Source organism: Sphingobacteriales bacterium (genome assembly GCA_016700115.1).
Taxonomy (GTDB): domain Bacteria; phylum Bacteroidota; class Bacteroidia; order Chitinophagales; family UBA2359; genus UBA2359.
This window is the reverse complement of record CP064999.1, coordinates 922,742-980,412: the sequence shown is the minus strand read 5'-3', so window position 1 is coordinate 980,412 and position 57,671 is coordinate 922,742. Positions and strand designations below refer to the sequence as shown.

The window sequence follows — 57,671 nt, the reverse complement described above, 5'->3', positions numbered from 1 at the left end:
AGTTCCAATGTTCCCAGTCTCGAAAGTTGTTCTGTTCCTCCTGCAACATTTTCTGAAAGCGCAAAATCAACAATAATTCCATCCGGATCGGCAGGTTGTGAACTCATAACTGCTAAATGGTTTCGATGCCGGATAACAATATTAAATGTTCCGGTTTGAGTAAATGTCAGTCCGAGATTAAGGTTGGTGTCAAAAACGTAACCAAACCTCGATAACAAACCTGCCTGACTGGCAACAAGAGCATTGGTAACAGGGTCGCGCAATTCAACCAAAACCCAATCTACAACTGCTGTAGGCATAGCTGTTACAGAAGCAGCAGGAGCATTCCAGGGGGCTACTGAGTAAGGAGAGTTTAAAGGCAGAATAGCATTGAGGGTGGTATTCATGGTTGTATCGGTAGAAGCAGTATTATAGGCAGCTTCTAAGAACATTCCGACAATTAGCGGTGAACGGCAGGTGGTGGCAACATTTCCGGTATAATTAACTACGTTTGCCCAAACGATGGGCAATGTTGTATTACAAGCGCCACTTGCACCGGTAAAAGTTACGGTAGTGGTGCCTCCGGAAGCGTTGATTTGGGTTTGGGTGACTTCCAGCCACAAAACAGTCAGGTTGGGAATAGTAGTAGTTGGTACTAAATCTTCTCCGACAAACTGATACAAAGTTCCCTGAGTTGTAGAAACATTATAGGTAACACAATCAACTCCGATTACTGCTACCGGAACAAACATGGTATGTTCGGGAACTGCCGGATTGGGAAAACCGGTTACGAAGTTTTCACAAAAAGCAGCAGGGGTAACACTTGTTACAGGATTTCCGGTTGTTGGGCTAAAGTCCACATACGTTCCGCTGATGGTACAGGGGCAATCTCCCGGGCAGTTGCAATAAGATTCTCCGGAAGCGGTATCACAAACAGTGTTTCCACATGTGCTGGGAGTACAGTTTGTTGCATTTGTGAGGGTAATCACTAAATGTCCGTTGTCCTGTTGTACTAAAGTTCCACAGGCACCTACAGGAGTAATGAAGACATTATGAACTCCGCTTTGCGAAGCAGTGAATGTAATGGTACAATTGGTGGCTGTAGATATAGTAATATTTCCCGGACCTACAACGGTAAATTCAGGAGTCCATCCACCGGCACCTCCACAAATAGACATGGTATAAGTATTTCCGCCAATTAGGTTGAACTGATAAACCTCTCCGCCCCAAACCTGCCAGTCAAAAGTTCCGCCATTAGCCTGAAAAAAAGTAGAACTATATGTAGTACCTAATGGCCCGCAAAGCGGATTAGGAGCACCGGTAATTGAAGTCAAGTTTGCAGGACTATATACAAAATCAGGATCTGCAATAGTCGTACAACCACCACCTGCACCTTTAAATGCCTGTTCCACCTCTGTTGTGCCAATACTTTGGCTGCTGAATTTTGCCTTTGCAGAGGTTTTGAAATCTTTAATTGTCAACTGCTCCATTTCCGGAAATCTGCCGGAATCATTCAACCGGATTAAACTGCCTGTTTGAGCGTGGCAATAAACAAAGGCATATATTGCAAACATACTAAATACTGCCAATTTAGACAGGATAGCTGCATTGATGTATTTCATTGCTGATCAAATTTGGGATTAGGGAAAAAGTGTTTTAATTAAATCTTATGTCAGTCGGATTATTATTTTGATTGAAAGACTATGCCGGAAAATAGGACAAGATTATTGTGCTGATTATCCGACATAGTCTGTTATATTAAATCTAAAGCAAGCGGTAAACCGTAACTTTACTCTACCACTAATTTGGCAGTAACAATACCCGAAGCGCTTTGCAGCGAAATCAGGTACATGCCATCCGGATAGGCATTGACATCAAGCTGAAGTTGGTTTAACCCGTTGGTAGTTTCAATTTCCTGATTGTGAACCAATTGTCCGGCAACATTAAAGAGTTGCAGGGTCATTGATTCGTTACCTGATGCGCTAAAAGTGACATTCACTCTATCCTGAGCAGGAACGGGGTTAATTTGAACAATTGACAAACCTGTTGCATTGCGGTTAAGCGAAACAATATTGCCTGCATAAGTGCGAACTCCGTTAAAATCTGTATCGCTCAAACGATAATAACTAATTCCTGCAGGGGCGGTTTTGTCTAAAAATTCGTAAGACTGAACCATAATGCTGTTGCCCTGACTTTGAACTGTGCCTATAACTTCAAAAGTTATTCCGTCTTTTGAGCGTTCGAGCGTAAAGTAATCGTTGTTAATTTCGGTTGCTGTATTCCAAAGCAATTGATTACCTTCGGGTAGTACACGTCCTGTAAAACTCAGCAGTTCGATAGGCGTTTTGTAGCAAATAAAGGGTTCATCGGCACTGCTGCCGGAACAACCAAAACCGTCAGAGGTTACCTCAAAACTGTAAGCCGTGGTTGAGCCTTCAATAAAAATGATTTCCACACTTTGTCCAACAGGTAACTGCGGGTCGTTGTAATCCCCTACAATAGTATATGTTGCGGTATTGTCGTAAGAAGGATATCCTCCGGTAACATAAAGTGTAACATGATAATCGCCGGTTAGCCAATCACAAAATTCATTGATCAGGATATTTACCGGGGTGAGGAAAACAACGGGCATTGCAGATGAAATATCGGTACAAGCGCTTGATAAATCGGGTAATCCGGCGGTAGTGCCTTCGGGTCCGGCAATTGCCGAAACATAATAAGGAATATTGGGGGTTAATCCGTCTCCTGAGAATACACCGGCAGGGTTATGAGCCAGGATTGATCCGGCAACATTTGCAGGATTGCTGTATAAGGCATAGGTTAAGATAGCACCGTTGTCAAGAATTTCATCACCGTTATTGCTGATAACTGCATTCAAACCATTACAGACGATTTGGGTATCTGAATTCATAGTTCCTGCAAAAGAAGGTGAGCCGGTGTTAAATACAAATAACGGAGCGGTAAGCGCACCTTCAACGACTGCATTTTCAATGGTTTGACTGTTGTAAGTTAAACCAAAAGCACCGGTTTCCGGCAAACAAATGTTGATAATGCCCGGGCAGGAGTTGATGCTAACCGTTGCAAAAACGGTTCCATCTGCCATATTGACGATATTGATAGCTCCGGGACTGTCCGGACTAACTTCACAACCTCCGCAACCTTCTACACTAACAGGGATTTGCAAACTGAAACCAACACTTTGTTCAATCAAAGTAAAAGATGCGGCTACAGAACAACCCGTGTCGTCAGTTACTGTTACTGAATAGAACCCTTCGGGCAAATTGCTGATGGTTGAAGCACCGCTGTTTTCTTCTACAAATCCGTTACTCCATTCCCAAACATAGGGAGGAGTTCCTGCAGTTGGGGTTGCGGTAACAGAGCCTCCGTTGGGGTTGGCGCATGTGGGATTAACGCCTGTCATTTCGGGAGCAGCGCAACAAGCCAACAAAGCCTTAAAGGTATATTCGGGGTCTTCGGGACAAATACTGAATGCACCCCAACTTCCGGTTTCAGAATCTGAAAAATTGAGGAAGGTAATGCTCAGGTCGTTGCCGTTTTCGCCGGGAGGGCAATCCATCGTAGAAATACTGAAGCAAAATGTCCAGGGACATCCGGGTTCTCCTACGTCGCCATAATTGTTTCCGGGGTTAGTGTCTAAGCCGGGACCTCCCGAAGCTGTTTCGTAGAAAAAACCGGGGCCTTGCGGGCCAATTGTTGCTGCATAGGGGCTTGTGCCTTGTACCAGTTCATACCACGACCATGTTCCGCTGCCGCTACAACTTGCAGGGGAAGAAAGTCCCAAAGTGCTGACATCCCAACCGTTTCCAAAAACAGGAACTAACCCATGAAACCAGTCGGCAGCATTTTGATTATAACCGGCAACGGTAAAACAAAAGTTGATGTTTTCGCCCGGAGGATAAGTTCCCAATAACGGTGGAGGAGAGATATTCAGAGTTTGGCCTAAAATACAGATATCGTCAATATTGTCTGCATAATTTTCAATACAAATACCAAATTCACCCTGATCGGTCAGGTCTGCTCCGCTGATTTGTAAAAAGTAAACTACCCCGGGGGCAACAGGGGCAAAAGTAGTATTTAGTGCGCCGCCAACCCCAACTTCACATTCCCGTCCGATGAGTGATCCGCAGGTTCCTTCATACAAAGCAACCGAAATGGTTCCGGTGTCAAAAGAAATATCAATATCAAGAATGTTGCTGACAGCGGTAAAGGTGTACCAAATATCGGCTGCGGGAGCAGGCATATCTACTCCTCCTAAACAATAACCCTGATTGATATAGGGCAATTCACCGTTTGCACCAATATTGGTACCGTTCAAACAAGTGGTTACATTGGAGACCAAAGGAGGAAATGGCAACGCATCAGAACAGACATCGTTAGGGACTATCTGAGCAGCTATTTGCCAGCTTATACCGGTTAAAAGTATAAAGGCAAACACAATTCGAATGAGTGTATTTCTCATTATCATAAACGGGTAGTTTAATGCTTAAAAATATTTTGCGCTAAAATAGGGATAAAGGCCGTTTTGTGCTAAGTTTTACTGCAATAAATAAGCTAAAACATAGAATTATGCAGTTTAGTCGGCTTATTATTAAAAAACCATGCGGGAATGTGGAAAAGGAAGAAGTTTTTTTTGAAAAGACATCAAGTCTCAACTCCATTAACTTTTTTATGGGTATAAATATTTATCGCTATGCTATCAAAAAGGAGATGGGTGGTTGTTTGAAAAAATTCAAAACAAAGATTCCATAACCTTCTTCTTGAACCCAAAAAAAAAGAAAAAACCAGCAAAGGGTCAGGCTATGCCGGGTGAGTATAGAAATGTTAAGAACTTAGTCTGGAACTTAGTATTGTTCCGGCAAATAGGGATATCGAACCAGATATTGTTCTCTTACCGTTTCCAATAGTTGTTGTCTGAAAAGGTCAATATTTAGTTTTTCGGTAGCAGAAATAAACACGACCGGACTTTGAGTTTGATTTCGCAAGTTTTCCTGCAATTCTTCCATCAGTTGTTCTTTTACCTCATTTGGAAGGTAGGCATCAAAATATTTTTGCCGGTACAGGTCTAATTTGTTATAAACGGTGATCACCGGTTTCTCTTCAACCCCGATTTCTTTTAATGTATTGTTGACAACGGCTATCTGATCTTCGTATTGTGGATGGGAAATATCTACAATGTGCAACAAAATATCGGACTCGCGCACTTCGTCCAAAGTGGATTTAAAACTTTCAATTAACCCGTGTGGAAGTTTTCGGATAAACCCTACAGTGTCGGATAGCAGGAATGCGGTGTTTTCAAACACCACTTTTCTTACGGTAGTGTCTAAGGTGGCAAACAACTTGTTTTCGGCAAACACTTCCGATTTGCTCAACACAGTCATAATGGTTGACTTTCCGACATTGGTATATCCAATCAGCGCTACACGGATTAATTCCCCGCGTCTTTTGCGCATGATTGTGTTTTGGGTGTCTATTTTTTCCAACTGTTTTTTTAGTGTTGCGATTTTTTCTTTCACAATCCGCCGGTCAGTTTCTACTTCCTGTTCACCGGGTCCTCTCATGCCAATTCCTCCTCTTTGCCTTTCAAGGTGGGTCCACAAACCTTTCAAACGAGGCAGCAGATATTGCATTTGTGCGAGTTCTACCTGTGCTTTGGCTTGGGCAGTTCTTGCTCTCGAAGCAAAAATATCCAAAATCAGATAGCTGCGGTCAATGACCTTGCATTTTAGTTCTTTTTCTAAAATGCTTTGTTGTCGGGGACTAAGGTCATCATCAAAAATGACCAACTCTACATTTTTAGTGGTAATGTATTGTCTGATTTCTTCCATCTTGCCTTTGCCGACAAAGGTATTTCTGTCGGGGTGGGGCAGTTTTTGTTTAAATTCAGCGATGACCTCTGCGCCGGCAGTTTGTGCAAGAAAGGCGAGTTCGGCCAAATATTCGTTTAACTTTTCTTCGGTTTGTTCTTTATAGATCAGACCGACTAAAACCGCTTTTTCAGGCTCGTTTTGTTGTTTGTTGCCCAAATTCAGATTTACAAATCCTTCCAAAATATGTTTTTTTTTCTTGTACTAACAATGTTTTGTTCTGATAAGTTTCCTGAAAATCAGACAACAGTATATCAGGTATCAGAAGTTTTTTTTAAACCGTTTAATCGCAATTTTTACCTGATGCAAAAGGGTGCCTTTTTATTCAGGTTTTTACCTGTAAAAAGTTTAAGATAAAAAGAATTACCCTACGGTGGGGGTTAAACCAAATTTCAGGTATTTAATCGTACTTGCCCCGCTCAGGTTGAGTTTTTCGTAACGGGTGGAAACAGAAAGTAAGGGGTTACTTTGGTGATTGGAACGGTATAAATCGGGATAATTGACCAAAATCGGGAAATTATTTTCTGAAAGCGTTTCGAGGGTGAACTCATACAACAGGTCGCTGTCGGTTTTGAGGTGTACAATGCCTGCAGGGTGAAGAATTTTTTGGTACAATTGTAAATAGGATAATGCAGTCAGCCTTTTGCGCGGTTTACCAATTTGCGGGTCGGGAAAAGTCAACCAGATTTCGCTGATTTCAGATTTTCCGAAAAAATGACCAATCAGTTCGATGGGTGCTCGCACAAAAGCGGCATTTTGAAGTTGATGGTTTTGGACAAAGGTTGCACCGGTCCAGATGCGATTGCCTTTAATATCAATACCGATCACATTGACATCCGGATAGAGCGAAGCCATCGCCATGGTATATTCACCATACCCACAGGCAAGTTCCAATATTATTGGGTTGTTGTTTTTAAAATAGGACGATTGCCATTGCCCTTTGTAGTCTATCACCCTGCCTTCATGATTGTACAGAACCGGCTCTTTCCAAATTCTGTTTTCAAAAACATGGGGCATAAGTTTTATTTCGGCAAACTTTACCATTTTACCTTTCGACATATAAAATTGAAGCCGGAAATGTTATTAAACCCTTCCTCCCACAACAAAAGCGTTTAAAATGAAACGGCACTTTTGATAGCTGCAAAAGTGCCGTACTGCATATTAAGTAAAATATAGGGAAGTGAGTTTGGAGTTAATAAAAACAACGAAGTTATTTAGCACCCAAAATATAATTGGCTTCAATCATAATACCACCGGTCAGGTTGGCAGAGGCGGCGCGATCATTGTCCCATACAGGGAATCCTGCGACTACAAAGTCTTTGTCTTCAATATCACCTAATGAATAATCTGCTCTTAAAGAAAGTCCTATGTTAAAACTGTCAGTAACTCTGAATCGGGAACCTAAGCTAAAAGCAGCAGATAAATCGGCTTTATTATAGGCATCTTTAAGTTCTAATCCCAATGCGCCAAAGTCAACCTCTTCATCATCCACGATTTGTTTGGCACCCGTAAGCAGCCCAAACTGAATACCTGCCGTTCCGACAAAACAAGCGCCGGCATCGGGGTTGCTGTTGAATTTGAGCATAACTGGAATTTTGAGGTAATTGAGTTTTGTCTGTGATGTTTCAAAACCCGAAGAACCGTCACCCACATACTTTTGCCCTTGACCCGAAATGAGCAAACCGGTTTGTATGCCTAAAGAGCTTAAAAAGTTATAACCCACATTCAAACCATAAGCCATTCCCCAGGTTCTGGTATAATCCAACCCGTCTCCACGGGCAGCATCGTCATCATTAATTATCCAAACCGATTGTGGAATTACCCTTACCCCTACTTCCAACCCTTTTTGGGCAAATGCTGGAGCACTCAGAATAAAAAATAAAAACACCGACAAAAGGAGTAATTGTGTACCTTGTTTCATAAATTGATTTTAAGGAGTGATATAATGTTTTGGTGAAAATTAAAAATAAATCAACACTGCTTAATTTTTGACCATCGCAAAGATAGAAAAATTCGTTGAGTTGTGTCAGGCAAACAAATTTGGGGTTTGGTGGTTAAAAACATGGATTAAACCGGTTATTCAAAATGAGAAATCTGTTGATTGAAAACATTGAAAAACATATCCGGCTCGAACCATCGGAAGAAGCGTTTATTATGTCGTCTTTTGGTGTTAAAAAACTACGCCGCAGGCAATTTTTTGTTCAGGAAGGAGATGTCAGCAAGTTTTGCGCCTTTGTTTTGTCGGGATGTTTGCGGATCTATTTTGTGGATTCCAATGGTTTTGAGCATATCATACAGTTTGCCATCGAAGATTGGTGGGCAGCCGACATGATGAGTTTTACCACCGGTCAGCCCGGCAGGTTGTATATTGATGCTTTAGAACCAAGCGAACTGCTTGTTATTTCGAGAGAAAAACAATTGGCGCTATTTGATGAGTGCCCCAAGTTTGAGCGTTATTTCAGAATTATTACTGAAAACGGATTTGTCAGCCAGCAATCGAGAATAGTCGAAAACTTAAGCCTTCCTGCCATTGACCGCTACAAAAACTTTCTTTCGCGATATCCTCAACTTGCAATGCGATTACCGCAAACACAAATAGCTTCTTATATCGGCATCACCCCCGAATTTTTAAGCAAACTACGAAAACAACTGAGCGGAAAAACGTCATCTCTGTAAAGGACTGTTTGGTTTTTAAGTTGCCGGACTTAATATAGATTAAGCCTTATTCTTAACCTGCTTCATTGTTTGGAGGCTGCTATCTGCCCTAATTTTGCAGTAAATTATTTAACAAACAAAAACAGATTGAATATGGCAACTTACACGATTGACCCCACACATTCAGAAGTATCTTTTAAAGTAAAACACCTGATGATTAGCACCGTTACCGGTAGCTTTGAGCAGTTTGATGCCAAAATGAGTGCAGAAAAGGAAAACTTCACTGATGCTCAAATTTCATTTGAAGCCGATATTGAAAGCATCAGCACAAACAACACACAACGAGACCAACATCTGAAAAGCCCGGATTTTTTTGATTCTGAAAATCACCCCAAAATGACCTTTGTTTCAACAAGTTTGGTACAAAAATCGGATACAGACTATTTGTTGAACGGAGACCTTACCATCAGGGGCGTAACAAAACCCGTTTCTCTTGCGGTGGAATATGCCGGTAAAATGACCGATTTTTACGGAAACGAGAAACACGGGTTTGAAATTAACGGTAAGCTCAGCCGCAAAGAATTTGGTTTGCAATGGAATGCGGTAACCGAAGCCGGAGGGGTGGTAGTTTCAGATGAGGTAAAACTCAGTGTGAACGTTCAGTTTCAAAAAAACTAAACTTTTTTTATTCGGGAAAACAAGGCTCATAAAGCAAGACAAAAAGCAAGTCATTACGGCTTGCTTTTTTTTATTTTACTTTTGATTCAAAAAGTATTGGTTCTAATCAAAAATTGATTGTTGAACCGCTGTTGTCTTTTTGATGTTTTATTTTGGTTTTAAACGATTTCCAATCAAGGGTGAAAAAATCATCAGAACATGAAAATAGGCATTGTTTGTTATCCCACTTATGGAGGAAGCGGTGTGGTTGCCACAGAATTGGGAAAAGCACTGGCAAAGAAAGGACATGAAGTGCATTTTATCGCGTATAGCCAACCGGCAAGGTTGTACCATTTTTTTGACAATGTTTATTATCACGAGGTCGGAGTTTTTGACTATCCCTTGTTTGAATACCCCCCTTACGAAACAGCACTTGCGAGCAAACTGGTAGATGTTATACAGTTTCACCGGCTGGATATTCTGCATGTTCATTATGCCATTCCTCATGCTTCGGCTGCTTTTTTGGCCCGCACCATTTTGTACGAAAAAGGTATTTATACCCCGATTATTACCACCTTACACGGAACAGACATTACCCTTGTCGGAAAAGACAGCACTTATGCTCCGGTAGTGGCATTTTCTATCAATCAATCGGATGGTGTGACGGCCGTGTCGGATAGTTTGCGCAAACAAACCTATGAATACTTTGACATTCATAACGAAATTGAAGCGATTCCCAATTTTATTGACCTGGACGAGTTTAAAAAATTCAACAAAGACCATTTCAAAAAGGCCATTGCACCGGCTGATGAGCGGGTTTTGATGCATACGTCCAATTTCAGACAGGTGAAACGGATAGAAGATGTAATTCGAATTTTTCATAAGGTACAGCAACATCTGTCTGCCAAACTTCTGTTGGTGGGCGATGGTCCGGAAAGGATGAAAGCCGAACAATTATGCCGGGAACTGGGAATTGCCCACGATGTTCGTTTTTTGGGAAAACAGGATGCAGTCGGAGAATTGCTTGCAGTTACAGATTTGTTTTTACTTCCTTCCGAAAGTGAGAGTTTCGGGCTTGCAGCACTTGAAGCGATGGCTTGCGAAGTGCCAGTCATTTCAACCAATGCCGGAGGAATACCGGAAATCAATATCAACGGTCAAACCGGTTTTATGAGCAATGTAGGAGATGTGGAAGACATGGCAAAAAATGCGCTGTATATTTTAGACAACAAAGAACGGCTGCAACAATTCAGAAACAACGCATTAGAGCAGGCAAAACGGTTTGACATCAGCAAGATTGTTCCGTTATATGAACAGTATTACCAAAAAGTTTTAGACAATTGCCGGCTTTGCAAACAAAATCCGCCTAAAAAATTACAGGATAAGGTCTTTTAGTTTTCCGGCCTGTTTTATTGAAAGGATAAACAACCGGAACAAATCTTGTTAAATTTGCCTTGTCCTACAGATCCTCCAATCCCGGATTTCACCTCAGCGATAAGCAATGATTGTACACCCTCTCCCCTCTTTTCTTTTTGTATGTTATGGAAACACCTGCCGAAGTCCGATGGCGGAGGCTTTTGCAAAACAGTTTTTACGGGTGGGCGAAGCAAATATCATCAGTGCCGGCATAGGCGCACAAAACGGACAAACGGCTACCGGACATGCGGTTAATCTGATGGAAAGCCGGTACAAAATTGATCTGAGTAAACACCGTTCTCAAAATATTGCTCAGTTGCATCTGGACGGGTTTACACAAATCATAGGAATGGACGAACCGGTCGGGTTGTTTTTACAACGCAACTACCCCCACCTCAAGCGCAAAATTCTTGTTTGGAAAATTGACGACCCCTACGGAACAACAGAAGAAAGTTATCAAAACTGCGCTGCAGAAATTTTTGCAGAGGTCAGGGATTGGTCAAAAACAATACGGGGGTTGTAAAACAAGGTTGATCAGTGAATCACCGAAACCTTAATGGTATTGGTATTTCCAAGTTCGTTAAAAGGGGTGCTGCCGGTGTTGATGACAATTTCTCCTTTTTGAATCATACCTTTATCTTTCAGGATGTTCTGAATATGGCGAACGGTATCTTCTGTGGAATTTGAACGATTGTAGAGATAGGCTCTTGTACCCCAGACAAGGCTAACCGCATTGAGCAAATTTGCATTTTCTGTAAATACAAAAATATTGCTGACAGGTCTGAAACTTGCCAGCGAAAAAGCAGTGTATCCCGAACGGGTAAGGGCTATAATACTGGTGGCATTAACGTATTTTGCCATCCGGCAGGCGGTAAAACAAACGGCATCAGACAAAAAAGTATGGGAGTCTTTGTCCGGTTCAATGCCCATATTGTAAATTTTATCTTCTTGTTCTACTTTGTTGATCACCTTTTTCAGCGTTTCAATCACCTTGACCGGATATTTTCCGCTTGCAGTTTCAGCGCTCAACATCAGGGCATCAGCTCCGTCAAACATGGCATTGGTAATATCGGTAATTTCGGCCCGGGTAGGAATCGCATTGGTAACCATGCTTTCCATCATTTGAGTGGCAATAATCACCGGTATATGTGCTTTGATACAACGGGTTACAATATCTTTTTGAACAAAAGGGATATCTTCCAAAGGCAATTCGACCCCTAAATCGCCCCGGGCAACCATAATTCCATCGGAAACCCGGATAATTTCGTCTAAGTTTTTATAAGCATCCGGTTTTTCAATTTTGGCAATCACTTTTGCCGGATGATTCCTGAATTCGAGCACCCCTTTCAGTTTGTTAATTTCCTCGGCTGTGCGGACAAACGACAAGGCAATCCAATTGACCGGCATTGTGAAAATAAACTCCAAATCCCGATGGTCTTTTGGCATCAGAGACGGAGCGGTAACAGTGGTATCGGGCAAGTTTACCCCTTTTCGGGCAGTTAATATGCCTCCGTAAATCACTTCGGCGGTTATTTCGTCGGCTTTATTGGTCGTTTTTACGACCAGTCCAAGCTTACCATCGTCTATTAAAATTCTGTCTCCGGGCTCAACATCTAATGCCAGACTTTCATAAGAAATATAAAGCAGCTCGGGCGTACTGACCTGTTCTTTGGTAGTAATGCGGATTGACTGTCCGTTGACCAATATAATTTCATTGTTTTCTACTTCGCCAATTCGTATCTTAGGACCTTGCAAATCGGCTAATATGCCGATATTGGTGCCTAATTCTTGATTGATCTGAACGATGTTTTCTATAACCGCAGCATGCTTTTCATGGGTGCCATGCGAAAAATTGAGGCGAAATACATTTACCCCCGCATGAACGAGCTGGGTTAGCATTTCTTTGCTTTCTGACCTGGGGCCAACGGTTGCCACAATTTTTGTTTTACTGAAAGGGGTCATATTGTATAAGTTAAAGTAAAAAAGGGAAATCTAAGAATGTTATCACCTACAACATCAACAACATTCGTTTGGTTGTATGGAGATGGCTTTTGAAATCATGGGAGTTTTTTTGTACAAACATTTTCGGACAACCCTTATCAGGCGGCTTGTTTGTGTAAAGGCTATCAGCTTGTGAAGGATATACCCGAACAGGGACAGCCGTGTTTGGAAGAGAAAGAAACGGAGAATATGGCGGCTCAAAGTTACATAAATTATCGGGATACTATGGTTGTTAAAAACTTAATAAATTGTTACCTTTGCGCTCAAATATTTGCAAACACACTTACATTAATTCAAAAAAATTGCTGATTTATGGAAAGTATAGAGAGCCGGGTTATTGCCATTATTGTTGAAAAATTAGGAGTAGATGAGGCAGAAGTAAAACACGAAGCCAATTTCATCAACGATTTAGGAGCAGATTCATTAGACACCGTAGAGTTGATTATGGAATTTGAAAAAGCCTTTAACGTACAAATTCCGGACGAAGATGCCGAAAAAATTACCACCGTTGGCGATGCCATCAACTATTTAGAAGCTAATGCTTCGGCGGCTTAGACAAGTCCCAACTCCTGTCAATACCCTCAAACTCAAAGGTTCATGTCTTTAGCAACCGGACTTTGTTTTATGTGGTAAAAGTTTAAAAATACCTTTTTAACAGAAAAATGTTTTTGAAACTTATTGGCAATATTCAAGCAGTCAATGACCGCTGATTCAACAGGACTACCGGTTTCGCCTCTTTTTTGAAGCGAACTTGGTAGTCTTTCTGTTTTATGCACTCAACACAGAACTTTAACCAATTTTTCGAAAAGTTTAAATTAAACAACCCGAATTAGACATGCAAGTTACCCTGAAAAGAGTTGTTGTAACCGGATTGGGTGCCATTACCCCCTTAGGTAACAACGTCGGTGAATACTGGCAATCTTTAGTCAATGGCGTGAGCGGAGCTGCCCCTATTACCAAATTTGATGCCACGAACTTTAAAACCCGCTTTGCCTGCGAAGTAAAGAACTTTGATGGCGATGCTATTTTTGGACGAAAAGAAGCCCGCAAATTAGACCTTTTTGCCCAATATGCCATCGCTGTTGCCGATGAAGCCATTGCTGATGCCGGATTAGACCATCCGGATATAGACAAAAACAGAGTAGGTGTCATTTTTTCTTCAGGCATTGGCGGCATCAGCACGTTTCAGGAACAATTGTTCGATTTCTGGCAGCAAGTACAAAGCGGAAGCACACAACCAAGATTTAACCCGTTTTTTATCCCCAAAATGATTTTGGACATTGCCGCCGGACATATTTCCATCAAACACGGATTTCGGGGACCCAACTTTGCTGTTGTTTCGGCTTGTGCTTCTTCTACCAATGCACTGATAGATGCGTTTACCTATCTCCGCCTGGGAAGGGCAAATGCCATTGTCGTTGGAGGTGCAGAAGCCTCTGTTACCGAAGCAGGCGTTGGCGGGTTTAGCGTCATGAAAGCCCTTTCTGAAAGAAACGAAAGCCCTGAAACAGCTTCCCGTCCTTTCGACCTCGACCGCGATGGTTTTGTGTTGGGTGAGGGTGCCGGTGCTATTATCCTCGAAGAATACGAACATGCCGTAAAGCGCGGTGCGACCATTTATGCAGAAATGACCGGCGGCGGAATGAGCGCAGATGCCAACCATATTACCGCACCCCATCCCGAAGGATTAGGGGCGGTACTGGTCATGAAAGATGCCCTTGGCGATGCCGGCATTGCTCCCTCCGAAATTGATTATATCAATGTTCACGGAACTTCTACCCCGTTGGGCGATGTGAGCGAATCAAAAGCCATTCTCAATGTGTTTGGCGAACACGCCTACCGGCTCAACATCAGTTCGACAAAATCTATGACCGGACACCTTTTGGGGGCAGCAGGTGCTATTGAAGCCATCGCCAGCATTATGGCCGTCAAACACGATACCGTTCCTCCAACAATCAACCATTTTACGGACGACCCCGAATTTGACCCCAAACTCAATTTTACATTTAACAAAGCTCAAAAACGACCCATCAGGGCTGCCATCAGCAACACTTTTGGATTTGGCGGGCATAATGCTTCCGTCATCTTTAAAAAAGCCTGATTTACCTTTTAACTTCAAGATCCTTTGTTTAAAGTCTTAAAAAAGCTATTTAACCGTTACCTCGCTTCGCAAAGAAGAAAAGTCGCATTCCTTCGCGAGTTGCTGGGATTTACACCCATCAACCTTTCAGTTTATTTAATGGCGTTTAAGCACAGCTCCAAATCAACAGATACCCATACCAGCAACGAAAGGCTTGAATTTTTGGGCGATGCCGTTTTAGATACCGTTATCTCGGAATATTTGTTTATGAAATATCCCCTGCGCGGAGAAGGATTTTTGACCGAAATGCGCTCTAAAATCGTAAACCGAAAACGATTGGGAGAAATCGGGCGCGAACTCAACCTTCAGCAATTGATTGACTATCACCGGGGGTTTGTTACCATCAACAGTACCATCCTGGGCAATGCGCTTGAAGCGCTGATTGGCGCTATTTACCTCGATGCCGGCTTTAAAACCTGTAAAGAGTTTATTCTGAACAGAATCATGGTGCCCTATATCAGTCTCGACGACCTTCAAAACTTAGACATCAACTACAAAAGCCGCTTGTTTGAATGGTCGCAACGCTACGAAAAAGAACTTATTTTTGAGGTATTGGAAGAAAAAAACGTCAACAAAATCAGAATCTTCGTCGTCGGGGCTTTTATAGACGGCGAATTGATGGGAAGCGGGGAAGGGCGCAATAAAAAAGATGCCGAAAAAGAAGCCTCCAAAGTCGTTTACCGAAAACTCAATGTCGAAACGGCAATGGAATGGGAATAACCGCATTTTTTGGGTCTCTATTCTAATTTTCTCCCTCTCATTCCCTACTTTTCAGATTTCAAACCAACCAGACTAACCCGCTGTTTGTAAACAAAACCGTTAGTTATGGTCTGAAAACGCACCGGCTGAAATAGGTTGCCCCCAAGTGCAACATATTTAAAGAATTGCTGAAAAATTGCCGGTTTTTATTGACTTTGAAAGGATTTTTATTGACTTCGAAGCAATTTTTATTATAATCGCAAACACTTTTAAAACAAGAAATGGGTCATTTCTTACTTCATTCAGGAGTTTAATTACCATTTTATTCGCTTTAATTGTTTTTCCCTTCGTAAAAAGAATAATTTTTGCCTTCGAAATTGCAGTTTCCTTGAATTTTAAATCGGTTTTAAGGGTTTTTATTGCTTTTTTACTCCTTAAAATTGCAATTTTTGAGGGTAAAATGTCAATTAAAATTAGAAAAATTGACTTTTTTTTTCGCCTCCTTTTTTCACCATTTCTAATAAAACCCGATAGGGATAGAGTTAAAACAAGACAGGGGTCACCACTTTTTGATGCAAGCCCCCCTTTTTTTATTTACCGGTTGGCAAAATTGACACCATGGTGTTTTGAGCGGGGTGCTTTCAGCATGGGTTTATTGCGGATTACTTGTTTGTATGAGATCATTCTAATCACGCTATTTTGTCAGAATTTTTTGCGATTTAAGATATTCATTGCAGTAAAATAAGTTAGTATCTCGTATTAAATGAGCCTTTAGGTAACTCTGATATAAGTATCGGAACTCACTGACGTTAACTGTCAATAGCTCAACTGCTACCCTGCCACCTTACCGACTTGTAGAAAATAGAAATCCCCTTGTGTACGGCATTACCCATAACACAAGGGGATTTTATGATTTCAGATGGACAGGTTTAGATTAAAGAACGATATCCGTCAAGCAAGAGTCTCCGTTTTCTTACCTCACCACCAACAATTTTAGTTGTTGCGTAGCTCCGTCGGCCCGGCGAAGCATTGCGTAGTAAGTACCTGAAGGCAACTCGTTGGCATCAAACATAAATTCGTAGGGAGTTTCTGCCTCAGTCATTCCGTTGAATAAGACGGCAACTTCCCTTCCGTCAACGGCATATATTGACAAATACATGAGTTCTGCTTTGAGAGCGGTAAAGGTAATTATTGTCAGATTGCCGGTTGGGTTGGGATAAGCAAACAGAGATTCTAAAGCTATCTGTTCTTCACCGTTTTTGCAGGCAGATACTGTAACAACTACGCTTGCGGTGGATTTGCAACCTCCGCTGCCGGTTACAGTTACCGTATAAGTTCCCGACATTGCAAAGGTTGCATTATTTCTCAAAACGTTGCTTCCTGTATGCGTAAATCCACCCGGGCCGCTCCAGTTGTACGAATTCCCACCGGAGGCCATCAGCAATACTTTCCCGCCGGCACATACATTCAGGTTACCGGTAATCGCTGCATTTGGTACAGCAACTATTGTGGCATTACGGGTAGCCGTTGAAATACAACCATCTGCATTGGTAACTGTTACTTTATATGCTCCGGCAACAGGTGGCGCGCTGATTGCAGCAGTATTGGCCGTAAAACCTCCGGGTCCGCTCCATTCATAAGATACACCCGAAGTAGTGGCAGCAAACACCACATCAGTATTGGAGCAGAAACTTGTATTTGTGGCAGTTGGGGTTACGGCGGCATTTGTTACGGCGTTAACAGTAACATTACGACTTGCCGTAGCTGTACAGCCTCCGGAATTGGTAACGGTTACTTTATACTGTCCTGACATGGTGGTGTTGACATCCGTGCGAACCAACGTATTGCTGCTTCCGGTATTGGTGGAAAAACCATTCGGACCGCTCCATTGGTACGAGTCTGACCCGGCAGGTGCGGTGAGTGTTATTGTTCCTCCCGAACAGATGGATGAACTTCCGCTCAAGGTAGCAGATGGAATGGGGTGAACGGTTACGACAATGCTCAATACGTCCACACACGTATTGTTGGTGATGGTTACGGTATAAGTGCCGCTCATGTTCACATTGGCATAGGTTCTGATGATACTGCCTCCGCTTGATGAAGTATAGCCATTTGGTCCGCTCCATTGATACATATTACCTCCGGTGGCAATTAATCCTATTATCCCTCCGGTACATAGGTTTTCTGTTCCATTGAGAGTTGCGCCTAAATTACAAAGTGTGCTTACAGGTGTGCCGGCACAGGTACAATCAGTGCCAAATAGGTCGTTTACGGTTTCAGGGTTGCCATCGTCACAAGGAGTGCCGGGCAGTGCAAGCCCTCCCGGCTCACCAAGACAATCTACACAGGGGCCTGTGATGGTCAGGTTCAGAATTTCGGTATGGCATCCACTAACAGAAGTATAAGTACCCGAGGCGTTGTAGGTAGTTCCGTTTACCGACCATAAATAGCTATCGCAGGTGGTAATGGTAGTCGTGTTAGAGGTACTTGCGGTGATGGTGAGGTTCAATATTTCGGTATGGCATCCGTTAACAGAAGTATAAGTACCCGAAGCGTTGTAGGTAGTACCGTTTACCGCCCACAAGTAGCTGCCGCAAGCATTGATGGTCGTGGTATTTGAGGTATTTGCGGTGATAGTCAGGTTCAGTATTTCGGTATGGCATCCACTAACAGAAGTGTAAGTACCCGAAGTGTTGTAGGTAGTACCGTTTACCGCCCACAAGTAGCTGCCGCAGGTATTGATGGTCGTGGTATTGGAGGTGTTTGCGGTGATGGTGAGGTTCAATATCTCGGTATGGCATCCACTAACAGAAGTGTAAGTACCCGAAGCGTTGTAGGTAGTCCCATTTACCGCCCACAAGTAGTTGCCGCAGGCATTGATGGTCGTGGTATTAGAGGTGTTTTCGGTAATGGTGAGGTTCAATATTTCGGTATGGCATCCGCTAACAGAAGTAAAAGTACCCGAAGCGTTGTAGGTAGTGCCGTTTACCGCCCACAAGTAGCTGCCGCAGGTATTGATGGTCGTGGTATTGGAGGTGTTTGCGGTGATGGTGAGGTTCAATATCTCGGTATGGCATCCGCTAACAGAAGTGTAAGTACCCGAAGCGTTGTAGGTAGTGCCGTTTACCGCCCACAAGTAGTTGCCGCAGGCATTGATGGTCGTGGTATTAGAGGTGTTTTCGGTAATGGTGAGGTTCAATATTTCGGTATGGCATCCGCTAACAGAAGTAAAAGTACCCGAAGCGTTGTAGGTAGTGCCGTTTACTGCCCATAAGTAACTGCCGCAGGCATTGATGATCGTGGTATTAGAGGTGTTTTCGGTGATGGTGAGGTTCAATATTTCGGTATGGCATCCGCTAACAGAAGAATAAGTACCCGAAGCGTTGTAGGTAGTCCCATTTACCGACCACAAATAGCTATCGCAGGTGGTAATGGTAGTCGTGTTAGAGGTACTTGCGGTGATGGTGAGGTTCAGTATTTCAGTATGGCATCCACTAACAGAAGTGTAAGTGCCCGAAGCGTTGTAGGTAGTACCGTTTACCGACCACAAGTAGCTGCCGCAGGCACTTATGGTAGTTGTGTTAGAGGTGTTTTCGGTGATGGTGAGGTTCAATATTTCGGTATGGCATCCACTAACAGAAGTGTAAGTACCCGAAGCGTTGTAGGTAGTCCCATTTACCGCCCACAAGTAATTGCCGCAGGCATTGATGGTCGTGGTATTGGAGGTGTTTTCGGTGATGGCGAGGTTCAGAATTTCGGTATGGCATCCGCTAACAGAAGAATAAGTGCCCGAAGCGTTATAGGTAGTGCCGTTTACCGCCCACAAGTAGCTGCCGCAAGCATTGATGGTCGTGGTATTGGAGGTGTTTGCGGTGATGGCCAGGTTCAGTATTTCGGTATGGCATCCGCTAACAGAAGTGTAAGTACCCGAAGCGTTGTAGGTAGTACCGTTTACCGCCCACAAGTAGCTGCCGCAAGCATTGATGGTCGTGGTATTGGAGGTGTTTGCGGTGATGGTGAGGTTCAATATTTCGGTATGGCATCCGCTAACAGAAGTATAAGTACCCGAGGCGTTGTAGGTAGAACCGTTTACCGACCATAAATAGCTATCGCAGGCATTGATGGTCGTGGTATTAGAGGTGTTTGGGGTGATGGTTACCACAGCACTTGCTGTAGCTGTACACCCCCCCGAACCGGTTACTGTAACCGTATAACTACCCGATGTGGTAAAGGTGTTCGATGCCGATGCTGGGGTAGCGCCCCCGCTCCACACATAACCTGACCCTCCCGAAGCGGTTAAAGTAACGCTGTTGCAGCCGGTTGTTGTGCCGGTAATGCTTGCGGAAGGCGGCGGTGGGCAAGTGCCGGGAGCGGTTATGCCTACTTGTACAGCATTGCTCCTGCAGCCATTGGCTGCCAGCACACTGGCGAGAATGGTTTGTGGCGGACCGGTTTGATTGTACGTGGGTAAACTGCTGCTCCAGTTTGTGCCGTTGTTGGTAGAATATTCAATTGTGCCGCCGGTGCCGCTTACTGAGCCTATGGCAATGCTGCCACCGCTAACAGTGCAGGCAGTACAACTGCTGTTGACTATAGACAATGTTCCAGTCGGGGCATTGAGTTCTGCCACTGTAAAAGTTGCCTGGCAGGTCTTATCGGTTTGGCAGGGAAGGTCTAAGGTAAAAGTAACCATTGCAGAGCCTCCGCAAGCAGATGGAGCACCTGTGTTGTTGTTGCTTAAAACCCCGCCGCAACCGCCTGAATAGCCGGCACTCGCCAACCAATTGTTAAACGCTATATCAATAGCCGTTTGGGTCTGACCGGCAGCAGTGGTGGTATTGTTCGGACAGGTTAATGTAGCAGTCGGGTCCACCGACCAAGTGAAAGTACGAGTGCAAGTGGTGGTGAATCCACAGCCGGTTAATGTGAAGGTAAATGTTTGGCTACGGTTGCAACCGTCGCTCTCAATATTGCCCTGGGAGCAGGTGATACCGGAAACATTGCCGCACTCGTTGGTAGCAGTAATTGCTCCACCGAAGGGCGTTGTCTGAACATTGGCACAAGAGGGCAGGGTTGCCGGATTACAGCCCAGGTCAAAGGTGTTATCACAGTTGGCAAACACAGGTGCCGTTGTTTCCTGCCAATTAAAAATCCTGATGCAAGTGCTGAAAGTGCCGCAGCCCGATGCGTTTGCTATGTAGGTAATTGTTTGACTGCGGTTACAACCATTTACCGTAATTGCACCGATATTACAGGTTACGGGTAGCGCTCCGCATTGGTTGGAGGCTGTAATGTCGGGGTTGCAGCTCGGAAGGGTTAATGGGTTGCAGCCAAGGTTGACAACACCGTTTCCACAGGTGCCGTTGAAAGAGGGCGGCGTTACTACAGTCCAATTGAAAGTTCGGGTGCAGGTAACCGTTTGCCCGCAAGCTGTTGCCTCGAAGGTGAAAACCTGAGTGCGATTACATCCATTAGCAATAATTTCACCTGCCAAGCAGGTAACCGGCACAGAGCCACAGGAGTTAGATGCCGTAACATTGCCACCAAAACTGCCCGAAGTTATGGCAGTACATGAGGGAAGGTTAGCAGGGTTGCAGCCGAGGTTGACGCTGTTGTTGGTGCAGTTGCTAAAAACCGGCGTGGGAGATGTTGTAGCAGCCACCGTAAATGTTGCCTGGCAGGTGGTTGTGAGGGGTCCGCAGGTGCTGGTGTAGGTAAAGGTAACTGTTGTTGAGCCGCCACAGGCTGAGGGCGCGCCTGAACTATTGTTCGTCAATACACCATCGCACCCGCCACCGGCAGATGCTGTTGCCAGCCAATTTGCAAAAGCAGCATCAACCGCTGCTTGAGTTTGGCAAGAGCCGACTGTGTTGTTAATTGGGCAGACGAGGTTGACAGCCGGTGAGTAAGTTATCTCAACATCGTCTGTGCTTGGCGTACATGGTGCATTAAAGATTGTCCATCGGAAAGTATTGGTGCCAACCCCAAGATTGGTGATGGTGGTGGTGGGGCTGCCGGGCGTGGTAATAGTACCGGAGCCGCTTACCAATGACCATTCCGCTGAACCAAAGCTGGGTGTATTGGCTGCCATAGTGGCTGAGCTTATGCTGACAGATTGGTTAGGACCTGCATTGGCAGTGGTTGGGTCGTTGTTAGTAACCACGACACTTGCAGTCGCCGTACAACCGCCCGAATTTGTTACCGTAACGGTATATGTGCCTGATGTGGTGAAAGTGTTGTCGGCAGTGTTGGGGGTTGCTCCGCCACTCCAGGCATAGCTGCTTCCGCCTGTGGCAGTTACACTAATGGATGTGGTAATGCAGGTGAGTACGGTTGTGCCCGTGTTGTTGGTAATTCCTGCCGTGGGAGGGGCACTGTAATTGGTTGTACTTTCATAAGCACCCATATCTATTTCGATAAATTGAGGACGGCTTGTGCCAATAATATCCGTACTTGGGGCACCCGTAGAAGTTCCGGCATTAATAGCCGGCGAACAAGAACTTAGTCGCAAGCCATCATCGGCAGTGCGGTGTATGCCATCTGCGCCGGCGGGGTTGGCAGGGTCTATAAAGAAGGGATTTTGGTTGTTAATGATACCCGTGCCGCTGCTAAAGGTTGAGTTTTGCTGGGTAAGGCAGTGGGTAAAAGTGGTAACTCCCGATTGCACATGAATATCAGCACCGGCAACATTGTTATTCGCTCCTTTTTTGTTTGCCCAAAAAATGTTGTTGTGGCAGTTTTGTGTTCCTGAATTCGAAACATACAGCCCGCCTCCATTACTATTAGCAGTGTTGTTGTAAATGGTATTATTGATAATCGTTTGCAGGGACGATGCGCTACTGCCACCCATATTTATACCGCCGCCTACACCAACAGCTGAATTATTGAAAATGGCATTGTTAGCGATAGTTTGTTGGGGGGTTGTGCCGTAGTTTAAGGTAGTTAATCCCCCGCCGCTGCCAGTGGCCGTGTTGTTAAAAACGGTATTATGTGTAAAAGTTTGTTGAGCATTTGTTCCCGAATTACTCAATGTAACACCGCCGGTATTACTACCGGTATTGTTGTAAATGGTGTTATTAGAAATGTTTTGTGTGCCAAAGTTAGTTGTATATAATCCCCCACTATTACTAGTTGAAGTGTTATTGTATATGGTATTGTTGGTTATCGTTTGCTGGCCGGATGCGTTACTATTGCTAATACTTAGCCCGCCGCCAGTACCGGTAATGGCATTATTGTATATAGCATTGTTAGTAACTGTTTGGGATCCCGAAACATTACCTATTGAAGCCCCGCCTCCAGAGACAGCCCTGTTGTTATAACTGGTGTTGTTGTCAACTATTTGGGTATTGTAATTGGTTAAATCTAACCCGCCGCCCGCATTGTTCACTATGTTGTTGTAAAAAGCGTTGTTAGAGATAGTTTGTGATCCAAAATTTAAAGAATAAAAACCTCCACCATAACCAGCCATATTGTTGTAAAAGCTGTTATTGGTTAGTGTTTGGGTACAACCGGATATGTTCCTTGCATACATACCGCCACCCGAATTTTTTGGAATATTTACAGAGCTAAACGTAATATTTCCGGTACCGTCGGCATTGCCCCCCGTAACTAAAAAACCATCAAACACCGAAGTATGACCGGATGTGGCGGCTCGCATAACGACTACGTGGTGGCAATTATCATCGCCTGTGCCACTTTGATAGCCGCCGTTGTTTATATCAAATACATCATTGCCATTAAGGTCGCCGCTGAGTATGGTGGGGTTGGCGGTAATATTTCTTTCATCTTTTGCGCTTTCTGTACCTGCAAACCCGCCATAGACCGATACGCCGGATTTTATAAGAAACGCATAATCGCGGGTAGTGCTGCAACCGGTACAGCCTGTAGGGTATGCACCGGGTTTGTAAGTGCCTGTGGCTACCCAGACTTCATCGCCTACGGCTGAGGCATCAATCATAGCTTGTAAATCGCCAGAGGCATTTGCCCAGCTATTGCCGGTACCTGTGCCGGTGGCGGTGGGTTTTACATATCGAATTGCGGCGGCGGCATCAACAAAAGTCGTGCACAAAATCACTGCCAAGAATAAGGCGCAAAGGAACAGATTTTTCATAGCTGTATTTTTTAATTGCTCGTGTAAATTTTAGTTTTGGATAGACACAAAAAGCAAGATGGGTAGGCGGGCAGGTTTAGGTTGGAGTTGGTTTTAGTTTACCGATTGAGCGGTTTTGGGGGTTTCGCTATCACAGGTTGCTTTTCTGCCCTCTTTATTCCATCACTACTTTTTGTAATGGCAAAATTGCAGTGGTGAGGTGGTTTTTAGGGTGCACTGATGTTTCTTAATGGTGCACTGAGGTAACGTTTTGAAGTTTTAAGCAGATTTGTCCACTTTTTTAGTGTGGATGGGGACATAAAGGCGGGTAATACAGTGAAATAAATCTGCCCTTACAGACCGTATGAAGCACACTACTTGCATACGGCTTTGTACATTTCACCCCGTTGGGGCTGGGGGATAAGTTACAGCACCTTACCCCAAAGTCAATACTGATTGGGATGACATCGTTATATAAGATAGAGTGACTTTGGATGTGATGACACGACATCGGATGGAATAGCACGACATGGGATGAGGTGGCAAGCCTGAAGGTCCTAAATATAAATAATCACAGGTGAAGTCTGTTGATGACAAGCAACTCAACCAACAATAACTCCGAAGGAGTTGAATAAGCGATGTGGCACTTGTTTACTGCACTTGGCTGGGAGAGATGCCAAATTTTTCTTTGAACGCGCGGGAAAAGTATTTTTCGTTGGCAAAGCCTACGTTGTCTGCAATTTCATAGACTCGGCCTTCTTGGTTTTGGAGCATAACCATGGCACGTTCCAGGCGGTAGTTGCGCACAAAATCGGAGACGTTTTGATCCGTAATGGCTTTCATTTTGCGGTGAAGTTGTACGCGACTAAGATACATTTTTTGTGAAAATTCTTCAACGGTAATGTTTTCATTGTCGAGGTGTTCTTCTACTAAGCAGATAAAGCGGTTTAAAAATTCTTTATCGGGGTTGGAGAGGAGTGGCTCCTGCGGATTGGTAGGAAGCGAATTCTTATCGGGTAAAAGAATGGTTTGTTGAGCAAATTTTTCGCGCAGGCGTTTTCTTTGTTCTATGAGGTTATCCATTCGGGCTATTAACTCATCGGTATTAAAGGGTTTGGTGAGGTAGTCATCGGCACCGGTTTGAAGTCCTTGTATTTTGGATTCGATGGCAGATTTGGCGGTGAGCAGGATAATGGGTATGTGCGAGGTAAGTGGGTTGTTTTTAAGTTCGTGACAAGCGGTATAGCCGTCTTTTACGGGCATCATAACATCTGAGATGATAATGTCCGGCAGGAGTTCTATGGCTAAGTCAATGCCTGTTTGCCCGTTTTCGGCTTCGTGTATCTGCCGGTTTGTGCCTATGGAGTGACGTATAAATGTGCGCAGTTCCGGATTGTCTTCAATAATTAGAACAACAGGGGCTTCTTGAGAGTGTTCGTTGTTTAGGTGTTCGGGCATCAACGAGGGTATGTAAGGGGCAGGTTTGGTGAGGGGCGGTAAAGTTGTGTTTTGTTGTAGGTTGCTTACAGGCGCTTCTGTGATGACGGGCAGGAGGCAAGTAAACGTGGTACCGATGTTTTCATGGCTGTTTACTTGTATGGTCCCACCCATGAGTTCTACGAGTTCTTTGGTAAGGGCAAGTCCTATGCCTGTACCGGTTTGATGTTGGGAGATGTTTACCTGATAAAAACGGTCAAAAACTTTGTTCAGGGCATCAACGGGAATTCCCACACCGGTATCTGTTACACTGACCTGTACAGCAGGTTGGTTATTCTCGGCTGTTTGAGGGGCCATATGGCAGGAAAGGGTTACTTTTCCGCCCGAAGGTGTAAATTTAAGGGCGTTTGATAGCAAATTGTTCACTATTAGTTCCACCTTACCGGTATCATAGTAAAAAGGAGTTATGTTTTGGTCGCTTTCAAAACTCAATGAAATTTGCTGTTTATGGGCAAGGGGTAAAAACTGCTCAAATACCTCGCGCAGGGTTTGGGTAAAATCGGCTTTGCGGTTGTCTAAGGTCATACTGCCGCTTTCTAATTTTGACATATCCAACAGTTGATTAACAAAGGACAACAGTTTGCGACTGTTTTTTTCGGCAAGGCGTAATTTTTCGATTAAGTTGGTGTCATTGGGGTTTTTAATCGCTTGGCGCAGGGGTTCTAACATCAGCGTAAGCGGGGTTCTGAACTCATGTGTTACATTGCTGAAAAAATCGGTTTTCAATTGTTCCAAAGCCTTTATCCTTTCGGTTTCTCGTCGTTCAAAGGCTAATTGTTCGTGCATTTTTACCCTTCTTATCTGAAAACGGTAAGCCTGCCACATTGCGCTCAAAACAAGCAACAGATACACCAAATAGGCTCGTGTAGATTGCCACCATGGGGGATAAATAACAATTTTCACCGGTTGGGCAATATCTTGCCAATCTCCCTCTCCATTATTGCCTTGTGCCAATAAGGTGTAATGTCCGGGTCGAAGATGGGTAAAATAGGCAAATCTATTGTTTCCTGTTTCAACCCATTCCGGGTCTGCACCTACTAAGCGGTAGCGATAGCGGTTTTTACCGGGGGCAGTAAAATCCAAAACAGCAAACTCAAACGTGAGATTGTTTTGATAATATTGGAGTTTAAGTTGATTGGTATAAGTAAGTGGTTGGTCAAGCAAACTTTCAGTTTCGCCAAACAGGGCAGGCTGTTGGTTTATTTTCAGTCCTACCAGATAAACAGAGGATAGCACAGTATCGGGTGTTATATCTTCGGGGAAAAAGCGGTTTAATCCATTCACTCCTCCAAAAAGCAATTCTCCGTTATCGGCACGGAAAAATGCCTGGGTATTAAACTCATTGGATTGCAAGCCATTTGTAGTGGAATAGGATATTATTTTTTCCACTTGAGCAGTTTCGGAAATTGTCAGTTTGGCCAAACCACGATTAGTGCTACACCACAGCTCGTTTTTTTTCCCGGGCAAAATTCCATAAACCACATCATCGGGTAGCCCCTCTTTAGTGGTAATGTACTGAAAATTGCCGTTTTGCAGATTAAGATAATTAATACCCCCTCCTTTAGTGCCAATCCAAAGTCCCTGTTTAGGATTGGCCGGATGTGGAAGCAAACAGGCAATCGCATTATTATTAAGTCCAAGTTGGCTGTTTTTTATCAGTTCAAACTTATAAGAACCCTGATGAGGCGTACATTTTACCAACCCAGATTGGGTGCCGATCCAAACTATCCCGTTACCATCTTCAGTCAGTGCTAAGGGTAGTACTGCGGCCGCATGGTTGCCGAATACCGATGCGTAACTGAACCATTCAAACCGGGTTGTTTCGGGATTAAACCGAATTAAGCGGCAGCCTTCTCCTACCACCAGCAAACTGCCATTGGAAGTTAGTTGTAAACCGGCATTGGCAAACGGCTTAAATATTTGTTCCAGTGTTTCGTCACCCGAAGCCGAAGTAAAGGTGTCAAACGGGAAAGAATATCCAACTGACTCACCGGTGTCGGGGTGGTAATATCTCAATTCGGCAGTGTTTTCAGCCTCACCTCTACCCAGCAGCCAGTAATTTCCAGAAGCGTTGATACACATATCAAGTACTCGCGAGGGCTTGCCACCAAAAGCGCGTTCTTTGGATAATTGGACTGTTTGCGGATTGTATTCAAACACTTTGTTAATCACTTTGCAGTAATACCTGCCCTTCGAATCGCTCCAAACACCCCAAAGGCTGAATCCTTCTGCTCCTTGTTTAAACTGATGGCGCTTGGGGTTAATTTTACGAAGGCCGTGCCCTTGCGTACCAATCCATATATTTCCGTTTTGGTCTTTATATACTGCTGAAATATCGGCATCAACTTCCCAGTCAGGTTTAGTAAAATCGGGAAGCTTTCCGTTTTTTACTAACCAAAGTTTGTTGTTTACAGCTATCCAATAATCCTCATTGCCGGCCGGCCGGCAATAAGTAGTTCTAATATCAGAACCAATAGCCGATATGTTGGAATTATAAGTTTTACCTTCTCTATAATACACAAATCCTTTGGGAATAGCGCACCATATTGAGGTGTTGCCGGTTTTATTTGCTTGCTCAGGTTCGACAACTTGTATATTTTCTGATTGATTATTCAGCAAACGATAAATTTGTTTACTGCTGTATGCCCAGATTTGCCGGTCGGACATAGCAACAACCCGGAAAACATTCACTTGCTTTTTTGACTCGGCTTGCTTGAAATATTCGCTCTTATATATAGTAAGAGATGCGTAAGCAGTTAAATCAGGCTTGTCCGGCAAGTGTTTTAACAGGTTTTCGGGTATAGCAATCTTGACTATAACATTATTTCTGTGTAAAATATACATTGCCCCATCTAACCCTTCTGTAATATTGAACACAGAATTTGCCCCCTCATCTGTTGCCCTGTTAAATGCTAAAGGAAGGTGATAAAATTGTTCGGTTCGGGGGTCGTAAATATCTACCCCCTTACTTTCCGTCCCTACCCAAAGCAGCCCTCTGCTGTCTTCATAGAGAGCGGATACAGTGTTTTCGGCAATAGAAAAGGTGTTGAGATGATTATGAACAAAAATCTTAAAATTATACCCGTCGTATCGGTTAAGTCCATGTTTGGTTGCAATCCATAAAAACCCATCGGAGGTTTGGCAAATATCAAATATCATTCCTTGCGAAAGCCCGGTTTCGGTAGAAAAGGTTTCCATAAACCGGTTTTGGGCCAACAAACAATTTGTAAATATAATCAGACAACAAAATATACGAAAGCAGAACTGCATACCATTCTGTATAAAACATTGCAAATATAAAAAAGTTGTGGTTGTGATTTTGCTATCTATAACTTGAAGATTGAAAATTAATGAAGAGTGAAAAATATGGTGATTCGAGACAAAAAACAACTCTACAGCAAGAAATGAAGTAGTGGTCATTCACCATTAACCGGTATTTGTAGTTCTAATAAAGCTATTACATGTCTTTGCCAAAAAAGACAAAAAATCCGGCTTTGTTGCTACCGTTTTTTCGGATATGTCTGCGTTAACCTCATGAATCACACAAACCCCTGATAAAGGGAAGGCTCATTTATTAATAAGGACAAACATGCCGATTTAATGTGCTTCTAACCAATTGCTTCCTACTCCGCTTTCTACCTCTATCGGCACTAAGAGCGAAGGAATTGCGGTTTGCATTTCGGTTTTTACCAAACCGGTCAGTTTGTCAATTTCGGATTGATGGGCATCGAACACCAATTCGTCGTGAACCTGAAGCACCATTTTTGATTTCATGCCTTCGGCTTTCATTCTGCGCTGAATATTAACCATCGCTACTTTAATCATATCTGCTGCTGTGCCTTGCAGGGGGGTGTTGATGGCGTTGCGCTCGGCAAAAGAACGGACGGTGCGGTTTTGGGAGTTGATGTCTTTCAGAAACCGCCTTCTGCCCAACAGCGTTTCGGCATATCCGAGCGTGCGGGCTTTTTCGACGGTGTCGTCCATATATTGTTTGACACCGGGATATTGTTTGAAGTATTCGTCAATGATGGAGCCTGCTTCGGAACGGCTGATGCCCAAGCGTTGCGACAGACCGAAAGCAGTGATGCCGTAAATGATGCCGAAATTCACCATTTTTGCTTTCCGGCGCATATCGCTGTCCACTTCTGCAAGCGAAACACCGTAAACCCGTGCTGCCGTTGCGCGGTGAATGTCCAATCCGTCTTTAAAGGCCTGAAGCATGTTGGAATCAGCGCTCATGTGTGCCATCAGTCGCAGTTCTATCTGCGAGTAATCGGCCGACATCAGCAAGTAGTCGTTGTTGCGGGGAATAAAAGCTTTGCGGATTTCCTTTCCTCTGTCGGTGCGAATGGGGATGTTTTGCAGATTAGGGGTAGTTGAACTCAATCGTCCGGTGCTGGCAACGGCCTGATTGTAGGTAGTATGTATGCGCCCCGATTTAGGATTGATCATCTGAGGCAAAGCATCAATATAGGTGCTGCGGAGTTTGCTCAGTTCGCGGTAATCGAGCAACAAGTGTGCAAAAGGATATTGCTCGGCTAATGATTGCAACATGTCTTCGTCTGTGCTGTATTGACCGGTGGCAGTTTTTTTTCCAACATAGGGAATTTTCATCCGGTCGAACAAAATGGTTCCCAACTGTTTTGGAGAGTCAAGGTTAAACTCAACGCCTGCTGTTTTAAATACCTCCTGTTTGATTTGGTAAATTTCTTCACCCACTTCTCCGGAATATTTTTTTAAGAACGGCACATCAATTGCCACACCCTCGAATTCCATATCGGCCAAGACTGACACCAAAGGCATTTCAACATCCGAATAAAGAGAACTAAACCCGGATGTGGCGACAACAGGGTTAAATTTATGATGGAGTTGCAGAGTGAGGTCGGCATCTTCGGCGGCATATTCGGTAATTTTTTCCAATTCCACATCGCGCATACTCAGTTGGCTTTTACCCTTTTTGCCGATCAGCTCTTCTATTTCTACCGGACTGTAATGCAGGTAAGTTTCGGACAAAATGGTCAGGTTATGTCGCATGTCGGGTTCAATAAGGTAATGGGCAATCATCGTATCGTGCAAAACTCCTTTTACCTCTACCCCATACCATTTCAGCATCAGGGCATCGTATTTCAGGTTCTGGGCAACCTTGGCAATGTTTTCGTTTTCATAAAATGGTTGAAACCTTTGTACCAACAGTCTGGCTTGTTCCTGATTTTCCGGTACCGGAACATACCATCCCGAATTTGGACTAAAGGAAAAAGAAAGCCCGACCAATTCGCTGTTGTTAGGGTCAATGCCGGTGGTTTCAGTATCAAAGCTGACCAATGTTTGTTGTAATAAAAGCCGAACCAACTGCTCCTGTTTTTCGGTCGTATCAGCCAAATGATATTCGTGGGGAGTATTGTGAATGGTTTTACCTTTTGCAGTGTCGGTATTAAACAACTGCCCCTGAATTTCATTTGACGGAGCTACGGACTGGCTGTTTCCAAACAAATTGAGTTGCTGTTGTTTGTCGGTAGCGGGTTGGTCAGAAGTGTTTTTTTGTTCGGAGGTTGAGCCCGTGCTAGAGTTGACTTCATAACTGTCGCCCAAAATACGTTTGCCCAAGGTTCGGAATTCAAGTTCTGCAAAAACATTGGCCAAAGCCTGACGGTCGGGCTCTTCCATAATATACTTTTCCGGCTCGTAGGGCAAGGGAACGGCGATGTCTATCGTAGCCAACTTTTTGGAGATAACGGCTAACTCTGCTCCTTCTGCTACTTTTTCGGCAATTTTACCTTTTATTTGATGCGCATTTTCCAAAATACTTTCTAAAGTTCCGAATTGTTTGAGCAGGCTAACAGCGGTTTTTTCACCAACACCCTTAATGCCCGGAATATTATCGGCCTGATCGCCCATTAACCCCAAAATATCAATGACCTGATCCACCCTTTCAATATCCCAACGTTCCAGTACTTCGGGAACGCCTAAAATTTCGACCGGTTTTTTGAGATGTGCAGGTTTATAAATAAAGATGTTTTCGCTCACCAACTGCCCGAAATCTTTATCCGGGGTAACCATATAGACAGCATATCCGTCTTGTTCGGCGCGCTTGGCAATAGTACCGATAATGTCGTCCGCTTCATATCCGTCTAATTGCAACATCGGAATATTGAAAGCGGTTATAATTCGCTGAATATAAGGAATAGAAAACACAATATCTTCTGGAACCTCTTCGCGGTGGGCTTTGTAAAACTCAAACTCCTGAGCGCGGAGAGTAGGACCTTTTGAATCGAACACCACTGCTATATGGGTGGGTTTTTCTTTGACTATCAAATCGTAAAGGGTGTTCGTAAATCCCAAAATTGCCGATACGTTCATCCCTTTGGAATTAATGAGCGGCTTTGCACCTCCTAAGGCAAAAAAAGCCCTGTAAATAAGGGCAAAGGCATCGAGCAGATAGAGGGTGTGTTCTGAATCTTTTTTGGCAGTTGGCATGATGAATGGTAATGGTCAATAGATTATGGTTCGTATTTTATAGCAACTTTCCTCGAAGTTGACAATAAGTTTTAAACGGTTGTTAAATAACTATGTACATTCAGGATAAAAAATTTCGTATTTGCTAAGACATAAAAAATCAATAAGCATAGGCGACAAAAAGGGATTATAAATTTCCGATTTCTTCATCTGTTAATCCGGTGATTTTTTTAATTTGCTCGTTAGCAAATCCTTCCTTTTTCATTTGACCTGCAATTTCAAAATTCCTTGCTTCTCTTCCTTTTTCTATCCCTTCTAACCGCCCTTCCTCACGTCCTTCCTCTCGTCCTTCCTCTCGTCCTTCCTCTCGCCCTTCCTCTCGGGAAGTGTCAATCACGTTTTTTAAATCCCGGTAGTACTTCAAACTCTTTTCGTAAGACTCTCTTTCTTTGGGGCTGAATTTAGCAATCTCTGCGGCCTCAAACAGTTTGGCAAATATCCGGTCTTGCAGTTTCCTGGGGCGGTCCTGAAGCTGGGAAAGATGCCGCAACACATACAGCCACTTGTCAAATTGGGTCTCTAATGCTTCCTCCTCCTTATTGAACTTTGGCAACTCAAGGTAAACAAATTTTAACTTCTCGTAAAAAACTTCGCAATTCTGGTTTTTCAACTCAACAACATGCAATAGTTCATCCTCGTATTTGTGGTCGTCAAAAATGAAATCTAAGATGCCAACCGAATAAACAGGGTCTAACTTATAGTCCCAATTATACTTCTTTCCTTGTTCCTGAATGGGAAAGGAGGCGTAAAATACACTCCGGTCTTTAAAAAAATTTTGTTTCGCTTTTTGCATTTCTACGATAAACCTTTCTCCGTTATCGCCGGTGCAGTACAAATCGAAAATAGCTTTCCTGTCCAATTCGGTTGAACCCAAATGTTCGCCCGACGAATAAGTCAGGTCAGCAATCTTTCTGTCGGGAAGAATTTGATTGAGAAAGTCAATCAGCAAACTTTTATTTATCTCCGTTCCAAAAAGTTTCTTGAACCCAAAATCTGTTAGCGGGTTGATATATTTTTCTTTTTGTTCGAACATCACGGAAATTTTGGTTTTGATGACAAAAATAGCTTTTTTTTGAATGGGCATATTCATTTAAAAGCTAAAACTTAGAATACAGGGCGAACAACGTACTACCAATAACTATTAACTGACGTATCTTAGCTTGTTGGCTAACGATTTTATCTTTTTTGCCTACCTTTATGCCCGTTAATATTACAGACCATCACACAAAGCAATCCATATATGTCAGCACTGTTCGATAAACATCACGATGCCCTGCGAAAAGCAATAGATGCCGTTCATCACCGCACATTTTATGCTCATTTTCCCGAACATCCCAAGGCTTATGGCCCTGATGCACCGGCCGAAGGACAACAAGCGTTTGAAAGCCAGCTCAATAAGCCCTTTATCGGATTGTTGCAAACCGGCAGCACCAAACAAACAGGAGAAGAAGAATCGCCTTATTGGGGAACTTCTCTCGGCATCAGCTATCCCACCACAGAGACCGGTGTGTTGATTGGCAATGCCAAAGCAGCACATTCCGTCTGGCGCAAAACTTCGGTTAAAGATCGCACCGGTTTACTCATCGAATCGCTGGAAAGAACCAAAAACCGTTTTTTTGAAATTGCTTACGCCACCCAACATACTACAGGACAATCGTTTATCATGTCGTTTCAGGCCTCAGGTCCTCATGCTGCCGACCGTGCTTTGGAAACTATTGCCATCGGCTATCAGGAATTGTCGAGGTTTCCCAACACCCTTCGATGGGAAAAACCCGCAGGAGGAGGGGCTTTTATTACCTTGGACAAAACCTTTACCCCCGTTCCGAAAGGGGTGGCTTTGGTGATAGGATGTTCCACCTTTCCTACCTGGAACACGGTTCCCGGCCTTTATGCAAGTCTGATTACCGGAAACGCTACTATTGTTAAACCACACCCGAAAGCCATCCTGCCCATCGCCATTTTTATTGCCGAAATTCAGAAGGTGCTGGTCGAAAATGGTTTTGATGCCAATACCGTTCAGTTGGCACCCGACACGAACAGCCATCTGATTACCAAAGAAATTGCAGAGCATCCGGAGGTAAAAATTATAGATTATACCGGCAGCAGTGCTTTTGGCGCTTATCTCGAATCGTTGGAAAGCAAGGGTAAAACTGTCTTTACCGAAAAAGCAGGGGTCAATTCGGTGATTATTGATTCTGTGCTCGACCTTCGGCAGGTGATGCGAAATCTGGCCTTTTCGGTGTCGCTCTATTCAGGACAAATGTGTACAGCTCCGCAAAATATTTTTATTCCCGAAAACGGCATAAAGGAAGCAGACGGACAGGTTGTTCCTTACGAAACAGCCGTTGAACTCCTAAAAAACGAGGTAGCCGCACTTGCTCTCAACCCCAAAATGGGCGCAGGTACTTTGGGAGCTATTCAAAATGCAAACACACTTGCCCGTGCCCGCAGCGTGAAAGAATTGGGAGGGGTAGTGGTTTTAGAAAGCCCCAAAGTGATAAATCCCGATTTTGAGCATGCCCGTATTTGTGCTCCTACTATTTTGGAAGTAGAGGCCAAGGATGCTGAAATTTATGAACAGGAACTGTTTGGACCCATTGTGTTAGTGGTAAAAACCAGCAATACCGACGAATCGCTTCATCTTGCAAAAACGATGGCTCAAAAACACGGCGCTATTACTTGCGGAGCGTATTGCACCGATGATGCACTGACCCAACTTATCACCGATGAAATGAACAGCGTGTTTGTACCCGTTTCGCTCAATTTTACCGGTTTTATCTGGGTTAACCAACATGCGGCATTTTCCGATTTTCACGTTACGGGCGGCAACCCTGCCGGCAACGCTTCATTTACCGATGCCTCGTTCATAAACCGCAGGTTTGTTTGGGTTGGCAACAGAATAAGTATGTAAAGAGGATCTTTGCCGGTTTTTTTCGTTCAAGGAATAAATATATCAACCGATTTTGTAATTTTGTGGACGGAGTAACTACAAAACAACCGTAGTTTGTCTTTATTTAAAACACAGATGAGGGTATTTTTTATATTTGTGCTGCTAAGTTTACAGGTCTGTTCGGGCATTTTTATGCTATCGGGCAAAGAACCCGTTCCCTTTGTAAATAGTGTTGCTGCTGCCAATTTGTTACCCGATGCCGGTTTGTTTGAACACAACCATCTTAGCTTTGAATCGCCGGTTGCCGGTCAATCTGGTACGGTGGTGATTTGTGGCGGGAAATATGCCACCAAGTTTCACAGCACCGCCGATTGTAGGGGGTTGAATAATTGTAAAGGAGGGCTACACTCCGTCTCCGTTTCAGAAGCTCGAAGGAAAGGGTTTACCTCTTGCCTGATTTGTTATTGACTCTAAGATTTGTTTTTTTTTGGCGGGCAATGGTTATCTTCACCTCTTGTTGCTGATTTCTTTCTTACCGTAAACAAGTCCTTTAACATGCTCGAAACCTTTGACATTGCGGTTATTGGCGGGGGGATTTCGGGCTTTTCAACAGCCTTAAGGTTGCAAAGCAAGGGGTTCAAAACGATTGTTTTAGAATCGCACGGTCAGTTAGGAGGATGTGCCGGTTTTTTCACCAAACAAGGATTTTCGTTTGATGTAGGTGCAACCACATTAGTAGATTTTATTAATGGGGGCGTAGGAGGAAATTTTTTTGAGGAAATCAATGTGCCGCTGCCAAAAGGGGAATATCTCGACTACCTCGCCTGGCTGCCCGACAGACAAATCGTTTTGTATCGAGACCGCGAAAAATGGAATCGCGAAAGACTTCTCAAAATTGGCAGCACAAATAACCACAAGGATTTCTGGACGTTGATGGACCGTGTAACCGATGTGTTTTGGCAGGCAAGCCGTCGAAACCTCAAACTTCCAATTCAATCGGTATCCGACCTTTGGAATTTGATTAGAGCCATCGGAGTTAAAAATTTATTTCTGTCCCGGTTTTTAAACGTTTCAATGTCAGACGTTTTAAAGAAATTTAAACTTGAAAAAGATGCAGCTTTGACCGGGTTATTAGCCATGTTGGTCGAAGATACGGTTCACAGCAGTTTGGATAAGGCTCCTTTTATCAATGCAGCATTGGGAACAACCATCAGGGGAGCTGGGCTGATGAGGCCGGAGGGCGGTATGAAAAGGTTTTGGCAGTACCTGTCGGAAAAATATCTTGAAAAGGGAGGAACCATTAAAACCGGACACAAGGTAACCGGCTTTGAAAAAAAGAGCGGTGTTTGGAAAATCGAAACTTCTAAAGCCGGATTTTTGTCCCGTAAAATCATCAGTTCGTTGCCTTTAGATCTGACCCGCCAAATAGCCCCTGAACACATAAAAGTAAAATTGGAAAAGTATATCCAATTAAACGAGTCCTATAGGGGCAGCGCCATCGTCCTGTTTTTAGGGGTGAGGGAGGAGGCAGTAGAACGGCAAACACTAACACACCATCAGATTTTGAACAGTTATGAAGAACCTTTTGGTAACGGGAACAATATGTTTATTTCCGTTTCGTCAAAAGGGGACAACCTTTCAGCCCCGGAGGGTTGTCGGGCGGTGATGATTTCGACACATTGCGGCATTTCGGAATGGCAAAACCTAACCAAAGACTCATACGATCAAAAAAAGAAAGACATCGGCAACAGGTTATTGACCTTTGCCCAAAAGGTGTACCCCAATTTGGACAAGGAGCTCATCGTCTTTGAAACCGGCACTCCCAGGACCTACCAAAAATATACGCAGAGAATGGATGGCAGTGTCGGAGGGTATAAACAAACCCTTCTTAATTCAAACTTAAAAGCAACACCTCATCATTTCGGCGAAAGAGATTTCTGGTTAGTAGGCGATAATACATGGCCGGGACTTGGTACGGTTGCAGGTCTGATGGGCAGTAAAATTGTTTCCGAATATGCCGGTGCAACTTTTGGTTGATGCTTTATTTTTTGGTGGATTGCGAGGTCGCAACCAGGCCGGGTAAAATAGGAATTATCAAAATCTCCCCGCCCTTGCCTTTGTCCACACAAACCCCCCCCACCAAAATTCTACTATTGCAGCACTGCTTCTGTCTCGTTAGTAGTTATTTCGGTCTGATTTACCTGAACAAATTGCCCGAACCGCTTTACCTGAATCTTGTCGTACTCATTGACATAATTGGGGTTTTCGGTTTTCATCACCCTATCCCAAAACCTGAAGTACAAACCATAGTTGCCCTTAAATTTGGAATGGTGCAGGTTATGGTGTACAGAGGTATTCAGTATTTCAAAAGCCCAGGTATGTCTGAACCATTTGGGCATTATCTCGTAACCAAGATGTCCATATACATTAATCAACATCACGCAGATACTGAATGCCAATAGTACAAATAAATGCACCGGCAATAAAAACAGTATTATAGGAACAATCATAATTTCTAACAAGGCTTCTAAAGCATGAAATGCTTTTGTCGCCCAGGGCGATGGCACTACCGATTTATGGTGTACGGCATGTACGGTTTTAAACAAAGCAGGCAGGTGCATAAACCGGTGCATCCAATAAAAATAGGTATCGTGAACAATAAGCATTAATATTAAACTTACAGGCATCCACCAGATAGGATAATCTGACGGGGACAAATAAATTTTGGTAAATTCTACCAATGGGGTGCCGGTAAATGCTAAAACTACCATTACAAACAAGAGGGATGATTGTATTGAATACAGGATTTCGCGGAGAAAATCTTTGCGCTTTGCTGTGCGTTGTTGGATTTTAGCTTTGTGAAATCGGGTAGAAAAAAGTTTATAAACAATTAAAAACGGAATACCGGCAAAAATAAAATACTTCAATAGTGAATAGCTGACCGAGATGAGGTAGGCGAAAAATAATTCCATGGCTGAATGATTTGAATTTTTGTTTCTCACAAAATTATCGCAAGTCAGCCGTCTAAGCGATTAACAAAAGATAATTACCGTTTTCGCTTTGCAATTCTTTTCCTGATTCGGCTCAAAGAAACAGGGGTGATGCCCAAAACATGAGCAATGTATTTACCCGGTACGCGGTTGATGATATCGGGGTTAGATTCCACAAACTTGATATATCGCTCTTCAGGAGAATACAGCACAAAGCTTTCCAAATGGGTTAATGAATCACAAAGCATTTGGTGAAGAAACTCTTTGCGGGACTCTTCAAGTTTTGGGTTTCGCTGTATAATGGTTTGCATGAGGTGAAAATCCATTTGCAGAATTTCGGTGGGTTCGATGGCTTCATAAAAGTATCGCGAGGGGCGGTTGAGCAAAATCACATCATGCGAAGCGACAAACCGGTTTTCGTTTAACAGGAGAAAGGTAATGTCTTCTCCTTTTTCGTTGATGATATATGCCCTGATCATTCCTTTTCTAATATATCCGACCGACTTTCTTACAGCGCCCTCTTCCAAAAATAATTCTCCGGGTTGCAGTTGTACAAATTTGAACAAACCTGCTACATCTTTGACATCTTCGAGCCGCAGCCCTTTAAATATCCGTGCATAAAATGCTAACTGTGAAAAATCTATCATTTACGCAATGTAACGGAGTGAACAATATATTGCCTCTTTAGCGCATACTAAGAGCAGGTAAACCTATCCGATAAGTATAGCAGTTAGGAAAGAAATTACATAAGCTTTTCCCCGCCTGAAAAAGAGCATCGCACGATTGTTTTCAGAGATAAATCTTGAAGAATGTTTAGAGGTGTTACACATGATAACGGTTAGCAGCTGTCCAAGGTGGGGAATTCAGCACCAAACTTTAATCGAAGATACTGGTTTGTTTAAACACTAATCGGTCAATAGAATCACGACAGCCGCCTTTTGCAATTCGCGGTTATAAAGCGTTTTTCATTTTCTTTGGTTTAAATTCAAGTATTTCGTCTCGTTTTGAGGATGTAATATATTGCTTTTGATTTGCTCCATTTTTGTCCATCAACCAAATGTCTGAATTTTCTGACACACGAGTATAGGCAATAAATTTTCCGTCCGGAGTCCAACGTGGCCATCTGTTATCAAAAGTGTCTGAAGTTAATTGTGTGATGTCGCTACCATCTAAACTCATTGTATAAATGTCTGCTTTACCATTTATAAAGTAATGACAGACAATTGTTTTTCCGTCAGGTGAAATGTCCAATGCGCCATCATTACCAATTCTATTTGTTATTCTTGTAGAATAACTCCCTAAAGTATCGGTAACAAATATTTCACTGTTAGTTATTTTATTAGCGGTATCTCTTTCCATAAATGAAGTATAGAAAATGCGATTGCCATCGGGATGAAAATTCGGGGAGCCATCTAATCTGTCATTGTACGTAATTCGAGTTGTCTTTTTTGAAGTCAGGTTCATCAAATAAATTTCGTATTGCTTATGGTCAATATTTGATACGAACAAAATTGACTTTCCATCCGGAGAAAACGAGGGTCCGTATTGGTCTAAGGTGTCTTTTGTCAGTTGCTCAGTAGTTTTTAAGTTAACATTGTATAGATAAAGATCGTATTGCTTGTTTACTTGTTTTGCAAAAAGGATGAAATTACCATCAGGACTCCATTTAACTCCGTAATCAACATATTTGTCGTTCGTAACATTAAGAGGTTGGTTGCTCGAAGTTGAAACATATAAATCCAAATAGCCGCCTCTGTCAGAAATAAAAGCGTAGTTGTATTTAGAAACTTTACAGGAGCTAAAAAATAAAAATCCTAAAAGGAAAAGGTGAAATCTTGCCATTCTTTTAAAATGCCCTTAACGGCCGTCTGTGAAAAAACCGGTAACAAAAATACTCTAATATTTTAAGCAGTGATAGAAAATGCAAATAGTCTGTCTTGACAACAGCATCAGTGCCGGTAACCTTGTTCGGTTTATAGATGCTTAGTTGAGCATCCGGATTTGTCAAAATTGGGCGTTGAACCTCAATCGCTAAGAGCATTTTTATCACATTCCTGAGATATTGGAGGTTGTATAATAGTTGTTCAACAGTAACCTGTGTTATGCAGCAGTGTTTCTGTCCGTTCCGAAAATTCGTTACTCATTTACGCTATTAGAGAGTTTCTTTTTGTATTATACATCAGCAAATATCCCCTCTTGTTTGCATCATTTAAAAAAGAACGGCTGATTAATGTTTCTACAAATAGTTGCTTTTCTATAAATGGACTTATTAGTTTTTCAAACCTGCCTTCGGTAACGCCTATTCTTTTTGCAAATTCAGCAAAATCCCTTTTTGCAGGATATCCGCTTTTTTTGTATTGCTCACTTTTAAAATCATCTGCAAACAGCCCTTTATCCTACCTTCCGCACCCCCTATTCCAATTTGTAGTATTTTTGAATTTCCTCAGAAAAGAGACCTAAAATGCGCCTGTGTAGGTCTTTAACATTGATGATGAGAGTTTTGTTTTCGTTTAATATGTACAGTATATGTATTCCTGTAAACAAAGCAAATATCCATCGCATCGTGGGTTTATCTGTTGGTTTTTGTGACTGATTGGGAACTGTTTGGTTGTTTTTTTGCAATTGTTCTCTCAATTCTTTCTCCAAACAACTATAAACGGTCAGGCACATAGCCATCAGCATCAAAATAACCTCTAATCGTTCAGGCTTCTTGACAAACATGGTGGATGCCATAAATTGCTTGTCTTTCATAAAACGAAAACCGCGCTCAACTTTTGCCTGCCCCTTATAGCCGGCAAGCAGTTCTGTGTCGGAAAATTCTTCTTCAAAAGTGTTGCTTGCCAGAATAAACCTACCCAATTTGGAGACGGACTGTTGGTAATCCGCCGGGCAGCAAACATAATCACCCTTTATCCGCCAACCTACCAGTTCCTTTACTGCATCTTTAGACGGTTTCCCCTTTTGTTTAAAGCCCTTTACGCCGCAGAGTTGCATTTCGTACAGGCAGCCATACTTCAAGTCCGCAACAAATTTATTCGCTGCTTTTTGAGCATCTGCCTGACAGTTATATACTGTTCCCGATAACTTCTCAAATGCCTTATATTCCTTTATACTGCCACTCAAAAATTGCTTGTTAAAGGTTTTCTTCTCCCGCTCGTGCGCTTGTTCCGAGCGGACGATTAGCCAGCGTTGTGGAACATCGGCATAGTTGGTGCGAACAGAAACGTACTGATAGCCCGAATACTCCTCCCCGGTCAAAGAATCCCATTTCTGCCGTTTCGGTGTTTAAAATGAGTGCTTTCGCCGCTTTGTTCGTTTCCTGTACACGAGTGAGCCATTTTTGTCCGGCAAGGCTTTGAAGGGTTGTCTGGGTATATAGCGCACTGTCTGCCACCCAGCACTGCGGCTCCATACCCTCTGCGCTCAAACTTGCCGCATATTTTTCGATAAAGGCTCTGAAACTTGTCTTATCATCTGTATTCCCACTCAATGCTTCCATCATCAAGGGAATACCCGAAGTATTTTCAACTAACAAGTTCAGCATTACTTGTTTCAGATCAGGGCGATGGTCGCGACTGTAGCCTTGACGAACTTCTAAACAGTCCTCACAACCTGATGACGGGTAGTTGCCATCTACATGAAAACTGGTGCTGTCTAAATGATAAAAACGAGGTGATTTATCCAAACCCATCTTCTGTGCAGCCTGTTTGCCAAATTCCATAAAAAACTCACTCACCCCAAACTCGTAGATAGCATCTAAACTTCTGCCCAACCGATCATCGTTCAGCATCCCGGCTTCTACCCCCTCACCTAAAAGGTGCGCCACAGGTTTGTCTTCAAAAAATGAGGAAACCATGTACAGCCGCCTCTCAGAAAATCCTAAACCTATTAAAATCAATGCTTTTAAGCAGATCCCAGTACTAACTTTTTGTCGCTCTTCATCTCCCCAAATTAATCTGTCTGTTAACCCAACAACTCCAAGCTTATCGCACATACCTGCTACTATGCCTAAGTGAGACAAATTTACACTCTCAAATTGTGTTTCCATTAATTATGATTACTTGTTTAACTCAAGTATCCGAATAATTCCCGAATTTTAAACATTAGGGGTGCGGAAGGTAGGCTTTATCCAATGCAAAACCGGTATCATCAACATGCAGTTTTGTGTTTACCAAATCATAGGCAGGACTGAGTAAGAAGTCGCCTCTTGAAGATTCCAACAATGAAAAATTTTTCAGGTGAGCGTCACCATTCGAAAACAAGAAATTGAACACCACTAATGAAAAATATTTTTCTATTTCTATTCGCCATGCGGAAACATATTGCTGTATCAACAGTCCTGCTTCTTCGTAGCTGTATTGGTATTTAAAATTTGCTCCGGCAGTATCTTTTGTTTTTCCAGCCAATGTTGCAAAATCTTCTTCGCCCCATTTACCTCCATCTTCTTTTATATCAAAGCGTTTGGTGATATACGCAGGTGAACCATTCTTAAAAAAAATCATGGCGTTTTCTGCTGTATTTAATTTATATACTTGTTTGGCTATTTGCATGGTCAAATGTTCGTTGGCAGGAACTTGGTCAACCTGTTTCAAATCCCTTGGTATAGGTTTGAGCAGGTATGTTCCCTGTTCTCCTTCTTGAGTCAACCGCAATATATTTTTCTCCAAAAGAAAACTTAATTTTTCCTGCACACCCGATATGGATATGCGTTTACGATTTTCCATGAACAACTCTGCAACCTGTTCGTTTTGCTGAGGGTGCTCATAAGGCAAAACATGATTTACTTTTTTACCATTGAACAAATTCCGCAAACAACCCGGGCTATAAGTAGAAAATCCTTCTGTCAAAGTTCCCGGACAATATTTTAATTCATCGAAGTTCATTTTGTCGGTATTGGTTTTACAGTTACTGCTCCAATCGTATCATATTGTGCTGTTGCTGCCAGCAGTCCGAAATTATCTTCTTCGTCTATTCTCAATTGTGTGCTTTGCAATTTTCGGGTTACTCCTTCACTCAACATATTGAAAAAAAACGGAAACAAGAATTTGCTACTGTATTCTTTTTGTGATTTTGGCATTGTCAAACTGATTGCCGCTTTACCGGAATCATAAAAATAGTTGTCATCATATTTGAAAATATAATGCTGACGATTTTCTTCTGTCAGTGTTCCTGCTAAAATTCCGTTGCGGTATATTTCCAGTGCTTTCATTTACTCAATATTTCTTTTTCACTTCAAGTTTTAGTTCTAAACCCAGCACTTCTACTAATTTATTCAACACTTCTAACGATGGGTTGCCTTGTCCCCGCTCAAGCTTATACAAGGTGTTAATGCTCACCTTTGCCAATTCGGCTAAGTGGGGTTGTGTTATGCTCAGCTCTTTTCGCCTGTTTTTTATTGTTTCACCAAGTTTCTCAACTAACATTATACTGTGATTTTTACGTCAAAGGTATGTTTTTTTTAAAATTATGCAAACAAAATCACAGCATAGTGTGATTTATGCTTTTAATTGCTCCGTCTGGACAAGGAAAATATTCCGAATCACATTTTAGTGAGATTTTCCTTACTCTCAATTTATTTTACGGAATATATATTGAGTTTGGTCAGTATTTTGTTTGATTGATGAGAAGCTCTTCTATCCATTTATCTCCGATTAGGATTTTACGATGGTCTTGTCCGATTTTTATGAGTACCGCACGCAACTTTTGCGGGTATATTTTTTCTTTCTCATCCACCCTCAGCATAGATTTTTATATCAACAGCGGCATCCGGTTGATGGGGCTGTTGTGTACAAATAGGCATAAGCCATGTAAATAATCTGTTTGTGGTGTTTGGGGAAAAACAAGTTAAGCTTCTGTTCTGTTAATTTGCCGAAAACCTCCAAAAGCCGGTAAATCCACATTCCCTAACAGCAATCTTGGTTAGGTCAACCTCTTTTGAGGCACTTATTTTCGTTTTCTGCTCATCTGAGGCAGTAAAGCCGTCAGACTGGGTAATCTTGCCCAACATCGCACCGGTTTTCTTGCATCTTTTTTTGCGCACAGGGTCATCATAAGAACTCACGGCATACAAATAGTAGTGTCCATTGATGCATCTAAGCTCTGTTACAGGTTTGCGATGCAGGATAGTTATGTTCCATAAAATACGGAATACACATGAAACGCCAAAAACTACTAAATACAAAGAAATCAACACAACAGCATTGCTACAAACCAATACCGTCCTGTTTCCGCCCTCACCAAAACACTACTTTGCCCACGGCAAAAAGTTGCTTTGAATTGGGGTGGTGTAAATGCAGGAAGTACAAACCGCCCGGCAAATCTGCACGGTCTATGGTAAACTCGGGCAGCGAAACGGTCTGCTCCCAGACCCGACTTCCGGCAGAGGTAAGCAATACCGCGTGGGCATTGGCTGGAGTATCGGGCATTAAATGGTAAAGTTCAACCTTTACCTGCCGGTCTGCCGGATTTGGAGTGAAGTGCAACAGAGGTTCGGCAACGGTAGCGGCGTTACGTTGCAGGGTAACTGCGGCGAGGTAGTTTTCTTGTCCGTCAAAATCAGTTTGGGTGAGGCGGTAGCATGAAAAAGGTTCTTGGGTAGGATGCAGCCAATTGTAGTTGCGGGCAATACTGCTGAAACCTGCCGCCGGAACAACGGTTACGGGTTTAAACGAAGCCCCTGTTCGGTTTTGATGCGTAGCGTAAAGGGTATAAAAATGGCAATTGGTTTCGGTCGCGGCCGTCCACTGTAACAGATTGCCCTCTTCAATAGCTTCTCCGGTAAAACCAATCAACGAAACAGGAAGCGGAGGTGAGGTGCAGCCCTCAATTATTTGAAGGGTAAGTGTATCGGAAACAGCAGAACAACCCTGTTCATTTTGGAGGGTTAAAACGTAGTTTCCCGATAATTGGGGTTTAAAATGAGCACTTTCGGAAACAGGATTGCCATTCAACAACCAGGTAACTGCGGTATTTGGCGGAATGTTGAGCAGAATGCTGTCGCCAAGACAAAAATCATAACAGCCCCGCGGGAGGGTATGGGCAGGTGGAAGCGGATTTACCCCCATCGAAGTATTGGCAGAGGAAGTGCAGCCGTTGATGTCTGTAATAGTTACACTGTAAGTGCCTTCCATAAATATATCAACAGTCGAAGAGGCAGTATTTGTGTTCCAGAGGTATTGCTCTGCCTGCGGGCTAACCACTTGCAGGGTTAGTATTTCGCCGGCGCAAATAACGGCATCTGCGGGTTGAATTTCCGGCGCAGGAGGGAAATCGTGAAAATACACATTGACAGGACCGCTTTGTGAACTGCAACCTGTGGTATTATTAGTAACAGTTACAGAGTAATTACCGGAATTGGCAACGGTGAGATAAGGGCCGGTGTATCCGCTTGACCAGATATAGCTGTGACCGAGAAAGTAAGAATCTCCTAAACTAAAAGGCTGATTGCCGCATCGGTGTATCTCATAAAGATTGGGGTTAAAGGATAAAGGAGGAGGAACAGCCGCCTGAATATAAACAGGTTCGGCTGTATAAGCGCAGGTTCCGTCGGAAGGCAGGACATGAACGGTATATGCACCGGGTTGAGTGATCCATATATTTTGTTCGGCACTGCCGTTGTTCCACAAATAAGAAACGGCATCGGGCGGAGCGGTTAATAAAACGCTGTCCCCGGGGCAAAGCCATAATTTGGAAGCAGCAATGGTTTGAGGAATAACGGGACTATCGTTAACGGTAAGGGTTTGGGCGAAGGGCAGACTATTGCACCCCGTCGAATTGGTTATGGCTAAGGACACAGAAAAAGTTCCTGCCTGACTATACGCATAGAGCGGGTTGGGAACGTTGCTGCCGTTGCCATCTCCAAAATCCCAATGATAAGCGGAAGCATTTACCGGCAAGGCGGCAAACTGAACGGGTTGCAAAAGGCAGACATTCTCCAAGGCGGTAAATGTGGCCGCAGGCAGGGGCAACACCTGTATCTGACGGTAGTAGGTATCCGTACAATCACTATTTCCGGCGGTAAGAGAAACGGTATAAACGCCCGGAGTATCGTAAACGTGTTGCGGATTGGGAAGGCCGGAAACTGCCGGCGTACCGTCGCCAAAATCCCATATCCACAAAGAAATTTCAGCATCGGGAATATACACGGAGGCATCGGTAAAAGTAACGGTATCTCCAACGCAAACCTTGTTTGGAGCATCAAAAACTGCTTTAAGCGGCACAATAGCCGTTTGATAGGCATTTTTGTAACAAAATTCCGGCGAAGCGGCAAGGTTGATAAACTTTGCAGAAAGTGTTACTCTGTATTCGCCGGGCATATTATAGGTATGCTCGACCGGCATACCGGCCGGGGCGGATTGAAACCCCGTGTTTTCGCCCCAGTTCCACAAGTATTGAACGGCATCTCCCTCGCTGAGGTTGTCGGCATTGAGGGTGTTGCAGAGTTGGTTGTTGTAGCTCAACGCAAAATCCGTCTGCGCATCGTCGGGAAAAACACAGGCAGAAGGCGAGGGCAGCCCCGGCACAGATATAATGGTACAATCGTAATGGTTGATTGTTATCGGATTTGAAATCTGCCTGCATCCCGTAACGGTATCGGTTATTTCAACCCGGTAAATATAAGACTGAACCGCAGTATCGGACGTATAAATATGGTCAGGCTCATTCGCGCCGGCAACGGGGAGGTCGTCCAAAGACCATTGGAAAATGGTGTTAGGGGCTTTCAACGCTGTTAATTGCGAACTTTGGGGAGAGAACTGAATACAAAAATCGGTATAGTCCGATGTATAGATATGCGCAACCGGAGCGGCTTTTTGTTGAACCGAAATCAGGTTAGCTGCCGTACATCCGTTGGCATCGGTCACCCTGACGCGGTAAACGCCGGAAGTGTTAATGGTTATATTGGGCGTATTGGCAATGTTTTCGCCCGTATCGTCCGACCAGAGATAAGCCTCAAAGCCGGGATTTGCGGAAATAACAGACGAGCCAAACTCGCAAAGCGGCTGATTGACGGAAAGGACGGGCTGCTCCGGAGCGGGAAGAAGGTGAATGGTCAGCGCGGTTTCGATACCGCAATAAGTGGCCGTAAGGACAGCTTCCTGTTCAGTCGAAGTCCAACTCACGGAAACAGTAAGGTTATTGCCGGGACTGAGATGCAAAATGCCTGCATTTGGCGGGGACAGACTCCATGAAACGGGCAGGTTTGTAGCCGGCAAACTAACTGCATAAGCGCCGGTAGTTCCGGTACATACTGTTGTGTTTCCCGTGAGCGATATTTCATTTCCGGTCATTAAAAAAGGAGTAAAAACGGCAATGGGCGAATGACATTGATAGAGGTCTTTATATCGCTGCACAACCGATATGCTATAAACGGGCGCATCGGGCAACCACTGCACTTTCACTTCGGGCAAATTCGACCCGCCAATGATACTTCCGCCTTGTACTGTCCAGGTGAACGAATGTTCGGAAGTGACGGGGTCCGGGCTGACAATCTGATAAGCATAAATTTGAGCAGGGCAGATATATGCAGCACCGGAAATGGAAGGCTGCACTATAGCCGGTTTTACGGTTACGGAAACGGCGGTTTCCGGCTGACAGTGCTGAAGGGGATTGAGCGATTGTGCGGTAACGGTAAAAGTACCCGGCATATCCCAAAGCACATGAACGATTGAGGTGTTTTGGCCACCGGTAATCACTCCGCCCGATACCGACCAAACAACCGGAAATCCGGTATTGTTGGAAAAAGTGGTGGTTTCGCCCTGACAGACAACCGGTTGGTTGGTTATAATGAGCAAAGGAGGGGGAATAACTATATTGGAAACATCCGAAACCGAACAACCGGCCAACTGATGGGTTACCTGTACCTGCAAAGTAGCATTTTGAGCGCCCCAGGTTACGGTTAAAGCAGAGGTGTTTTGCCCCGAAACGCTTGTCGCCGCACCGGGAGGATTGATGATCCAGTGATACGCCGCGCCGTTAAAAGAAGGAAGGGAATACAGGACAGGCTCTCCCTGACAGGGAATGGTATCGCCCGAAATGAACAGTTGTGGCGGGATGATTCCGATTTGTGCGGTAGCAGGCAAGGTGCATTGTTCTTGTTCACAATCGGCAAGCGTAAGCTGTATGCCGCCGACTGGATTGTTTCCCCAGTTTACTTCTATGGAAGGGGTGCCCTGACCGTTGAAACTTTGCGCTCCCGAAACCTGCCACTCATAATTGAGGCAGGGCGATTGGGCAGAGGCGGTATAAGTTAGGACTGTTCCGGCACACAAACTGCCCGTGCAGGAAATTTCGGGCAAAGCGCCGCTATGAACCACAACGGTAATAGTGGCAGTATCGGTAGGGAAACCATTGGGCGAATTGCCGCCGGAATTTTGCCCGGCAATAAGCCGGACGGTGTATGTGCCGGGTTGTTGAAAAGCATAATCCGGCGAAGGCAAACTACTTTGGTCGCCATTGCCAAACAACCAAACATAGTTGTCGGCATGTTGCGAGGAATTGGTAAAAGCAATGGTCTGCCCTTGACAAACGGCTACGGTATCGGCGGCAGTCGGCATTGGTAGGGTAGAAAAAGCTGCCTGCGGCAAAGCAGGTTCAACCGGCGGAAGCTCTAAGAGGTTTTCAAAAATAAACATCCCCGGCAGATCAGCAGTTAATTGGTCACTAATTGATGCGATGGATAACACATCCATATCGCCGTCATTATCAATATCGGCAGCCAAAGACTGTATGAATGTTGGCGAAAAGGGGGCAGAGGTAACCCAATCGAAGCTTAGTGAAGAAAATGGAGAAGGGAAAACACCATATATGTAGTGCAAGTAAACAATGTGCCCGATTGACCCAACTCCACTCCAATTATGGGTTGACCAAATTTCCTTTGACCCATTTAGTGAGAAATCAGCTATCACATAAGGATCTTTGAAAGAATCACTCCAACTTTCTGCATTTGCTATACCCACTACCGAAAAGTTGCCTGATGGATGATAGGTAATAGCAGTAATCATTTTTGCCCAATCTGATTTGGTATTATAGGTTATTTCGAAAACGCCGTCATTGTTTAGATCATTCAACATCATATTAGCACCTGACCACGTATTTGTCAAATTTCCGGACAATGATACTAAAGGTTCAAAGCTTCCGGAAATTGTATTTCTGCGCACAACAATACTATCATCTGCTATTGTAGCAGTAGCCTGGGTGGTTAAATATACAAAATCGGGTAGCGCATCGCCATCTATTTCACCCACTACCAGTTCCCGGGCAAAAATATTATTGTCAATAAAATGTTCGGTAGTAAAAGCATAGCCACCTGTGTTTTCGTACCAAACTGCGGTGTTGTCGGTGAAAATAAAAAACAGGTCATCGTCTCCATCGTTATCGGCATCTGCCAAATACCAAAGATGAATTTCAATCAAATTGTCCAATAATGTATGCAGGTTGGCAAATGTGCCGTTTCCGTTGTTTTCGTACCAATGTACCTTGCCAACCGTATCTGCATTGCAAATCAGCAATAAATCGGGGTTGCCATCGGCATTTATGTCTTTAATTTCAAACCCTTTTAGCTGAGTTTCCGGCTCTGGCAATACAAGCTGCTCTATGAATTTGAAGTTTTTTTGCCCTAAGTTTTTGTAAATCAACAGCTCTTTCTCCGTACTTGCAATGACTACATCCTTAAAATTATCATTGTCTAAGTCGGCTATCTGAAAACTGCTAAACATATAGTTAGGGTTATCGCCCAAAATGCCGCTACCGACTGCTACCGGAGGCGAAACACTGCCTGTTCCAATGCCCTGATACAGTGAAATGTCAAAATGACGGGTGGAGCTAAATACAAAATCGGGCAGATTGTCGTTATTCAGGTCATCAACACAAAGAGAGGAGGAAAATATAAAATTTTCATAGACATAAACTGTTGCAGGATAGGTTATGGTTTGCGGAGACTCAAAATTACCATTCCCGTCATTGAGTACGTGGTATATCTGAGGTAGCTGATAAGGCAACCCAAAAAAATACTGAACTGCTGCTATATCCGTGTGGGTATCGTTATTGAGATCAGCCGGCGCAATATTGTAATAATGGTAATTTACAGCAGGAATAATGGTAATAGCGCTACTCATTGCCCCGCCTGAAAAGTTTTTATGCCATACAGCCGTCTGATAATTGCAAAGCAACAAATCAGGTATGCCGTCTGCATCCATATCGGAATAATAAAACACTACCGGCCGGCTTATACTGTTAGCGCTTAAAAGGAGCAACTCCTCTGCGAAAACACCTCCTCCCAAATTGGGCAGCCAATACATCTGCTCGTTGTCCCACAACAAAATATCGGCATTGCCATCCAGATTTAAATCTGCCGATTGTGTGATGAAAGGAAACAGCACTCCAAATCCGGGCGTGTAGGGAGGGGTAGCAACTGCCGTTTGTTCATCGCCAAAACTGCCATTCCCATTATTGGCCCGCCATACAATTCGGTCGTTTCGGGCATAGAATATATCCTTAAAACCATTTCCATTGAGGTCGGCCAATTCAGGCGCTTCTACGGTTGTTAAAGTTTGTTGATACTCAAAATAGCCGTTGCCTTGGTTTAGGTGAATTTCGACATTCATAAAAGAGGTATTGTATGACCTGCCGTAAATTAACAGGTCAATTAACCCATCGTTATTTAGGTCGGAGGGTAAAAATCCAATGTTTAAAGGTACAATGTTATAGGGTGAGTCGTAATTGTAGTAGTCGCTAAGCATTAGGATGTCTTGATATTTATGAATTTTGATTTGATTACCGGAATTGTTAAACGTTCCTTCCCCATTGTTTTTATACCAAATCAGGTTTTGACTGATAGCTGGAAACGTAATAATGTCTTTATGTCCATCTCCATCTATATCTGCCAATTGCGTTTGGAGGGGATAAACCAAACCTTCTGTTACAATATCGGCCGGGGCAAAATTTACTTCTGCAAATGGGAATACCTGCCCTGAAACCGGCAACATAAACGCCAACCAAAGCAACAGGCAAATTGCCCTGCCGTAAATCAATTCCAAGACGTTATTGCAGCGAAAAAAGAGTGGTTTGTAAAAAAGTTGATGGGTCATAACATACATTTGTACTTGTGAAATGGAATGATCTTAACACAAGTTATCAAATGTTTTGTTATTGTCGCTGCAATACGAAAAAAGAGCAGCAAAAACTTATAGACATATCCGGCAGTTCAATAGTAATTGCCGATTAAACATTCACAATAATCGGCTTGTTTTACAGACACCGGACACCTCGGAGACATCCGATGTCGGCCGGTAAAATTGTTTTGTAATCTCGGGTTCGGTTGTTTTGATTGTAGAGACGTGGCACGCCACGTCTTTACGTTATAACAACCGGATGTGTTTCTAAATAACAACAACCTGACATATCTCTACCGCAATGTTGGTTAAAATGCCCTCCCGTCAAAACGGATAATCGTTCTGTTTGCACAGATATTCAGCAACCTTGCGGCGAAGCTGGATGGGGTTAACGTCATATCGTGGCAACAGCCGGTTGAGCAGGGTCATCAGCAGGGTTTTTTCTGCGCCGGTGGCAAATCCGGTGATGGCATCTTCACCCGCTTTTCGGGCTTTGTTGACCGATTCGTACAGGTAAATGCGGGCTAAGTTTCTTTTCACTTTATAGGCTTCGGTTTTTTTGCCTTCGTCGGCGGCATAGAGTTTTTCTATTCGTAACCAGACCGATTCGCTCACATAAGCCTCTGCCAGCATATCGGCAAGCAATAGCACGATTTCCTGCTGCTCGGCAAGTTCTAATTTGAGTTTTTGAGCTGCGCGTAGCCCGACCATCAAAAAGGCATCTTTCAGGTTTTGTATCAACTGTTTTTCTCGGGCAAATTTATCGTTGCCGGTGGAGGGGAGTGCTCCTTTCAGCAAGTGCAGGGGCAGGCTTTTCAGCGAAGCCTGAAGGTCAATTTCTTTGTTTTTAAATGCCCGCTTAAACAATTCGGCTACCGACAACATGCGGTTGATTTCGCTGGTGCCTTCGTAAATCCGGGTAATTCTCGCATCGCGATAGCCGCGCTCTACTCCGGTTTCTACTGCATATCCCATGCCTCCGTGAATTTGCAGGGCTTCGTCCACTACATAAGTAACGACTTCGGAGGCATGAACCTTCATAATCGAACATTCAACGGCAAATTCCTTAATGGCCTGCAACTTGGCCTGGGGCGGCGCAACGCCCTGAGCCATTAATTCGCGACATTTCAGGTCAATATTATATCCTATGCGATAAGTGGCCGATTCGGCGGCAAAAGTACGGGCTGCTGCTTCGGCCAATTTATGCTGTATGGCCCCAAAAGTAGAGATGGGTTTGTCAAACTGTATGCGCTCGTTGGCATATTGGATGGACTTGCCGATAGCAAATTTGCTCCCCCCTACTGCTCCGGCAGCCAGTTTAATCCTTCCCGTATTAAGAATATTGAGCGCGATTTTAAATCCTTCGGCGCGTCCGCCAAGCAGGTTTTCTTTCGGAACGGGGCAATCGGTAAAAAACACCTGAACCGTTGACGAACCTTTAATGCCTAATTTTTTTTCTTCCGGTCCAATCTCAATCCCCCCAAAGGCTTTTTCGACAATAAAAGCCGACAAGTCGGTGTCGTTATCTATTTTTGCAAACACGATGAAAATATCGGCAAACCCTCCGTTGGTAATCCACATTTTTTGTCCGTTCAGGAGGTAGTGTGTGCCCGCAACATTCAGCATAGCCTTTGTTTTTCCCGAATTGGCATCGGAACCCGCTCCGGGTTCGGTCAGGCAATAGGCGGCTTTGAGTTTTCCGGTTCCGATGCCGGGCAGGTATTTTGCTTTTTGCTCAGAAGTACCGTAAAACACGATGGGCAACGACCCGATTGAAGTTTGCGCGCCAATGGTGGTGGCAAACGAAAACCCCTGTGCACCCACTTCGCCAAACAGCAGGTTGGTGTTAAAGTCCATATCCAATCCCCCGTATTCTTCAGGAATGACCATACATAAAAAACCCAGTTCGCCGGCTTTTTCGAGCAGCTTTGGCGACATTTCCGGGTCTTTGTGTTCGTCCAGTTCTTCTAAAATGGGGTGTATCTCCTGCTCGATAAACTCCTTCAGCGAGGCGGCCATCATGCGTTGTTCGTCGTTCCATTCTTCGGGCACAAAAATATCGGCAGCATCGGTTGTGCCGGTTAAAAATGCTCCTCCTTTAGGAATAAAGGGCAGTTGCTTTTCTTCGGGCAATGATGGCATGTCCGAGTCCGGCTTTACTTTTTTCAGAAATTTTATCGCTTTGTCAATAATGTTAGGGTAAGACATTTGTCGGGTGTAATGAGTGAAGATAAAAGTTGATTTAGTACAAGGGGTTGGATTTCCGGATGTTCTTTTTGTTGTCTTGTATAGGGGGTATTAATATCTGAGCAGGCCGACTCCGATGTATCCGGCGTTTTTGGCATAAAGCTCGAAATCGGCGAGGTTGATCCAGCCGTCTAAATTTCCGTCATAAATGGAGTAGGCGGTTTGGGGTTGTCCCAAGTTGGGTTGAAGGAGGTTATAGTCGGTATAATTAACGATGCCGTTTTGTTCATAATCGGCAGCATATAAAACATAGGTCGAAGGGCTTAACTGTAGGAGTTGGTTTGGCCCAAAAACCTGAGCGGGATTTTGGGTAAAATCATAAGCAAAAGCATTGGGCAACAAGACCGGACCTTTGCTCATCACAGGGGCGTGGTTTCGATGACGAACAACTAAGTAAAAACTTCCGGCATTTGGAGTATTGCGCAACAAAACCCCGTCTGTTCCATCGGAAGCCTTCACCGTTCCGTTGCTCATCAGTATTCCCGCCGCACGGTCGGTAACTATCGAAACATCTGAAGTGCTTCTTATTTCTATCAAAACCCAGTCCACAGCACCAAACGGGAGGGCAGGAATCCATTCACTGCCGTCATAATTCCAGGGGGGCAGGTTGTACGGCTGTTCATTGGGCAATAGCCCGCTATTAAGCAAATCCGTGTTCATGTTGCCGGTCGAAAGGTTGAAAGGTCCTTCTAAAAACACTTTTACCTTGGCTCTGATACAGTTGGTGGTAAAACTGTTGTAGGCATAGTCGCTATAAGTATCCCCGCAATAGCTTCTTACCCTGATTTCATAGCGGGTACATGCCGGCAGGTTGGAAATGTTAATGCTGTTAAGCGTTGTGTATTGTGTAGTCCAGGTATCCCCGCCGGTGGGTTGATAGCTGACTTCATAAGCAACACCCGGAACAGGTTGCCAGATAGCAGTAGTTTGAATATATCCGGCAGTAGGAATCAACAAGTTTTGAGGAACTGCAGGTAGGATGATGTTTACATCGAGGTTGGCAGCATCGCTTTCATACAGGTTGCGGTTAATTTTTCTGACACTGACACTGCCGTTGCCTTCGCCCCATTGAACGGTGATGGTATGACTATTGGCAGGATTGGTAAGGATATCGCCCCCCTGAATCATCCAGCAAAAGGTGTGATCGGCATGAGGTTGTACGGAGTAAGTGGCAATGCTGTTGGCACAAGCTGAAACAGGTCCTGAAATTTCGGGAGTTGCCGGTTTCAGGAATTCATAAAGAAAATCCGCAGTTTTTTGCTGGATATACAGGGCTTCGTCGGGCAAAATCCATACCTCATGGCCAAAATCAAAAGTGTGCAATTCGTTTAAAACCCCCACAGTATTACAACGGTCGGCAATACTGACAGAACCGTAAAGTGTAGGAAATACCGGATAACTGAATGGTGCACCTCCGTCGGGAAGTACGATATTGTCGTTCAAACCGTGGAAAGAGATAATCGGTGGGTCGGTGGGCGATTGAATAAAATTCAGGTCGGCAATTGCACCCCAAAGGCTGATGACCAAATCGGGAGAACCCGATATATTGTAAGGGGATTGCCCCAGATTATTTCCGGAACATTCGGTACATCCCAAATCAGGCCAGGCATTAAATATACCCCCTCCTCCAAATGTGGCACTTAACAATGGATTTGTATTGCGCTCAACTTCACTGACATAAGCCGAATGAACGGCGCTGATGCCTCCGGCACTGTTTCCCCCGGCATACACATAGTTGGTATCTATACCATACTCGACTGCATGATGTTTTAAGAAGCGAACGGCAGCCTTCAGGTCTTGCGCTGCGCGATATACCGCTCTTACGGCGCTGTTGGTATTGGCAATGTTGAAGCCCAACCGGTAGTCAATAGCTGCAACTACATAACCACGCCTTGCCATAGCATTGCAAAAGTCAACCAATTGAGGTTGTTGTTTCCAACCAACCAAGAATGCGCCTCCGAAAGCCATCACAATTGCCGGACGTTTAGTTAATGTGTCGGCATCGGGCAGGTACAAGTCGAGCACCAACTGTTTATTGTATGTGCTGTTTTCTGAGATATAGGGAGGATAAACCAATGCAGGGGCATTACCGTAAGGTATGTTTTCGGTTCGGGTAACGGTAAAGTTTTCCGACAGGTAACGATTATTTGTACAAGTTTCCTGTGCCCAAAGAGCTAAATGAGGAAGCAAGCAACATACAAGAACCAAGAAGACCGATAGTGTAATGCATCGATTCATAATTCATCGGTTTAGAGTAGCGGTAACAAGAGAATGTCCTTTTGTGGGGCTAAAGTAAGCAATAAATATAGTATCCGGCTATTCAAAAACTTTTTACTGATATTTTACGCAAACTTAAAGTTTTATATGAATGGGGAGCAAATACATGCGATTAATTTGTGGTATTTTGTGTATGCCGTTTTCTTGGTCTTTTAATGGATTTGCTCCAGATTGCTGATGTCCTGTGCGGTAAGGCGGCGGGAAAACGCTTTAGGATATTCTTTAAGCCGAACTGTTTTTACGGCTCTTTCTGCTTCGTCTTTTGTTTCGTAAGGACCAATCAGGATTTTGGTAATATCGCGGTCGGCAGCATATTCATAATATACATTGCCAAACTTGCTGAGGTCTTTTATTTTTTTAACCTGTGGACTGTACATAGCTGCCAGTTGAACCATATAACTATTGGGAGTTAGCCGGCGGGTATTGTAATTGACAACAGGAGTAACCGGCGCGCTTTTACCGCCCAAAATTAAAAAGGCATCGCTAAACCCTCGTTGTTTGGCAATCGCCAGAATTTGTTCCGACCTGACCCGTCCGTAAAAAGAACCCAAAATCACCCGGGTGCGGTTATCAGAGGCAGGTTCGGTATATATTGTTCCCAAATCGTTCAGAGACAAGTAGTTTTTTGGATGAAAAGCAGAGCTCTTTATTATCGCCAATTGAATATCGTAAGGAGTAGTTGTATCGGATGAATTGCCGGCAGACCGGGGCGAGCCGATACCGGTTGTTTGTGGTGGAGATGTAGGTCGGGTTGTTGAAGTTGTGGTAGTGTTTACAGGGACATCGCCTTTACCGGAAGGTTGTTTGGTATTTACCGGTTGGGAAGAGGGAGCGGCAGGAGGAGTATCAGCGCCCCCTCCAGAATATCCGTCAGGTTGCAAAGGTGTATTGTCAGGCTCACCTTCTTCCAGTTCGTCTTTAACTTTATTATAAATTTTTTCAACCTTTCTGACGTTTTTGTCGAATTTCTCACTAACCTTTTCTGCCTCATCGCTCAACTTTTGGTTTGTTTCCCCCCAACTCACACGATCCTTATTGCCGTCATAGACAACATAAACAAAATAGACAATCAGCCCGAAGACCATAGCACTCAAAAAGGTTTGAAACAAACTTTTCATAAACAACAAGTTGTATCAGGATCGAAGCAGGAAAGGGTAAAGGCTTTTTTTAGAAGAAACACCTTTAATAATCATACAAATATAGTCATATTGTATGAATTTTCAAAAATAGCACTGTAACCGAAAAGTTTGTGTAGAGAAACTTATAGACATCGGTTGCTAATTAAAAAGAAAAATGCTTTGAAGAATGGAATTTGCAGAATGCAGTCAGATAAATTGAAAGCAGGGGTTGAGTTGTAAAGGGTAAAAAAGGAGCACTCAAATGGCAGTTATATTATTATTGATGAGTTCCAACGCCAAAGCCGGTGTTTGAGAGGCAGGCTCAACTATGGTTTTTTCGGTCAACTGGGTGGCTTTCGGAAGGGTAAAGTAAAAAGTACTGCCCTTTCCGGGTTCTGAGGTAACCCAAATTTTACCGCCGTATCGCTCGACAATTTTTTTGGTAATAGACAATCCAATTCCGGTGCCTTCATATTCACGATGGGTGTGCAAGCGTTGAAAGACCTGAAAAATACGGTCTATGTTCTCCTCATCTATACCAATTCCGTTGTCTTTGACCATAAAAACATAGTCGTCTTCTTCCAAATAAGAATCTATTATAATTTCAGCACCGTCTGAATTGTTAAATTTAAGCGCATTACCCATCAGATTTTGAAAAACCTGAATCATTTGAGTATAGTTAGCCTGAATAGAGGGCAGTTTGCCTATATAAACTTTGGCTTTGGTTTGTTTAATCCTTTCCTGAAGTGTGTTGGTAACGGTTTTTACCACTTCGGCGAGGTTTATATTTTTTGAATCTAAGTTTTTGCGGTTCACCCTTGAATATTCAAGCAGTCCGTCTAACAATTTATCCATACGGGTTGCCGCATCCGATATATAGTATAAAAACTCTTTACCGGATTCGTCAATTTTGTTTTGATAACGTTTGTTAAGCAGGTTAGAATAGTTATTGATCATTCGGAGCGGCTCTTTTAAATCGTGAGATGCCACATAGGCAAACTGCTCCAAATCGCTGTTGGAGACTGCCAGTTTTTTGTTTTGCACCTCGATTTCGGCATTTTTCATCTCAACCAGATATTTGGCTTTGGTTTCTGCTTTATATCGTCCGTAAGCTAACCAAAGCAACACGATCAGTGCCAAACCACCGAGCGAAGCAAAATAAAGATACAGCTTTTTCAATTTGTTCTTTGAAGTTAATAAGGCTACTTCTTTTTCCTTTTTCTGTATTTCGTAGCTGTTTTGGAGGTTGTTCATCCTGTCAATCATTTCACTTGTCAGGAGCGAGTCTTTTAAAGTAGCATGTTGCTTAAGGTATTGATAAGCGGCTTCCTGATTACCGGTTTTATGATAAGCCTCAGCCAGAGAGTTTTTGATTTTTGCGATGTCGGATTTAGCACCGATTTTGGTAGCAATTTGTAAGGCGCGGTTAAAATAGTCAATCGAAATTTCGTATTTGCCCGACTTCATATACATATATCCTATCGATTCCAACGTATTGGACTCAAACTG

General features: G+C 43.6%; 33 protein-coding genes and 1 pseudogene (2 of these 34 running past the window's edge). 10 read left to right on the top strand and 24 right to left on the bottom strand.

Going from position 1 to position 57,671, the window contains the following annotated elements; all coding sequences use genetic code 11:
• The 5 genes from IPM47_03270 to IPM47_03250 all read right to left on the bottom strand — a co-directional run.
• A protein-coding gene (locus IPM47_03270) for a hypothetical protein (protein QQS29986.1) crosses the window boundary here: on the bottom strand, positions 1-1,601 show its 5' portion. 202 nt of this gene lie to the left of the window's left edge; the window shows 1,601 of its 1,803 coding nt (coding positions 1-1,601); its start codon is at positions 1,599-1,601; its stop codon lies off the left edge, out of view.
• A gap of 167 nt (positions 1,602-1,768) precedes the next feature.
• Positions 1,769-4,459: a T9SS type A sorting domain-containing protein gene (locus IPM47_03265; protein QQS29985.1), complete on the bottom strand. Its 2,691-nt coding sequence runs from the start codon at positions 4,457-4,459 to the stop codon at positions 1,769-1,771.
• A gap of 382 nt (positions 4,460-4,841) precedes the next feature.
• Entirely contained in the window at positions 4,842-6,023 is a 1,182-nt protein-coding gene (hflX, locus tag IPM47_03260) for a GTPase HflX (GenBank protein QQS31370.1), read from the bottom strand.
• 204 nt (positions 6,024-6,227) lie between these two features.
• Positions 6,228-6,923: a tRNA (guanosine(46)-N7)-methyltransferase TrmB gene (gene trmB / locus IPM47_03255; GenBank protein QQS29984.1), complete on the bottom strand. Its 696-nt coding sequence runs from the start codon at positions 6,921-6,923 to the stop codon at positions 6,228-6,230.
• Positions 6,924-7,074: 151 nt separating this feature from the next.
• A complete protein-coding gene (locus IPM47_03250; protein QQS29983.1) occupies positions 7,075-7,785 on the bottom strand; it encodes a PorT family protein in 711 nt (236 codons plus the stop codon).
• Positions 7,786-7,949: 164 nt separating this feature from the next.
• Here IPM47_03250 and IPM47_03245 point away from each other — a divergent pair, with 164 nt between their 5' ends.
• The 4 genes from IPM47_03245 (at position 7,950) to IPM47_03230 (ending at position 11,115) form a co-directional block, all read left to right on the top strand.
• Entirely contained in the window at positions 7,950-8,540 is a 591-nt protein-coding gene (locus IPM47_03245; protein QQS29982.1) for a Crp/Fnr family transcriptional regulator, read from the top strand.
• A 132-nt stretch (positions 8,541-8,672) separates the two neighbouring features.
• Complete coding sequence (locus IPM47_03240; protein QQS29981.1) at positions 8,673-9,197, top strand: YceI family protein; 525 nt, start codon at positions 8,673-8,675, stop codon at positions 9,195-9,197.
• A gap of 198 nt (positions 9,198-9,395) precedes the next feature.
• Complete coding sequence (gene bshA / locus IPM47_03235; protein ID QQS29980.1) at positions 9,396-10,571, top strand: N-acetyl-alpha-D-glucosaminyl L-malate synthase BshA; 1,176 nt, start codon at positions 9,396-9,398, stop codon at positions 10,569-10,571.
• 169 nt (positions 10,572-10,740) lie between these two features.
• Positions 10,741-11,115, top strand: a complete 375-nt coding sequence (locus IPM47_03230; GenBank protein QQS29979.1) for a hypothetical protein — start codon at positions 10,741-10,743, stop codon at positions 11,113-11,115.
• A gap of 11 nt (positions 11,116-11,126) precedes the next feature.
• Here the strand turns inward: IPM47_03230 and pyk are convergent, their stop codons facing one another.
• The gene (pyk, locus tag IPM47_03225; protein ID QQS29978.1) at positions 11,127-12,554 is read right to left on the bottom strand and encodes a pyruvate kinase; all 1,428 of its coding nucleotides are present in this window, start codon (positions 12,552-12,554) and stop codon (positions 11,127-11,129) included.
• Positions 12,555-12,905: 351 nt separating this feature from the next.
• Between pyk and IPM47_03220 the strand changes: the two genes are divergently transcribed.
• The 3 genes from IPM47_03220 to rnc all read left to right on the top strand — a co-directional run bounded on the left by IPM47_03220 (position 12,906) and on the right by rnc (position 15,453).
• Complete coding sequence (locus tag IPM47_03220; protein ID QQS29977.1) at positions 12,906-13,148, top strand: acyl carrier protein; 243 nt, start codon at positions 12,906-12,908, stop codon at positions 13,146-13,148.
• Between the two features lie 280 nt (positions 13,149-13,428).
• Complete coding sequence (gene fabF, locus IPM47_03215) at positions 13,429-14,694, top strand: beta-ketoacyl-ACP synthase II (protein QQS29976.1); 1,266 nt, start codon at positions 13,429-13,431, stop codon at positions 14,692-14,694.
• Positions 14,695-14,718: 24 nt separating this feature from the next.
• Positions 14,719-15,453 carry a ribonuclease III gene (rnc, locus tag IPM47_03210; GenBank protein ID QQS29975.1) on the top strand — a complete coding sequence of 245 codons (735 nt, stop codon included), beginning with the start codon at positions 14,719-14,721 and terminating at the stop codon, positions 15,451-15,453.
• A 952-nt stretch (positions 15,454-16,405) separates the two neighbouring features.
• Here rnc and IPM47_03205 read toward each other — a convergent pair.
• From IPM47_03205 to IPM47_03190, 4 genes are all read right to left on the bottom strand, one after another.
• Entirely contained in the window at positions 16,406-23,542 is a 7,137-nt protein-coding gene (locus IPM47_03205; protein ID QQS29974.1) for a hypothetical protein, read from the bottom strand.
• Positions 23,543-24,172: 630 nt separating this feature from the next.
• Complete coding sequence (locus IPM47_03200; protein QQS29973.1) at positions 24,173-28,216, bottom strand: response regulator; 4,044 nt, start codon at positions 28,214-28,216, stop codon at positions 24,173-24,175.
• A gap of 399 nt (positions 28,217-28,615) precedes the next feature.
• A complete protein-coding gene (gene polA, locus IPM47_03195; GenBank protein ID QQS29972.1) occupies positions 28,616-31,492 on the bottom strand; it encodes a DNA polymerase I in 2,877 nt (958 codons plus the stop codon).
• Between the two features lie 166 nt (positions 31,493-31,658).
• Positions 31,659-32,564 carry a PD-(D/E)XK nuclease family transposase gene (locus IPM47_03190; protein QQS31369.1) on the bottom strand — a complete coding sequence of 302 codons (906 nt, stop codon included), beginning with the start codon at positions 32,562-32,564 and terminating at the stop codon, positions 31,659-31,661.
• Positions 32,565-32,771: 207 nt separating this feature from the next.
• Between IPM47_03190 and paaN the strand changes: the two genes are divergently transcribed.
• From paaN to IPM47_03175, 3 genes are all read left to right on the top strand, one after another.
• The gene (gene paaN / locus IPM47_03185; protein ID QQS29971.1) at positions 32,772-34,442 is read left to right on the top strand and encodes a phenylacetic acid degradation protein PaaN; all 1,671 of its coding nucleotides are present in this window, start codon (positions 32,772-32,774) and stop codon (positions 34,440-34,442) included.
• 114 nt (positions 34,443-34,556) lie between these two features.
• Positions 34,557-34,889, top strand: coding sequence for a hypothetical protein (locus IPM47_03180; protein ID QQS29970.1), 333 nt, complete (start codon positions 34,557-34,559; stop codon positions 34,887-34,889).
• Positions 34,890-34,976: 87 nt separating this feature from the next.
• Entirely contained in the window at positions 34,977-36,458 is a 1,482-nt protein-coding gene (locus IPM47_03175; GenBank protein ID QQS29969.1) for an FAD-dependent oxidoreductase, read from the top strand.
• A 113-nt stretch (positions 36,459-36,571) separates the two neighbouring features.
• Here IPM47_03175 and IPM47_03170 read toward each other — a convergent pair whose 3' ends face one another.
• The 14 genes and pseudogenes from IPM47_03170 to IPM47_03105 form a co-directional block, all read right to left on the bottom strand.
• Positions 36,572-37,393 (bottom strand): sterol desaturase family protein, encoded by an 822-nt coding sequence (locus tag IPM47_03170; protein QQS29968.1) that lies wholly within the window; start codon positions 37,391-37,393, stop codon positions 36,572-36,574.
• Between the two features lie 74 nt (positions 37,394-37,467).
• Positions 37,468-38,058 (bottom strand): Crp/Fnr family transcriptional regulator, encoded by a 591-nt coding sequence (locus IPM47_03165; GenBank protein QQS29967.1) that lies wholly within the window; start codon positions 38,056-38,058, stop codon positions 37,468-37,470.
• Positions 38,059-38,362: 304 nt separating this feature from the next.
• A complete protein-coding gene (locus tag IPM47_03160) occupies positions 38,363-39,253 on the bottom strand; it encodes a PD40 domain-containing protein (protein ID QQS29966.1) in 891 nt (296 codons plus the stop codon).
• Between the two features lie 570 nt (positions 39,254-39,823).
• On the bottom strand, positions 39,824-40,534 hold the full coding sequence (locus tag IPM47_03155) for an IS1634 family transposase (GenBank protein QQS31557.1): 711 nt from the start codon (positions 40,532-40,534) through the stop codon (positions 39,824-39,826).
• 10 nt (positions 40,535-40,544) lie between these two features.
• Complete coding sequence (locus IPM47_03150) at positions 40,545-41,459, bottom strand: IS1634 family transposase (GenBank protein QQS29965.1); 915 nt, start codon at positions 41,457-41,459, stop codon at positions 40,545-40,547.
• Positions 41,460-41,535: 76 nt separating this feature from the next.
• Positions 41,536-42,294 (bottom strand): annotated as a pseudogene (locus tag IPM47_03145) (HipA domain-containing protein).
• Positions 42,291-42,620 carry a HipA N-terminal domain-containing protein gene (locus tag IPM47_03140; protein QQS29964.1) on the bottom strand — a complete coding sequence of 110 codons (330 nt, stop codon included), beginning with the start codon at positions 42,618-42,620 and terminating at the stop codon, positions 42,291-42,293. Before IPM47_03140 ends, IPM47_03145 begins: the two are co-directional and overlap by 4 nt.
• A gap of 4 nt (positions 42,621-42,624) precedes the next feature.
• Positions 42,625-42,834 (bottom strand): helix-turn-helix transcriptional regulator, encoded by a 210-nt coding sequence (locus IPM47_03135; protein QQS29963.1) that lies wholly within the window; start codon positions 42,832-42,834, stop codon positions 42,625-42,627.
• A gap of 437 nt (positions 42,835-43,271) precedes the next feature.
• A complete protein-coding gene (locus IPM47_03130; GenBank protein QQS29962.1) occupies positions 43,272-43,625 on the bottom strand; it encodes a hypothetical protein in 354 nt (117 codons plus the stop codon).
• Between the two features lie 19 nt (positions 43,626-43,644).
• A complete protein-coding gene (locus tag IPM47_03125; GenBank protein ID QQS29961.1) occupies positions 43,645-50,496 on the bottom strand; it encodes a VCBS repeat-containing protein in 6,852 nt (2,283 codons plus the stop codon).
• A gap of 348 nt (positions 50,497-50,844) precedes the next feature.
• Entirely contained in the window at positions 50,845-52,662 is a 1,818-nt protein-coding gene (locus IPM47_03120; protein ID QQS31368.1) for an acyl-CoA dehydrogenase family protein, read from the bottom strand.
• 156 nt (positions 52,663-52,818) lie between these two features.
• The gene (locus IPM47_03115) at positions 52,819-55,005 is read right to left on the bottom strand and encodes a carboxylesterase family protein (protein QQS29960.1); all 2,187 of its coding nucleotides are present in this window, start codon (positions 55,003-55,005) and stop codon (positions 52,819-52,821) included.
• A 191-nt stretch (positions 55,006-55,196) separates the two neighbouring features.
• On the bottom strand, positions 55,197-56,162 hold the full coding sequence (locus tag IPM47_03110; GenBank protein ID QQS29959.1) for an SPOR domain-containing protein: 966 nt from the start codon (positions 56,160-56,162) through the stop codon (positions 55,197-55,199).
• A gap of 258 nt (positions 56,163-56,420) precedes the next feature.
• Positions 56,421-57,671, bottom strand: the 3' portion of a protein-coding gene (locus tag IPM47_03105; GenBank protein QQS29958.1) for a tetratricopeptide repeat protein. It continues 885 nt past the right edge of the window; the window shows 1,251 of its 2,136 coding nt (coding positions 886-2,136); the start codon falls outside the window, past its right edge; its stop codon occupies positions 56,421-56,423.

Bases quoted from the DNA above. Each gene is read 5' to 3' on its own strand.
- IPM47_03245 (QQS29982.1), top strand. From the start codon at position 7,950: ATGAGAAATCTGTTGATTGAAAACATTGAAAAACATATCCGGCTCGAA.
- IPM47_03135 (QQS29963.1), bottom strand. From the start codon at position 42,834: ATGTTAGTTGAGAAACTTGGTGAAACAATAAAAAACAGGCGAAAAGAG.
- IPM47_03120 (QQS31368.1), bottom strand. From the start codon at position 52,662: ATGCCATCATTGCCCGAAGAAAAGCAACTGCCCTTTATTCCTAAAGGA.
- IPM47_03140 (QQS29964.1), bottom strand. From the start codon at position 42,620: ATGAAAGCACTGGAAATATACCGCAACGGAATTTTAGCAGGAACACTG.
- IPM47_03180 (QQS29970.1), top strand. From the start codon at position 34,557: ATGAGGGTATTTTTTATATTTGTGCTGCTAAGTTTACAGGTCTGTTCG.
- paaN (QQS29971.1), top strand. From the start codon at position 32,772: ATGTCAGCACTGTTCGATAAACATCACGATGCCCTGCGAAAAGCAATA.
- IPM47_03165 (QQS29967.1), bottom strand. From the start codon at position 38,058: ATGATAGATTTTTCACAGTTAGCATTTTATGCACGGATATTTAAAGGG.
- IPM47_03220 (QQS29977.1), top strand. From the start codon at position 12,906: ATGGAAAGTATAGAGAGCCGGGTTATTGCCATTATTGTTGAAAAATTA.
- IPM47_03175 (QQS29969.1), top strand. From the start codon at position 34,977: ATGCTCGAAACCTTTGACATTGCGGTTATTGGCGGGGGGATTTCGGGC.
- IPM47_03150 (QQS29965.1), bottom strand. From the start codon at position 41,459: ATGGAAACACAATTTGAGAGTGTAAATTTGTCTCACTTAGGCATAGTA.
- IPM47_03110 (QQS29959.1), bottom strand. From the start codon at position 56,162: ATGAAAAGTTTGTTTCAAACCTTTTTGAGTGCTATGGTCTTCGGGCTG.
- pyk (QQS29978.1), bottom strand. From the start codon at position 12,554: ATGACCCCTTTCAGTAAAACAAAAATTGTGGCAACCGTTGGCCCCAGG.
- IPM47_03240 (QQS29981.1), top strand. From the start codon at position 8,673: ATGGCAACTTACACGATTGACCCCACACATTCAGAAGTATCTTTTAAA.
- trmB (QQS29984.1), bottom strand. From the start codon at position 6,923: ATGTCGAAAGGTAAAATGGTAAAGTTTGCCGAAATAAAACTTATGCCC.
- IPM47_03230 (QQS29979.1), top strand. From the start codon at position 10,741: ATGGCGGAGGCTTTTGCAAAACAGTTTTTACGGGTGGGCGAAGCAAAT.
- IPM47_03170 (QQS29968.1), bottom strand. From the start codon at position 37,393: ATGGAATTATTTTTCGCCTACCTCATCTCGGTCAGCTATTCACTATTG.
- IPM47_03200 (QQS29973.1), bottom strand. From the start codon at position 28,216: ATGGAAACCTTTTCTACCGAAACCGGGCTTTCGCAAGGAATGATATTT.
- IPM47_03125 (QQS29961.1), bottom strand. From the start codon at position 50,496: ATGACCCATCAACTTTTTTACAAACCACTCTTTTTTCGCTGCAATAAC.
- IPM47_03205 (QQS29974.1), bottom strand. From the start codon at position 23,542: ATGAAAAATCTGTTCCTTTGCGCCTTATTCTTGGCAGTGATTTTGTGC.
- bshA (QQS29980.1), top strand. From the start codon at position 9,396: ATGAAAATAGGCATTGTTTGTTATCCCACTTATGGAGGAAGCGGTGTG.
- IPM47_03265 (QQS29985.1), bottom strand. From the start codon at position 4,459: ATGAGAAATACACTCATTCGAATTGTGTTTGCCTTTATACTTTTAACC.
- IPM47_03250 (QQS29983.1), bottom strand. From the start codon at position 7,785: ATGAAACAAGGTACACAATTACTCCTTTTGTCGGTGTTTTTATTTTTT.
- IPM47_03160 (QQS29966.1), bottom strand. From the start codon at position 39,253: ATGGCAAGATTTCACCTTTTCCTTTTAGGATTTTTATTTTTTAGCTCC.
- polA (QQS29972.1), bottom strand. From the start codon at position 31,492: ATGCCAACTGCCAAAAAAGATTCAGAACACACCCTCTATCTGCTCGAT.
- IPM47_03190 (QQS31369.1), bottom strand. From the start codon at position 32,564: ATGTTCGAACAAAAAGAAAAATATATCAACCCGCTAACAGATTTTGGG.
- fabF (QQS29976.1), top strand. From the start codon at position 13,429: ATGCAAGTTACCCTGAAAAGAGTTGTTGTAACCGGATTGGGTGCCATT.
- IPM47_03115 (QQS29960.1), bottom strand. From the start codon at position 55,005: ATGAATCGATGCATTACACTATCGGTCTTCTTGGTTCTTGTATGTTGC.